The 55712-nt window shown below is 72.0% G+C and carries 55 protein-coding genes and 2 pseudogenes (1 of these 57 running past the window's edge); 31 read left to right on the top strand and 26 right to left on the bottom strand.

Going from position 1 to position 55712, the window contains the following annotated elements; genetic code table 11:
• Together ABT324_RS19445 and ABT324_RS19440 are read left to right on the top strand one after the other, a co-directional pair.
• Nucleotides 1-219 carry the 3' portion of an IclR family transcriptional regulator domain-containing protein gene (locus ABT324_RS19445; RefSeq protein WP_351179082.1) on the top strand. It extends 189 nt beyond the left edge of the window, so 219 of the gene's 408 nt are visible here — the last part of the coding sequence; its start codon lies off the left edge, out of view; the stop codon is at nt 217-219.
• Between the two features lie 21 nt (nt 220-240).
• Entirely contained in the window at nt 241-1005 is a 765-nt protein-coding gene (locus ABT324_RS19440) for an SDR family NAD(P)-dependent oxidoreductase (RefSeq protein WP_351179079.1), read from the top strand.
• Between the two features lie 50 nt (nt 1006-1055).
• Here ABT324_RS19440 and ABT324_RS19435 read toward each other — a convergent pair whose 3' ends face one another.
• The 4 genes from ABT324_RS19435 to ABT324_RS19420 all read right to left on the bottom strand — a co-directional run bounded on the left by ABT324_RS19435 (nt 1056) and on the right by ABT324_RS19420 (nt 4307).
• On the bottom strand, nt 1056-1382 hold the full coding sequence (locus tag ABT324_RS19435) for a LapA family protein (protein ID WP_351179076.1): 327 nt from the start codon (nt 1380-1382) through the stop codon (nt 1056-1058).
• Nucleotides 1383-1463: 81 nt separating this feature from the next.
• Entirely contained in the window at nt 1464-2240 is a 777-nt protein-coding gene (locus tag ABT324_RS19430; protein ID WP_351179073.1) for a sugar phosphate isomerase/epimerase family protein, read from the bottom strand.
• A 13-nt stretch (nt 2241-2253) separates the two neighbouring features.
• A complete protein-coding gene (locus ABT324_RS19425; protein WP_351179070.1) occupies nt 2254-3177 on the bottom strand; it encodes a sugar phosphate isomerase/epimerase family protein in 924 nt (307 codons plus the stop codon).
• On the bottom strand, nt 3177-4307 hold the full coding sequence (locus ABT324_RS19420) for a Gfo/Idh/MocA family protein (RefSeq protein WP_351179067.1): 1131 nt from the start codon (nt 4305-4307) through the stop codon (nt 3177-3179). The genes ABT324_RS19425 and ABT324_RS19420 overlap by 1 nt, the downstream gene beginning before the upstream one ends.
• A gap of 159 nt (nt 4308-4466) precedes the next feature.
• Here ABT324_RS19420 and ABT324_RS19415 point away from each other — a divergent pair, with 159 nt between their 5' ends.
• The 6 genes from ABT324_RS19415 to ABT324_RS19390 all read left to right on the top strand — a co-directional run bounded on the left by ABT324_RS19415 (nt 4467) and on the right by ABT324_RS19390 (nt 10720).
• Entirely contained in the window at nt 4467-5690 is a 1224-nt protein-coding gene (locus ABT324_RS19415; protein ID WP_351179064.1) for an ROK family transcriptional regulator, read from the top strand.
• A gap of 95 nt (nt 5691-5785) precedes the next feature.
• Nucleotides 5786-7072: an ABC transporter substrate-binding protein gene (locus ABT324_RS19410; protein ID WP_351179061.1), complete on the top strand. Its 1287-nt coding sequence runs from the start codon at nt 5786-5788 to the stop codon at nt 7070-7072.
• Nucleotides 7072-7995, top strand: coding sequence for a carbohydrate ABC transporter permease (locus tag ABT324_RS19405; protein WP_351179058.1), 924 nt, complete (start codon nt 7072-7074; stop codon nt 7993-7995). Before ABT324_RS19410 ends, ABT324_RS19405 begins: the two co-directional genes overlap by 1 nt.
• Nucleotides 7996-8096: 101 nt before the next feature.
• Nucleotides 8097-8873, top strand: a complete 777-nt coding sequence (locus ABT324_RS19400; RefSeq protein WP_351179189.1) for a carbohydrate ABC transporter permease — start codon at nt 8097-8099, stop codon at nt 8871-8873.
• Nucleotides 8874-8906: 33 nt separating this feature from the next.
• A complete protein-coding gene (locus ABT324_RS19395) occupies nt 8907-9986 on the top strand; it encodes a Gfo/Idh/MocA family protein (protein WP_351179055.1) in 1080 nt (359 codons plus the stop codon).
• Nucleotides 9983-10720 carry a ThuA domain-containing protein gene (locus tag ABT324_RS19390; RefSeq protein ID WP_351179052.1) on the top strand — a complete coding sequence of 246 codons (738 nt, stop codon included), beginning with the start codon at nt 9983-9985 and terminating at the stop codon, nt 10718-10720. Before ABT324_RS19395 ends, ABT324_RS19390 begins: the two co-directional genes overlap by 4 nt.
• 57 nt (nt 10721-10777) lie before the next feature.
• Here the strand turns inward: ABT324_RS19390 and ABT324_RS19385 are convergent, their stop codons facing one another.
• Entirely contained in the window at nt 10778-11791 is a 1014-nt protein-coding gene (locus tag ABT324_RS19385) for a PQQ-dependent sugar dehydrogenase (RefSeq protein ID WP_351179049.1), read from the bottom strand.
• 125 nt (nt 11792-11916) lie between these two features.
• Entirely contained in the window at nt 11917-12843 is a 927-nt protein-coding gene (locus tag ABT324_RS19380) for an oxygenase MpaB family protein (RefSeq protein ID WP_351179046.1), read from the bottom strand.
• 146 nt (nt 12844-12989) lie between these two features.
• On the opposite strand from ABT324_RS19380, the gene ABT324_RS19375 reads away from it, so the two are divergent.
• The 4 genes from ABT324_RS19375 to ABT324_RS19360 all read left to right on the top strand — a co-directional run bounded on the left by ABT324_RS19375 (nt 12990) and on the right by ABT324_RS19360 (nt 14616).
• The gene (locus ABT324_RS19375) at nt 12990-13217 is read left to right on the top strand and encodes a hypothetical protein (protein ID WP_351179043.1); all 228 of its coding nucleotides are present in this window, start codon (nt 12990-12992) and stop codon (nt 13215-13217) included.
• A gap of 53 nt (nt 13218-13270) precedes the next feature.
• On the top strand, nt 13271-13552 hold the full coding sequence (locus ABT324_RS19370; RefSeq protein ID WP_351179040.1) for a metal-sensitive transcriptional regulator: 282 nt from the start codon (nt 13271-13273) through the stop codon (nt 13550-13552).
• A 35-nt stretch (nt 13553-13587) separates the two neighbouring features.
• A complete protein-coding gene (locus tag ABT324_RS19365; RefSeq protein ID WP_351179037.1) occupies nt 13588-13944 on the top strand; it encodes a hypothetical protein in 357 nt (118 codons plus the stop codon).
• 81 nt (nt 13945-14025) lie between these two features.
• Entirely contained in the window at nt 14026-14616 is a 591-nt protein-coding gene (locus ABT324_RS19360) for a DUF305 domain-containing protein (protein WP_351179034.1), read from the top strand.
• A gap of 45 nt (nt 14617-14661) precedes the next feature.
• Here ABT324_RS19360 and ABT324_RS19355 read toward each other — a convergent pair whose 3' ends face one another.
• Nucleotides 14662-14943 carry a metal-sensitive transcriptional regulator gene (locus ABT324_RS19355; protein WP_351179031.1) on the bottom strand — a complete coding sequence of 94 codons (282 nt, stop codon included), beginning with the start codon at nt 14941-14943 and terminating at the stop codon, nt 14662-14664.
• Nucleotides 14944-15408: 465 nt separating this feature from the next.
• Between ABT324_RS19355 and ABT324_RS19350 the strand changes: the two genes are divergently transcribed.
• Together ABT324_RS19350 and ABT324_RS19345 are read left to right on the top strand one after the other, a co-directional pair.
• Nucleotides 15409-16599, top strand: a complete 1191-nt coding sequence (locus ABT324_RS19350) for a multidrug effflux MFS transporter (RefSeq protein WP_351179028.1) — start codon at nt 15409-15411, stop codon at nt 16597-16599.
• 69 nt (nt 16600-16668) lie between these two features.
• Nucleotides 16669-17469: an SAM-dependent methyltransferase gene (locus tag ABT324_RS19345; RefSeq protein WP_351179025.1), complete on the top strand. Its 801-nt coding sequence runs from the start codon at nt 16669-16671 to the stop codon at nt 17467-17469.
• Between the two features lie 88 nt (nt 17470-17557).
• Here the strand turns inward: ABT324_RS19345 and ABT324_RS19340 are convergent, their stop codons facing one another.
• Both ABT324_RS19340 and ABT324_RS19335 read right to left on the bottom strand, forming a co-directional pair.
• The gene (locus tag ABT324_RS19340) at nt 17558-17830 is read right to left on the bottom strand and encodes a GlsB/YeaQ/YmgE family stress response membrane protein (RefSeq protein WP_351179022.1); all 273 of its coding nucleotides are present in this window, start codon (nt 17828-17830) and stop codon (nt 17558-17560) included.
• Nucleotides 17831-17839: 9 nt separating this feature from the next.
• Nucleotides 17840-18025, bottom strand: a complete 186-nt coding sequence (locus ABT324_RS19335; protein ID WP_351179019.1) for a hypothetical protein — start codon at nt 18023-18025, stop codon at nt 17840-17842.
• A gap of 86 nt (nt 18026-18111) precedes the next feature.
• Between ABT324_RS19335 and ABT324_RS19330 the strand changes: the two genes are divergently transcribed.
• Complete coding sequence (locus tag ABT324_RS19330) at nt 18112-18414, top strand: hypothetical protein (RefSeq protein ID WP_351179016.1); 303 nt, start codon at nt 18112-18114, stop codon at nt 18412-18414.
• A gap of 26 nt (nt 18415-18440) precedes the next feature.
• Here the strand turns inward: ABT324_RS19330 and ABT324_RS19325 are convergent, their stop codons facing one another.
• From ABT324_RS19325 to ABT324_RS19315, 3 genes are all read right to left on the bottom strand, one after another.
• The gene (locus tag ABT324_RS19325) at nt 18441-18677 is read right to left on the bottom strand and encodes a hypothetical protein (RefSeq protein ID WP_351179013.1); all 237 of its coding nucleotides are present in this window, start codon (nt 18675-18677) and stop codon (nt 18441-18443) included.
• Nucleotides 18678-18911: 234 nt separating this feature from the next.
• Nucleotides 18912-19163 carry an SHOCT domain-containing protein gene (locus ABT324_RS19320; protein WP_351179010.1) on the bottom strand — a complete coding sequence of 84 codons (252 nt, stop codon included), beginning with the start codon at nt 19161-19163 and terminating at the stop codon, nt 18912-18914.
• Nucleotides 19164-19298: 135 nt separating this feature from the next.
• Nucleotides 19299-19508, bottom strand: a complete 210-nt coding sequence (locus tag ABT324_RS19315; RefSeq protein ID WP_351179007.1) for a hypothetical protein — start codon at nt 19506-19508, stop codon at nt 19299-19301.
• A gap of 119 nt (nt 19509-19627) precedes the next feature.
• Here ABT324_RS19315 and ABT324_RS19310 point away from each other — a divergent pair, with 119 nt between their 5' ends.
• A complete protein-coding gene (locus ABT324_RS19310; protein ID WP_351179004.1) occupies nt 19628-20590 on the top strand; it encodes a GlxA family transcriptional regulator in 963 nt (320 codons plus the stop codon).
• Here the strand turns inward: ABT324_RS19310 and ABT324_RS19305 are convergent.
• On the bottom strand, nt 20576-20947 hold the full coding sequence (locus tag ABT324_RS19305; protein ID WP_351179001.1) for a TraR/DksA family transcriptional regulator: 372 nt from the start codon (nt 20945-20947) through the stop codon (nt 20576-20578). The two genes, ABT324_RS19310 and ABT324_RS19305, sit on opposite strands and share 15 nt — an antisense overlap.
• Nucleotides 20948-21812: 865 nt before the next feature.
• Between ABT324_RS19305 and ABT324_RS19300 the strand changes: the two genes are divergently transcribed.
• The 5 genes and pseudogenes from ABT324_RS19300 to ABT324_RS19280 all read left to right on the top strand — a co-directional run bounded on the left by ABT324_RS19300 (nt 21813) and on the right by ABT324_RS19280 (nt 29364).
• A complete protein-coding gene (locus tag ABT324_RS19300) occupies nt 21813-25529 on the top strand; it encodes a nitrate reductase subunit alpha (RefSeq protein WP_351178998.1) in 3717 nt (1238 codons plus the stop codon).
• Nucleotides 25529-27096: pseudogene (gene narH / locus ABT324_RS19295) on the top strand (nitrate reductase subunit beta). The gene ABT324_RS19300 and the pseudogene narH overlap by 1 nt, the downstream one beginning before the upstream one ends.
• On the top strand, nt 27093-27704 hold the full coding sequence (gene narJ, locus ABT324_RS19290; protein ID WP_351178995.1) for a nitrate reductase molybdenum cofactor assembly chaperone: 612 nt from the start codon (nt 27093-27095) through the stop codon (nt 27702-27704). The pseudogene narH and the gene narJ overlap by 4 nt, the downstream one beginning before the upstream one ends.
• Complete coding sequence (gene narI / locus ABT324_RS19285; RefSeq protein WP_351178992.1) at nt 27701-28429, top strand: respiratory nitrate reductase subunit gamma; 729 nt, start codon at nt 27701-27703, stop codon at nt 28427-28429. Before narJ ends, narI begins: the two co-directional genes overlap by 4 nt.
• Complete coding sequence (locus tag ABT324_RS19280; RefSeq protein WP_351178989.1) at nt 28414-29364, top strand: tellurite resistance/C4-dicarboxylate transporter family protein; 951 nt, start codon at nt 28414-28416, stop codon at nt 29362-29364. Before narI ends, ABT324_RS19280 begins: the two co-directional genes overlap by 16 nt.
• A gap of 47 nt (nt 29365-29411) precedes the next feature.
• Here the strand turns inward: ABT324_RS19280 and ABT324_RS19275 are convergent, their stop codons facing one another.
• Nucleotides 29412-30074, bottom strand: a complete 663-nt coding sequence (locus ABT324_RS19275; protein ID WP_351178986.1) for a TIGR04282 family arsenosugar biosynthesis glycosyltransferase — start codon at nt 30072-30074, stop codon at nt 29412-29414.
• A complete protein-coding gene (locus tag ABT324_RS19270; RefSeq protein ID WP_502949765.1) occupies nt 30071-30715 on the bottom strand; it encodes a glycosyltransferase family 2 protein in 645 nt (214 codons plus the stop codon). The genes ABT324_RS19275 and ABT324_RS19270 overlap by 4 nt, the downstream gene beginning before the upstream one ends.
• 219 nt (nt 30716-30934) lie before the next feature.
• On the opposite strand from ABT324_RS19270, the gene ABT324_RS19265 reads away from it, so the two are divergent.
• From ABT324_RS19265 to ABT324_RS19255, 3 genes are read left to right on the top strand one after another with little or no spacing between them, the layout of a single operon-like run.
• Nucleotides 30935-32260, top strand: a complete 1326-nt coding sequence (locus ABT324_RS19265; protein WP_351178980.1) for a hypothetical protein — start codon at nt 30935-30937, stop codon at nt 32258-32260.
• Between the two features lie 4 nt (nt 32261-32264).
• Complete coding sequence (locus ABT324_RS19260; RefSeq protein ID WP_351178978.1) at nt 32265-32996, top strand: response regulator transcription factor; 732 nt, start codon at nt 32265-32267, stop codon at nt 32994-32996.
• A complete protein-coding gene (locus tag ABT324_RS19255) occupies nt 32987-34018 on the top strand; it encodes a sensor histidine kinase (protein ID WP_351178975.1) in 1032 nt (343 codons plus the stop codon). Before ABT324_RS19260 ends, ABT324_RS19255 begins: the two co-directional genes overlap by 10 nt.
• Here the strand turns inward: ABT324_RS19255 and ABT324_RS19250 are convergent.
• Nucleotides 33980-35047, bottom strand: coding sequence for an NAD-dependent epimerase/dehydratase family protein (locus ABT324_RS19250; protein ID WP_351178972.1), 1068 nt, complete (start codon nt 35045-35047; stop codon nt 33980-33982). The genes ABT324_RS19255 and ABT324_RS19250 overlap by 39 nt on opposite strands.
• A 155-nt stretch (nt 35048-35202) precedes the next feature.
• Between ABT324_RS19250 and ABT324_RS19245 the strand changes: the two genes are divergently transcribed.
• Nucleotides 35203-36690: a molybdopterin-dependent oxidoreductase gene (locus ABT324_RS19245; protein WP_351178969.1), complete on the top strand. Its 1488-nt coding sequence runs from the start codon at nt 35203-35205 to the stop codon at nt 36688-36690.
• 297 nt (nt 36691-36987) lie between these two features.
• On the opposite strand, the pseudogene ABT324_RS19240 reads toward ABT324_RS19245, so the two are convergent.
• The 3 genes and pseudogenes from ABT324_RS19240 to ABT324_RS19230 all read right to left on the bottom strand — a co-directional run.
• Nucleotides 36988-37212: pseudogene (locus ABT324_RS19240) on the bottom strand (ArsR/SmtB family transcription factor); the annotation flags it as partial.
• A 41-nt stretch (nt 37213-37253) separates the two neighbouring features.
• Nucleotides 37254-37715 carry a DUF7144 family membrane protein gene (locus ABT324_RS19235; protein ID WP_351178966.1) on the bottom strand — a complete coding sequence of 154 codons (462 nt, stop codon included), beginning with the start codon at nt 37713-37715 and terminating at the stop codon, nt 37254-37256.
• A 49-nt stretch (nt 37716-37764) separates the two neighbouring features.
• Complete coding sequence (locus tag ABT324_RS19230) at nt 37765-38646, bottom strand: LysR family transcriptional regulator (RefSeq protein WP_351178963.1); 882 nt, start codon at nt 38644-38646, stop codon at nt 37765-37767.
• A gap of 73 nt (nt 38647-38719) precedes the next feature.
• On the opposite strand from ABT324_RS19230, the gene ABT324_RS19225 reads away from it, so the two are divergent.
• Nucleotides 38720-39643 carry a DMT family transporter gene (locus ABT324_RS19225; protein WP_351179186.1) on the top strand — a complete coding sequence of 308 codons (924 nt, stop codon included), beginning with the start codon at nt 38720-38722 and terminating at the stop codon, nt 39641-39643.
• Nucleotides 39644-40225: 582 nt separating this feature from the next.
• On the opposite strand, the gene ABT324_RS19220 is transcribed toward ABT324_RS19225, so the two are convergent.
• Complete coding sequence (locus tag ABT324_RS19220; protein ID WP_351178960.1) at nt 40226-40471, bottom strand: S1 RNA-binding domain-containing protein; 246 nt, start codon at nt 40469-40471, stop codon at nt 40226-40228.
• A 213-nt stretch (nt 40472-40684) separates the two neighbouring features.
• On the opposite strand from ABT324_RS19220, the gene ABT324_RS19215 reads away from it, so the two are divergent.
• Entirely contained in the window at nt 40685-40813 is a 129-nt protein-coding gene (locus tag ABT324_RS19215; protein ID WP_351178957.1) for a hypothetical protein, read from the top strand.
• On the top strand, nt 40774-45252 hold the full coding sequence (locus ABT324_RS19210; protein ID WP_351178954.1) for a CHAT domain-containing protein: 4479 nt from the start codon (nt 40774-40776) through the stop codon (nt 45250-45252). Before ABT324_RS19215 ends, ABT324_RS19210 begins: the two co-directional genes overlap by 40 nt.
• 16 nt (nt 45253-45268) lie before the next feature.
• Here the strand turns inward: ABT324_RS19210 and ABT324_RS19205 are convergent, their stop codons facing one another.
• Nucleotides 45269-45718, bottom strand: coding sequence for a DUF3574 domain-containing protein (locus ABT324_RS19205; protein WP_351179183.1), 450 nt, complete (start codon nt 45716-45718; stop codon nt 45269-45271).
• A gap of 92 nt (nt 45719-45810) precedes the next feature.
• Between ABT324_RS19205 and ABT324_RS19200 the strand changes: the two genes are divergently transcribed.
• Nucleotides 45811-47466 carry a hypothetical protein gene (locus ABT324_RS19200; RefSeq protein WP_351178950.1) on the top strand — a complete coding sequence of 552 codons (1656 nt, stop codon included), beginning with the start codon at nt 45811-45813 and terminating at the stop codon, nt 47464-47466.
• Here ABT324_RS19200 and ABT324_RS19195 read toward each other — a convergent pair.
• Nucleotides 47457-49541: a hypothetical protein gene (locus tag ABT324_RS19195; RefSeq protein WP_351178947.1), complete on the bottom strand. Its 2085-nt coding sequence runs from the start codon at nt 49539-49541 to the stop codon at nt 47457-47459. The two genes, ABT324_RS19200 and ABT324_RS19195, sit on opposite strands and share 10 nt — an antisense overlap.
• Nucleotides 49542-49592: 51 nt before the next feature.
• On the bottom strand, nt 49593-50345 hold the full coding sequence (locus ABT324_RS19190; RefSeq protein WP_351178944.1) for an alpha/beta fold hydrolase: 753 nt from the start codon (nt 50343-50345) through the stop codon (nt 49593-49595).
• A gap of 333 nt (nt 50346-50678) precedes the next feature.
• Here ABT324_RS19190 and lnt point away from each other — a divergent pair, with 333 nt between their 5' ends.
• The gene (lnt, locus tag ABT324_RS19185) at nt 50679-52160 is read left to right on the top strand and encodes an apolipoprotein N-acyltransferase (protein ID WP_351178941.1); all 1482 of its coding nucleotides are present in this window, start codon (nt 50679-50681) and stop codon (nt 52158-52160) included.
• A 74-nt stretch (nt 52161-52234) separates the two neighbouring features.
• A complete protein-coding gene (locus ABT324_RS19180; protein WP_351178938.1) occupies nt 52235-53020 on the top strand; it encodes a polyprenol monophosphomannose synthase in 786 nt (261 codons plus the stop codon).
• A 98-nt stretch (nt 53021-53118) separates the two neighbouring features.
• Here ABT324_RS19180 and ABT324_RS19175 read toward each other — a convergent pair whose 3' ends face one another.
• The 3 genes from ABT324_RS19175 to ABT324_RS19165 form a co-directional block, all read right to left on the bottom strand.
• Nucleotides 53119-53457 carry an RNA polymerase-binding protein RbpA gene (locus tag ABT324_RS19175; protein WP_351178935.1) on the bottom strand — a complete coding sequence of 113 codons (339 nt, stop codon included), beginning with the start codon at nt 53455-53457 and terminating at the stop codon, nt 53119-53121.
• Between the two features lie 502 nt (nt 53458-53959).
• Nucleotides 53960-55366, bottom strand: coding sequence for an MFS transporter (locus ABT324_RS19170; protein WP_351178932.1), 1407 nt, complete (start codon nt 55364-55366; stop codon nt 53960-53962).
• 106 nt (nt 55367-55472) lie between these two features.
• A partial coding sequence (locus ABT324_RS19165) for a glycerophosphodiester phosphodiesterase family protein (protein ID WP_351178929.1) occupies nt 55473-55712 on the bottom strand: 240 nt, incomplete at its 5' end.

Here is a 55712-nt window from a genome sequence, read left to right as displayed (position 1 = left end):
CCCTACCGCATGCCCTGCACCGACGCGATCAGCAGATCGGTGCCGGTCGAGCGGACCACCGGCGCGAAAACCCGCAGGACCGGCGAACTCCTCTCCGAGGTGACCGCCGAGCTGGCGCAGCGCCCGCGCCGGGAGGGCATCCGCGACCCCGCCACAGCGATGGCCGATTACCGCCAGACTCCGAGCCGCCGCGCCAGCAGTATTGGATTCGTCCGATGACGGCGAACCTTCGAGGAAGAGATGAACACGGCGCGTTTCGAGTCCAAAGTGGTCCTGGTCACCGGTGCGACCTCCGGCATCGGCGAGGCCACGAGCCGTCGGCTGGCCGCCGAGGGCGCGGCGGTGGTCCTGGGGGCCCGCAGCAAGGACACCGGTGAGGAGTTGGCGGCCGACATCCGCGCGGCGGGCGGCCGAGCGCTGTTCGTGCCCACCGACGTGACGGTGGAGAGCGAGGTCGCGGAGCTGGTCCGCGCGGCGGTGTCGGAGTTCGGCCGCCTCGACGGCGCGTTCAACAACGCCGGTGCGGTGAGCGCCTTCGGCGCGGTGCAGGACATCGCCGCCGACGGCTGGCACGGCGAGATCGAGCTGAACCTGAGCAGCGTCTACTTCGGTCTGAAGCACCAGGTTCCGGCGATCCTGGCCTCGGGTGGTGGGGCGATCCTCAACAACGCCTCGAACCTGGGCGTGGTCGGCATGGGCAGCGTTTCGCCCTACGTGGCGGCCAAGCACGGTGTCGTCGGCCTGACCAAGGCCGTCGCGCTGGAGAACGCCGCCCAGGGCATCCGGGTCAACGCCATCGCCTCCGGCGCGGTGGACACCCCGGCGTTCCGCAGCAGCATGGGCGCGACGCCGGAAGGCGAAGCGCAGGTCGCCGGGCTGCACCCGGTGGGCCGGATCTCCAAGCCCGAGGAGATCGCCGCGTTCGCGGCGTTCCTGCTCAGCGACGAGGCCAGCTTCATCACCGGGGCCAACCTGTCCATCGACGGCGGTTTCACCGCGCAGTGACCGCCGGACCCGGTGGACCACAGCTCCCGGGCGCTGTGGTCCCACCGGTGTCACCGCGGTTTGCGCGCCTGGTGCTTGGCGGAGCGGCGCAGCTGCAGGATCCGCGCCGTGCCGACCAGCGCGACCAGCAGCGCACCGGCCAGCACGGCGAAGATCATCGCCACGCCCAGCGGAAGGTTCCCGGCCATCCACAGGAAGTGCACGGTCACGCCACCGGAGTTCTGCAGGATGAAGACGAGCAGGAACACCAGCACGACCGCCGCGATGACGACGGACACCCAGATGCCACCGGTCCGGGTCCGGGCCAGCCGCTCCTCGTCCACCCGGTGCCCAGCACCGCCCACCCGCTCGGTTTCGTCCGCACCGTTGTCAACCATGCGGATCATCATCAACGCCCACGGCCCCGGCGAGCTCCGCGCACGCCGAGCCGTCACCCGATCCAGCGACACCGCGCCCGGTCAGGACCACGTGGTGCGACCACTGGCGACCAGGGTCGCTGCGTTCGTGGCGAGCAGGTCGAACGGGTCCAGGTCCGTGGTGTCGATCTCGGCCACGTGCCAGCGGATCGACGGCGCACCACCGAGCACCCCGAGCACGTCCACGCGCCCGGTCCCGATCTGGGTCTGCGGCGCGCCCGGTTCCGCCGGGCCGTCCTTGAGGTGCAGCGCGACCACCCGGTCACCGAGGTCGGCCAGCACCGACGCCGGGTCCGCACCTGCCGCGACCGCCCAGTAGACGTCCAGCTCCGCGAGGAGTTCGGCGCTGGTGCGGCGCCAGAAGCGGTCGTACCCCGTGGTGCCGTCGGGTAGGCGCACCCACTCGAACCAGTGGTTGTGGTAACCCAGGCCCAGGTTGGTCGATTCTGCTGCTGCGCCCAGGGTTTCGGCGAACGCGTCGAGCTGGGTGGGGTCGGCGAAGGTCTCCTCGCCGAAGCCCGCGACCAAGCGCGGGTGCGGGATGAAGGCCGTGTCCGCGCCCAGGATCTCGCACTCCTCCTCGAGTTCGGCGATGTCGCCGGGCAACCCGGCGTGCACCGCCGAGACCGCCAGGCCCGCCGCGTCCAGGTCGGCCCGCAGGGACCGGGCAGCCGCCCGGCGCTCGGCGGGTGCGCGGTCCGGGGAACCGAGGCCGAAGGGCTCGACGTGGCGGAAGCCGATCTCGGCCAGCCTCGCCAAGGTGGCGGGCCGGTCGGCGGCCAGCTGGTCGCGAACGCTGTAGAGCTGCGCGGAAAGCACTGCCACCTCCGGGTCAACCGACGATCAGCGGGCGCAGGGTGCGGTGCGCGATGTCCAGGCCCTGGGTGATGCGCTCGTCGTCGCCGCCCCACACCGGGTCCTCGTGCTCCACCGACAGCGTGCCGGTGAAGCCGTGCTCGTAGAGCCGGTCCACCACGCGCTTCCAGTCCACCTGCCCCAGCCCCGGCACGCGGTAGCGCCACCACCCCATGTCCCAAGGGTTGCCGCCCTTGTCGACCTTGCCGAAGAAGCCGTACCGCTGGCGCGCGACCGGGTCCAGCTCCACGTCCTTGGCCTGGGCGTGCACGATGCGGTCGATGTGCGGCGCGATCGTCTCCACCGGGTCGATGCCGATCCAGGTCAGGTGCGAGGGGTCCCAGTTCAGGTACAGGCCCAGCCCGAACATCCACTCCCACAGCTCCGGCGAGTACGCCAGGTTGCCGGGGTAGCCGTCCGGGTGCCAGCCCTCCATCACGCAGTTCTCCACGATGATCCGCACCCCGCGCTCGCCCGCGTACTCCACCAGGTCCGGGAAGGTGCGCTCGGCCTCGGCGAGGTTGTCGGCCACCGACTTGGTCCAGTCGCGCCCCACGAACGTCCCCACGTAGGGCACGCCGAGCGCCTGCGCGGCGTCGATCGCGTGCCGCAGGTGCGTGCGGATCTCCTCGCGCCGCACCGGGTCGGGGTGCAGGTTGTTCTCGTAGTAGGCGAACGCCGACAGCGCCAGGCCGTGCTTGTCGAACAGCGCCAGGGTCTCCTCGACCTCGCGCGGGCCGAAGTCGGCCACCGGCAGGTGCGCGGCCTCGAAGTCGCGGCCACCGGTGCCGGGCCAGACCGCCACCTCCAGCGCTTGGTAACCGGCCTGCGCGGCCCATCCGGCGATCCGGTCCAACGACCACTGCGGGAGGCACGCGGTGAGCATTCCGAGCTGCATCATCACACCTTCGTCCAGGAACCGTTGCGGGCGGAGCGGAGGACGGCGTCGACCAGCCGCGCCGAGCGCAGCCCGTCCTCGAACGTGGGCAGCCCCTCCGGGTTGCCGCCGTCGATCGCGGCGTAGGTGTCCGCGACGAACGCCTCGAAGCACTGGGCGTAGCCCTGCGCGTGCCCGGCGGGCAGCGTCGACAGCCGCCGCTGCTCGGGCGAGCCGTGCTCGGGGTCGCGGACCAGGATGCGGTTGCCGTCGGTGCCGCCGAGCCAGATCCGCTCCGGATCCTCCTGGTCGAACACCGCGCTGCCCCGGGCCCCGTCGAGCTCGAACCACAACCGGTTCTTCCGGCCGGCCGCGACCTGCGAGATCGTCGCCGACCCCAGCACACCCGAGGCGGTGCGCAGCAGCAGCGCCGCGGAGTCCTCGGTGCGCACCTCGACCCGGTCCCCGGTGGCGCCGCTGGGTCCGGCGAAGGTCGGCCCTGACGCGGCCGGTCGGGTCGGGACCGCGATGCTCAGCTCGGCGAGCAGGTCGGTGAAGGTCTCCCCGGAGACCCACTGGACCAGGTCGCACCAGTGCGAGCCGATGTCGGCGAAGGCCCGCGACGGGCCGCCCAGCTCCGGGTCGACCCGCCAGCTGGAGGCGTCCGGCGAGAGCATCCAGTCCTGCAGGTAGCTGCCGTGCAGCAGGTGCCAGGCACCGAACTCCCCCGCCTGGCGGCGCGCCCGGAGCTCCCGCACCACCGGGTGGTAGCGGTAGACGAACGGCACCGTGGCCACCAGGTCGTGCTCGCGCGCCGCAGCGGCCATGCGCTCGGCCTCGGCGAGCGAGGTGCCCAGCGGCTTCTCGCAGATCACGTGCTTGCCCGCGCGGATCGCGGCTTCGGCGAACGGCGCGTGGGTGGCGTTGGGGGTGCAGATGTGCACGACGTCGACGCGGTCGTCGGCCAGCACCTGGGCGAGGTCGCCGTAGGCCGCCACGCCCCAGCGCTCGGCCACTTCGCTCGACCGCGCCGCGGAGGACGCCAGCACGCCGACCACGTCGGCACCGGCGAGCAGCGCCGCGCGGCGGTGCACCTCGCCGATCATCCCGGCGCCCAGGATGGCCACGCCGCGCCCGGAAGGTCCAGGGCTCACGAGGGAGCCTCCTTCGTCGGATCAGTTGACTGCCACGGGTGTCTCACGCCCGATTTACGTCCCGATCAAAACTAGATCTTCGCCTTTAAGTCGACAAGAGATACTATTTATTTTCTTCTCAGTCATTAATCAGCGCAATTTCAGTCAGGAGCTGCGACGATGGGGTGGGAACCGGTCCGCTTGGCGGTGCCGAGGACGTCCGGACGAGCCGACGACAACCTGGTGCGCAGCAGCCTGGCCAGGCTGATCGCCTCGGGCGCGGCCGAGAGCAGGGTCGAGCTGGTGCGCGCCACCGGGCTGTCCCGGTCCACTGTGCACAGCCACCTGGACGCGCTGATCACGGCCGGGGTCGTCGTCGAGCGCGGGCCGGTCGGCAGCGGTGGGCGCGGCCGCCCCGCCCACCGGCTGGCGATCGCACCGCGCGCCGGGGTCGTACTCGCCGCCGACGTCGGGGTGCACAGCACCCGGCTCGCGGTCGCCGACCTCGGCCAGGACGTGCTCGCCGAGCGCGAGGTGGAACTGGAGATCGCCGTCGGCCCGGAGCGCTCGCTGGACGTGCTCACCGACCACCTGCGCAAGCTGCTGGCCGACGCGGGGATGCCGCTGGAGAAGGCGAAGGCGCTGGTGGTGGGGTTGCCCGGCCCGGTCGACTCGCGGATGGGGATGCCGGTGCGGCCACCGATCATGCCCGGCTGGGACGGCTTCCCGGTGGGCGAGGCGATGGCCGCCCGGTTCGCCTGCGCCGCCTCGGTGGACAACGACGTCAACCTGATGGCACTCGGCGAGGCCCGCGCGCTGCCCGCCGAGGAGACCCCCCTGCTGTTCCTGAAGGTCGGCACCGGCATCGGTGGCGGGATCGTCTCGGCGGGCGGGGAGCTGCACCGCGGTTCCGACGGCGCGGCCGGGGACATCGGGCACATCCGGGTGCCCGGCGCCGACGACGTGGTCTGCCAGTGCGGCAACGTCGGCTGCGTCGAGGCCGTCGCCTCCGCCGACGCGGTGCTGCGCGCGCTGCGCACCGAGGACGGCGGGCCGCGCAAGGTCGAGGACCTCGCACAACTGCTGCGCGACGGCGACGCCACCGCGGTGCGGCAGGTCCGCACGGCGGCGGCCACGATCGGCGAGGTCGTGGCCATGCTGGTGCACTTCTACAACCCGAAGCGGATCGTCCTCGGTGGACTGATCACCGCTGCGGGCGACGACCTGCTGGCCGGGATCCGCAGCGTCGTCTACCGCCGCGCCCTACCGCTGGCCACCCGGCACCTGTCGCTGGCCAACAGCACCCTCGGCCGCAACGCGGGGCTGGCCGGTGCGGTCGTGGCGGGCATCGAAACCGTGCTCTCCGCCGACGGGATCCGCGGCCTGCTGCGGAACGAACCTTGACACGACGTGTGCGCGGGGCTGACCATGTCCCCGTCTCACGCCGCAGTTCGACCGGTGCCCGGGTGCCATCCCGCCACCAGCGAAGCGGAGAGACCATGCCCCTGAGACGAGCGCCCGCCTGGGCGGTCCTCGCCACCACCGCCGCGATCACCCTCACCAGCTGCCTCGCCGCCCCGGCCACCGGCCCGATCGGCGAGCACGCGCCCCGAACCCCCGTCGTGGACCCGGCGAGCGCCCGCGGCGCGACCGGTGACGTGACGATCTGCGGCAACCGGGACAACGGGACCTACACCACGCTCGTCGAGACGTTCAACGCCAAGCGCACCGGGGTCACCGCGCACTACCTGGAGATCGGCCAGGACACCGACGCCACCCGCGCGCAGGCCATCCAGCGCCTCGAAGGCGGCTCCCACGGCTGCGACATCTACCTGATGGACGTGACCTGGGTCAGCGAGTGGGCCGCGCAGGGCTGGATCCGGGACCACAGCGGGCTGGTCGAAGCGCACCGCGCCGACCTCATACCGTCCACACTGGAGACAGCGCACTACGCCGGGCGGTACTGGGCGGTGCCGCTCTACACCAACGCGGGCCTGCTGTTCTACCGCCAGGACCGGGTGCCGCCGCCAACCACCTGGGCCCAGGTCTACGCCAACGCCGCCACCCACCCGCAGCACGAGGTGGAGATCCAGGCCAAGCGCTACGAGGGCCTGACGGTGAACTTCCTGGAGCTGCTGTACTCCGCGGGCGGCTCGGTGATCAACGAGGACGGCACCGTCACCATCGACTCCCCGCAGACCCGCGCCGTGCTCCGCCTGATGGTCGAGGGGCTGGACTCCGGGGCCGTCGACCGCGCGAGCCTGACCTACGACGAGGACAGCGGGCGGCGGGCCTACGAGTCCGGGCGCGCCGGGTACCTGCGGCAGTGGCCGAGCGCGCTGACCCAGATCGAGCAGACCGAGGCCGGCCCGGGCACCGCGGTGGCCCCGCTGCCCGCCTTCGACGAGCACAGCGAACCCGCGGCGGTGCTCGGCGGCTGGAACCTGGCCATCGCCACCGAGGCCGCCAACCCCGCCGGTGCGGTGGCCGTCATCGACCACGCCACCAGCGCCGAGTTCCAGCGGACCATGGTGCTGGAGCACTCCCAGGCCCCGGTGCGCGCCGCGACCTACCACGACCCGGAGGTCATCGCCGAGCTGCCGTTCATCCCGCAGCTCGAGCAGTCGGTGCTCAGCGCCGAACCGCGGCCGAAGTCGCCGGTGTACCCGCAGCTGTCCCGGGCCATCTACCGCAACGTCCACCAGGTGCTCACCGGGCAGGTCGAGGTGGAGGCGGGTGTGCGGAAGATGGCCGAGGACATCCGGACTGCCCAGGAGACGTTCTGATGACCGCGGTGGCACCGACCCGCCGACGCCGCCGGGTCGACGAGCAGCAGCGGCGCACCGCGGTGTGGATGGTCGCGCCCGCGCTGGTGGTGATGTTCCTGGTGGCCGCGGTGCCGATCGGCTACGCGGGGTGGCTGTCGCTGAACGTCTACAGCGTGCGGCAGGCCGACCTGTCCCAGTTCGTCGGGTTGACCAACTACTGGAACGCGCTGACCTCACCGGAGTGGTGGGCGGCCTTCCGCTGGACGTTCGCCTTCGCGATCGCCTCGGTGGCGCTGGAAATCGTGCTCGGCGTGGCGATGGCGCTGCTGCTGAACCTGGCCTTCCGCGGTCGGGGCCTGCTGCGCTCCACGCTGCTGGTCCCCTACGCGGTGCTGACCGTCGTCTCGGCGATCACCTGGCAGGCCATGTTCGATTCCAACCTCGGCCTGGTGACCGGGATCCTGCGCGCCTTGGGCCTGCCTGGCGGCGAGCACGTGTGGCTGGCCGAGCCCGGTTACGCGATGGCCGTGATCATCGTCGCCGACGTGTGGAAGACCGCGCCGTTCGTGGCGCTGCTGGTGCTGGCCGGGCTCCAGGTCATCCCGCCCGACGTCCACGAGGCCGCCGACCTGGACGGGGCGAGCCGCTGGCAGGTCTTCTGGCGGGTCACGCTACCGCTGCTGCGCCCGGCGATCGCGCTGGCCGCGATCTTCCGGCTGCTGGACGCGCTGCGCATCTTCGACCTGCCGTTCGTGCTGACCAAGGGCGCCAGCGGCACCGAGACCATGTCCATGCTCGCCTACCAGGAGCTGCGCGAGGGGCGGCTGATCGGCCCCGGCTCGGCGCTGTCGATCCTGACCTTCGCCACCGTGATGGTGGTGTCCCTGGTCTACATCCGCTTCGCCGGCGGCAACATCCGCGACGTCGCGAAGGAGAGCTGATGGCGACCGTCCTCGTGCCCACCAGGACCACCAGCGCCCCGGCCCGCCGCCGGGACCGCACCCGGTTGCGCCCGCTGGTGCTGGTCTTCGCCGTGCTGGTGATGCTGGCCTCGCTGGTGCCGTTCTACTGGCTGGTCAACACGTCGCTGAAGACCGGCGCCGAGCTGTCCTCGGGCAGCCTGTTGCCCACCCAGCCGTCGCTGCACAACTACCTGGAGGTCCTGCAGGACGGGGAGTTCCTGACCGCGCTGGGCAACTCGGTCGTCGTCGGGGTGGTCACCACCTCGCTGGCGCTGCTACTGGCGTCCTTCGCCGCCTACGCGCTGGCCCGGCTCAAGCTGCCCCGCAAGGGGCTGGTCCTGGCGGCGGTGCTGTCGGTGACCACGTTCCCCGTCATCGCGATCGCCGCACCGATGTTCAAGATCTGGAGCGACCTGGGCCTCTACGACACGCTGCTCGGGCTGATCATCCCGAAGCTCACCTTCGCGCTGCCGATGGCGATCTTCGTGCTCACCTCGTTCTTCCGCGAGATCCCCTTCGAGCTGGAGGAATCCGCGCTGGTCGACGGCGCCACCCCGTTCCAGGCGTTCCGCCGGGTGATCCTGCCGCTGGCGGTGCCCGGCATCGCCACCACCGCGATCCTGGTGTTCATCTCGGTGTGGAACGAGTTCCTGCTCGCGGTCACCCTGACCTCCACCCCGTCCGCCCGCACGGTGCCGGTGGCCATCGCGTTCTTCGCCGGCACCAACGAGTTCGACCAACCCATCGGCACCATCAGCGCGGCCTCGGTGATCGTCACCCTCCCGCTGCTGCTCCTGGTGCTGGTGTTCCAGAAGCGCATCGTGGCCGGTCTGACCGCCGGCGCGATCAAGGGCTGAAGTTACCCGTCACAAGTGAAGGAGACCATGTCCATGAGTCCGATCCGGGTCGGTGTCGTCGGCATCGGCTGGGCAGGCCAGCAGCACCTGGCCGCCTACCAGGACCTGCCGGATGTCGAGATCGTCGCGATCGCGGGCAAGGAACCGGAGCTGCTGGCCTCGTTGGGCGCGCAGCACGGCGCGCCGAGGCTGTTCGAGAGCTGGGAGGAGCTGCTCGAGGTTCCCGACCTCGACGCCGTCAGCATCGCGGTGCCGACGTTCCTGCACGCGCCCATCGCCATCGCCGCGCTCAAGCGCGGACTGCACGTGCTCAGCGAGAAACCGCTGGCCCGCAACGCCGTCGAGGGCCAGCAGATGGTCGACGCGGCGCGCTCCGCGGGACGGGTGCTGGACGTGGTGTTCAACCACCGGTTGCGCGGTGACGTCCAGGCCCTCGGCGAGATCATCAAGCGCGGCGAGCTCGGCCGCCCGTACTACGCGAAGGCGTCCTGGATGCGCCGCCGCGGCATCCCGATGCTGGGCAGCTGGTTCACCAACCAGGAGATGTCCGGCGGGGGGCCGCTGGCGGACATCGGCGTGCACGTCCTGGACTACGCGCTGTTCCTGCTGGGTGAACCGCGCGTGCTGTCGGTCAACGCCGTGACCTACTCCGAGCTGGGCCACCGCGGCATCGGCGGGATGAAGTGGGAGACGGCCGACGGGAACGTCTCGGCTTACGAGGTGGAGGACTTCGCGGCGGCGTTCGCGCGCCTGGAGGGCGGTGCCACGCTGGTGCTGGAGACCTCCTGGGCGGCGTTCCGCAGCCCGGAGGACCTGATCGACTTCAGCGTCCTGGGCACCGACGGCGGTGCGGAGCTCAAAGCCGTGGGGGCGACGAAGAAGCAGGTCGGAGACTTGCACGTCTACCGCGACGTGGACGGCGAGGTCGCCGACTACCAACCCACCGCCGAGCCGGGACGCGCCCACGCGGGCGTGGTGGAGAACTTCGTTTACCTCCTCCGCGACCCGTCCCGGTGGCCCACCAACGACGGCTCCCTCGCGCTCAAGCGCGCCAGGGTGATCGACGCGTGCTACCAGTCCGCCACCGAGAAGCGGGAGATCACGGTCGAATGAGCCAGCTGCGCATCACCGTGTGGAACGAAGGCGTGCACGAGTCCACCCAGGACCCGGCTGGGATGGACGAGTACTACCCCGGCGGCATCCACGGTGCGCTCGCGTCCGGGATCGGTGAGCAGATCCCGGGCGCCACCGTGCGCACCGCGCTGCTCGACGACCCCGAGCACGGGCTGCCCGAGGAGGTGCTGGCCGACACCGACGTCCTGCTGTGGTGGGGGCACAAGGCGCACGGCCAGGTCGCCGACGCGGTCGTGGACCGGGTGCACCAGCACGTACTGGGCGGGATGGGGCTGCTGGTCCTGCACTCCGGGCACTTCTCCAAGGTCTTCACCCGCCTGCTGGGCACCACCTGCTCGCTGAGCTGGCGCAACGCCGCGGAGCGCGAAGTGGTGTGGACGGTGGCCCCGACGCACCCGATCGCCGCGGGCGTACCGAACCCGGTGGTGATCCCGGAGCAGGAGACCTACGGCGAGTTCTTCGACATCCCGGTCCCGGACGAGCTCGTCTTCATCAGCTCGTTCAGCGGTGGAGAGGTCTTCCGCTCCGGGGTGACGTTCCACCGCGGCCAGGGCCGGATCTTCTACTTCAGCCCCGGCGACGAGCGCTACCCGGTCTACAACCAACCGGAGATCAAGCGCATCATCGCCAACGGGATCCACTGGGCAGCCCGCCCCGGGCTGGAGCGGACCGCCCCGGCGGTCTCCAACCCAACCCGCGACTGGTACCTCTGAGACGGGCGGAGGGCACCTCCCGCTGGTCCTCGGCGGTGAGGTGCCCTCCGGGCGGGATCACGGGGTGACACTGAGGATCTGGTCGTCGTCGGGGCCGGGGTTGCCGTTGTTGTCCTGGTTGGACGTCGTCACCCAGAGGGTGCCGTCCGGGGCCGGGACCGGGGTGCGGAGGCGGCCGTGCTCGCCCTGCAGCAGCGCGGTGGGCGCACCGACCGAACCGTCGCCGTTGAGCGGGACCTGCCACAACCGCTGACCGCGCAGCGCCGCGACGTAGAGGTGGCCGTCGTGGACGGCCAGGCCGCTGGGCGAGGCCTCGCTCGTCGGCCAGGTCACCAGCGGGTCGACGAACTCGTCGTTGCCGCACTCGCCCTCGCACACCGGCCAGCCGTAGTTCCTGCCCGCCTCGATGAGGTTGACCTCGTCCCAGGTGTTGTCACCGAGCTCCGCGGAGTACAGGCGACCGGCGTCGTCCCAGTCGAGACCCTGTGGGTTGCGGTGGCCGATCGAGTAGACCACCGAGTCGCCGAACGGGTTGCCCGGGGCCGGGGCGCCGTCGGGGGTCATGCGCAGGATCTTGCCGTTGAGCGAGTTCGGGTCCTGCGCGCTGTCCCGGTCCAGGGCGTCGCCGGTCGCGGCGTAGAGCATGCCGTCCGGGCCGAAGGCCAGTCGGCCGCCGTTGTGGAAGCGGTTCTTCGCGATCCCGGTCAGGATCGGCTGCGGGGCCTCGCCCAGGCGCAGCTTGGCGATCCGGTTGTCCTCGCTGGTGCTGTAGAAGACGAACACGGTCTGGTCGGCCTCGAACTCCGGCGACACGGCCAGGCCCATCAGCCCGCCCTCGCCGTTGGTCGGCTGCGAGTCCTCGATCTCCTGCACCTCGGTGACCTGGCCGTCCCGCAAGGACATCAGCTGCCCGGTGTCGCGCTGGGTGAACAGCGCCGAGCCGTCCGGCAGGAACGCCAGGCCCCACGGGATGTCCAGGCCGGTGGCGACCGGCTTGACCTCGGCCGCCGCGGCGGCCGGGGTGAGGGCCAGCATGAGCGCGGCGACGACCGCGCAGGTGCGGCGGATCATCAACGACCTCCTCCCATCGCGGGCGCGCGGGCGCACGCGAACATCGTGGTGAGGCGGCGGTTCACCACTGGTGATCACAGCACGCGCGGTTCCGGGCGCGTACCGCCAGCAGGAGGCACCGGGTTTCAGCCGACCTGCGCGGGCGAGTAGTGCTGGGGGTCGTCGCGGCGATCCGGCGGCGGGAGGTTTCGGGCCGGGGTTTCGACCAGGGGCGCGTCGGCCGGGACCTGGCCGCGCACGCGGCGCCACGCCGCGCGGGCGCGCGGGTGGTAGCGCCAGTCGAACGGCACCAGCCGCCAGGCGAGGGCGAGCGCGCGGCCCAGGACGCGCAGTAGCCGCTCGTCGCGCGCGGTCCAGCGCAAACCCAGCTTGTCCCGGACGGCCTGGTCGTAGAGGCCGACGGTGAGCCAGGCGAACCCGCGGCTGATGGGGATTCGGGCGAGCTCCCACAGCGGGGTGGGTAGCCAGCGCAGCAGGGGCGGTGCGCCGATCCGCGAGAGGTCCAGGACGTCCCGGGTGGCCTTGTTGTCCTCCAGCACCTCGCGGCACATGTGGTCCCAGTAGCGCTGGAAGCTCGGCCAGTCCGGCGGCACCGGGCGCATGCTCATCCCGTACAGCTGGTACCACTGCACGCCCTCGGCGTAGACCTGCTCCTTCTGCTCCTCGGTGAGCGGTTCGCCGAAGTGCTCGTTGATCAGGATCGGCATCACCAGGAACGTCGCGTGCGCCCAGAAGAAGGTGTCCGGGTTGAGCGCGTGGTAGGGGCGGCCGTGCTTGTCGACGCCCTTGATCGTGTTGTGGTAGGCGCGCACCTGCCGCGCGGTCTGCTCCGCGCGCGGGCCGTCGTAGACCACCCCGCCGATCGGGTACAGGGACCGGTAGAGCCGCTCCCACCGTTCGTCGAAGAACCGCGAGTGCTCCTCGACCCCCGCGCCGAGCTGCGGGTGCATGTTCTGCATCGACCCCGCCCACAGCGCCAGCAGCAGCCCGCGCCAGTCGCCGAAGTGGCGCCACATGAGCGAGTCCGGACCCAGCGGTGTCGGCTTCGACATCGGCGCTCCCTGCAAACTGAGGACACCTGTTAGCAAAATAGGATCGCCCAGGTCGGCCCGTCAATCGCCACAACGGAGGTCCGGCTCGGCCCGCGGTCCGGCCGCCTACACTCGACGGGGGACGCGAGCAGGAGGGCCCCGGACTGATGAGCAAGAGTCAACTCACCACCGTGCTGGTGCGCACGCTGCTGTTCTTCGCCATCGCGGTGGTGCTCGGCTTCGTCTCGGGCTGGCAGGTCTACGCCGTCATCGCGGTGGCCCTGACCGGCGGCGCGGCGCTGATCCAGCTGGGCGGCGTGCTGTGGCTGGCGCGCGCGGAGCGGAACGCGCCGGAGGCGGCGAAGGGACCGGCCAAGCCGGAGGGCTTCCTCTGATCAACCTCGCGTCCGGTACCCCCCTAGGGTATAAAGGGACGGGGAGGTGCCCGATGCGCGGATACACGCACGACAAGGACGACTACGCCAAGCGGCTGCGGCGGATCGAGGGCCAGGTGCGCGGCCTGGCGCGGATGATCGAAGAGGACCAGTACTGCATCGACGTGCTCACCCAGGTCTCGGCCACCACGAAGGCCTTGCAGGCGGTGGCGCTGGGCCTGCTGGACGAACACCTCAAGCACTGCGTCTCCGAGGCGCTGGCCGAGGGCGGCGAGCAGGCCGAGGAGAAGGTCCGCGAGGCCAGCGAGGCGATCGCCCGGCTGGTGAAGTCCTGACGACCGGCCCACCCCGCCCCGGTATGGTTGGTGACGTGCGAGGACGTCCGGGGCTGCTCCGCTGGGGCCTGCTGCTGGCCCTGGCGCTCTGCGTCGTGGTGATGCACCACGTCCCGGCCCAGCACGAGCAGTCCCACCCCCCGGAGGCCGCCGTCGTGCAGACCGCGGCGACCGAGCACCACGAACCCCCAGCGACCCCGGACCACGACGCGCTGCACCTGTGCCTGGCGATCGTCGCCGGTTTCCTCCTGCTGTTGCTCCCCCAGCTACGGCGCCTGCTCCGCATCGCGGCCGAGCTGCCGAGGGCGCTGCTGGTGGTCCTGCCGGTGCTGGTCCCACCACCGCTTCCCGTGCCGCGAAGACTCGCGGCCCTCTGCGTGCTCCGGCGCTGATCGGCAGCTGATCGGCCACGGCATCCACACCGTGGCCCGATAAGGCGTGCTCGAAACAGCTCAGGAAAGACGAGGACCACGATGAAGCACACCCGCGCACTTGCCGCCGCGATCAGCGCGGCCGCCACCGTCGCCCTGGCGGGCTGCGGCAGCCAGGACACCGGCAGCGCGCCGCCGCAGGCCCCGGCGAGCCAGCAGCAGGCGGCCAGCAACGCCGCCGACGTCGCCTTCGCGCAGGGCATGATCCCGCACCACCAGCAAGCCGTCGAGATGTCCCGGTTGGCTCCGGAGCGGGCGCACTCCCCGCAGGTCAAGGACCTGGCCAAGCAGATCGAGGCGGCGCAGGGCCCGGAGGTCGAGACGCTCACCGGCTGGCTGCGCGACTGGGGCGCCGACCCGGCGCCGAGCACCGACCACGGCTCGATGGGCCACGGTGACATGGGCGGCATGATGTCCGCCGCCGAGATGGAGCAGCTGGCGCAGGTCCAGGGCGCGGAGTTCGACCGCATGTTCCTGGAGTTGATGATCAAGCACCACGAGGGCGCGGTGGCGATGGCCCGGACCGAGCTGGCCGACGGCCAGTCCCCGGCGGCCAAGCAGATGGCCCAGCAGATCATCGACACCCAGCAGGCCGAGATCGACACCATGCGCGGGCTGCTGGCGCAGAGCTGATCGGCGCGGCCGGGGGTGGTCAGCGGCCGCCCCCGGCCCGGCTGGTCAGGACTTCACGAGGCGGGCGATCGCGTCGCTGGCCTCCTTGACCTTCTGGTCGGCGTTCTGACCGCCTTCGGCGAGGGCTTCGGCCACGCAGTGCTTGAGGTGCTCGTCGAGCAGGCGCAGGGACACCGCCTGCAGGCCCTTCGTCACGGCCGAGACCTGGGTCAGGATGTCGATGCAGTACTTGTCCTCCTCGATCATCCGCGCCAGGCCGCGGACCTGCCCCTCGATGCGCGCCAGCCGTTTGAGGTAGTTGTCCTTGTCCTGGGTGTACCCGTGCATCGCCCCACTCCACTTCACCGACCCGGTCAAACCCAGGAATCCTACCCTCCGCGGCGCGCCGAGCGGAGCCTCTCGACGGGGGAAGGCCGCCGCACGCCGCCTCCGCAGCGGACTCGCCAGGACCGGTGGAACCGCTCCTCCGGGACGACCGCCCACGGCAGGAGAATTCACCAACCCTTCACCGGAATCCGGGAACAAGTCCACACAGGACGTTCTTGCCGACCGGTCCGGTGCGCGGAAGAGCGCTCCGCACAACGGGTCCGACCAGCGGCGACGTCGCCTGTAGCCCGCATCACACCGGTTCTTCCGCGATGGCGGGAACAAAGCGATCTCGACCGTCGCTGAGGAGCGCGTCACATCTTCCACCGCTCGCGGTGAACCTGAAAGGCAGCGATGGACAACGTTGCGGTGCAGAGCCCTCCGGCGGCACGGGAGGCGCGGTCTGCGCCCCCGGAGCCGACCGGCTTGAACCGATTACGGGTGATCGTCGTGCTGGGGGCGCTGATCGCCCTCGGCCCGCTGACCATCGACATGTACCTGCCCGCGTTGCCCGCCATCGGCAACGACCTGCAGGCCAGCGCCTCCACCGTGCAGCTCACCCTCACCGGCACCCTGCTCGGCCTCGGCGTCGGCCAACTCCTCATCGGCCCGTTCTCCGACATCGTCGGCCGACGGCTGCCGCTGATCATCGGGACCGCCCTGCACATCGCGGCGTCGGTGGCGTGCCTGTTCGCCCCCAACATCGCGGTGCTGGGGGCGCTGCGCGCGCTGCAGGGCGTCGGCGCGGCCGCCGCCATGGTCGTCGCGCTGGCCGTGGTCCGGGACCTGTTCAGCGGACGCGCCGCGGCCACCGCGCTCTCCCGGTTGATGCTGGTGATGGGCGTGGCCCCGATCCTCGCCCCGAGCCTGGGTGGGGCCATCCTGCTGGGCGGGTCGTGGCGCGGGGTGTTCGGCGCGCTGGCGGTCCTCGGCGCGGTCCTGCTGGTGGTGGCGATCTTCGCGCTCAAGGAGTCGCTGCCACCGCAACGCCGCCAGGCCGCGCAGTTCCGCCCGGTCCTGCGCACCTACCGGCAGCTGCTCACCGACCGCGACTTCGTGCTGCTCGCCGTGGTGGCGGCGCTGGCGATGTCCGCGCTGTTCTCCTACATCTCAGGTTCGTCGTTCGTGCTCCAAGAACAGTTCGGTCTCGACCAGCAGTCCTTCGGACTGGTCTTCGGTGTCGGCGCGGTGGCGCTGATCGGCGCCTCCCAGTTCAACGTCGTGCTGCTCAACCGCTACAGCCCCAAGCAGATCGTGTTCGCCGCGCTGGTCGCCGCCACCGCGGCGGGCCTGGTGCTGACGGCGCTGACCACCACCGGCACCGGCGGCCTGTACGGGTTCATCGTGCCGATGTGGCTGGTGCTGGGCGCCATGGGCTTCGTCCTGCCCAACGCGCCCGCCCTCGCGCTCTCCCGGCACGGCGAAGCCGCCGGGACCGCGGCCGCACTGCTGGGCGCCGCGCAGTTCGGGCTCGGCGCGCTGATCGCGCCGCTGGTCGGCCTGCTCGGCAACGACGGTCCGGCGATGGCGATCACCATGACCGGCGGCGCGGCGGTCGCCCTGCTGGCGCTGGGCGTGGTGGTCCGGCTCGGCGGGGCGACCGAACCCGCGGTCTAGCCCGGGCATAACGGACAGGATTAGCATCACGGCTGGGCGGGGCGCACCGCCCAGCTGTGAGGAGGAGCGATGACCGAGGTGCCGCCCGAGCACGGGCACATCGACCTGGAGAAGCCCAACGCGGCGCGGGTCTACGACTACTACCTGGGCGGCGACCACAACTTCGCGGTGGACCGGGGGATGGCCGAGGAAGCCATCGCAATGTGGCCGGACCTGCCGCTGATCATGCAGGCCAACCGCGCCTTCCTGCGCCGCGCCGTGCAGTACTGCGCCGAGCGGGGCATCCGCCAGTTCCTCGACCTCGGCTCGGGCATCCCCACCGTCGGCAACGTGCACGAGGTCGCCCAGCAGGCCGCGCCCGGTGCGCGGGTGGTGTACGTGGACACCGATCCGATCGCGGTCGCCTACAGCAGGAAGCTGCTGCAGGACAACCCGGACGCCACGATCGTCGACGCCGACCTGCGCGACCCGGAGGCGGTGCTGGCCAGCCCGGAGGTGGCCGAGCTGCTGGACCTGAGCCAGCCGATCGCGCTGATGATGGTCGCCGTGCTGCACTTCGTCACCGACGACGACGAGCCGGGCAAGATCGTCGCCCGCTACCGGGAGGCGATGGCACCGGGCAGCTACCTGGTGATCTCGCACGCCTCCGCCGAGTCCCGCCCCGACGTCGGCCCGGCGCACGCCGACCTCTACCGCAGGCGCACCTCGACGCCCATGACGATGCGCACGCGCAGCGAGGTGACCGGTTTCTTCGAGGGGTTCGAGCTGGTGGACCCGGGCGTGGTCTTCCTGCAGCAGTGGCGGTCAGCCGAGGTCGGCGAGCAACCGGAGCGGTTCCCCGGGTTGGCCGGGGTCGGTCGCAAGCCGTAGCCGGGCCAGGGCCCGGACGAGCGCAGGGGGAGGCCGGCAGCCCGGCCTCCCCCTGGGAGCGCGGTGGTCGCCGCGCGGACGAGCTCCGCTACGAGCGGAGCCGGCGCTTGCGGCCGGTGACCTTGTTGTAGATCACCAGCACGATCACCGCGCCGATCACCGAGCCGATCCAGCCGGTCGGCTCGAACCCGCGCAGCCCGACCGTCAGCAGGCCGAACACGAACCCACCGACGACCGAACCGGCGACGCCGAGCAGGATCGTCCGCACCAGGCCGATGTCGTCCTTGCCCGGCACGATCGCCCTGGCGATGAAACCCGCGATCAGGCCGAAGACGATCCACCCGAGGATGTTCCAGAACATCTCTCTCCCCTACTTCCCGGGTCCGACGAACAACATCGTCTCCAGGTTACGCGCCGGTCCGCACCAGGAACCGGCGCTGGAGCCCAGGAGTCCGCAGTGGACCCTGCGCGGCGCCGGGCGCACCAGCTCGGCCACGCAGGTCAGCGCGTCGCGGCCACTCGCCAGCCCGCCCGCACCGCCCGGCGATCGGACCACTGCGGTGATCCACCACACCGAGTCCACCCGTGTGGGTGATCTTCGGCGGGGGGACCCGGCGGCTCCAGGGCATAGACTCACGCCTCGTGACTGCCCAGCACAGTTCGACCGAGGCGGCCCTGCGCGACGCGGTGGACACAGCCCTCATCGACTTACTGACCGCACAGCACGACCCGGCCGACCGCGCCCAGCAGGAGCTGACCCGCGCAGTCGACATGCTCGACCAGCACCCGCAGATCCAGATCTCCACCGATGCCGCGGCCGCGGTCCGCACCGCGGCCGAGCACCTCGCCCACGGTTGTCCGGAAGACGCCCGGAGCGCACTGGTGACCGCGCGCGGTCAGCTCTCCGACCCCGGCTCCCGCCTGGCCTCCCGCAACCCGCGCTGAACCGCCCCGGTCGGTCCGAGCGCAGGTCACCGCGGGACTGGTTCGTCCTCCCTGCTGCCGGGAACGGCCTGCACGGTCGGCACGCGGCCACGCCGCAACCGCTCAGCGAGCTCGTCCAGGAACCAGTCCAGCACCGATTCGGCCATCTCCAGGTCGGCCTTCGAACCGGAGGCCAGGGCTTGCTTGCGGGCGAGCCCGGCGATCCGGATCTCCTCGCACAACTGCTCGTGCGGGAGCTCACTGCACTTCGTGATCAGATCCATCGCAGACCACTCCCGTGGTCGATCGAGCGGTCGGGGGCCAGCTGACGCAGCTCGCCCCCGACCTCTCCCCCCAGTGTTGTGCCCCCGGACGAATCCGGGGTGTGTGCGCACCTTCCCCGACGGTAACGCGCCACCGGGGAGAACGCGCTCCCCCGAACGGGGTGTGTTGGAAATTCACCGTCATACATACGAGACTGGTTCGTTCCCAACTACTCCGCGCCGCGCGGCGGTGGATCAGCCCAAGCCACCGAGCCGCTCGCGGTACTCCTCGGAACTGATCTCACCCCGGGCGTAGCGCTCGGCGAGGACCTCCCGAGCCCGCTCGACAGCGGACTGCCGACGCGGGCGGGAGCGCACCACCAGCCAACTGACCACGCCCGCCAGCACGACGACCAGGAGCAGGAACACCAACCCGATCGGCCACCCCGGGCCGCCGTGCGGGCCGTGCCAGGCAGGACCCCACTGGGCCAACAACTCGGTCACCATCGCGACACCTCCGAAACCGGTCCAACGTCGGATCCAGCTTCGGCCCGCAGCGCCGCCACGTCGTCCGTCGGTGAGCGGCAGTCCGCCTACCGCACCGGACGCAGACCGGGCTCGCCGAACTGCGCGCAACGCGTCCTAAGTGGATTCGGGTTCGCCCGGCGGCAGAACACCGCCGCGCAGCTCCCAGCGCCGGGTGATCGGGTTGCGGACCCAGCGCATCTCGGCCTCCACCTCCCACGGCTGCAGGGCTTCCAGGTGGCGGGACCACAGCCAGGTCTGCACCGCGAAGTAGCGGCGGAGTCCGGACAGCTGGGCGGGGAACAACCGGGCGAGCGAAGTGTTCATGATGCGTCATCCCTGGTGGCTCGCGGGTTCGCAGGCCTCCAGCGTGCGGTGCGCGGATCCCCGTCGACAGTGGCAGTGAAGCCATTGTGCGGCAAAATCCTGCCAGCTACCGTGGTGGCATGCTGCGCACCGTGGCCGCCGTGGTGCTCGACGGCGTCGCCCCGTTCGAGCTGGGCGTGTTGTGCGAGGTCTTCGGCCTGGACCGGACCGCCGACGGGGTGCCACCGATCGACTTCCGCATCTGCGGGCAGCGACCGGGCGCTCCGGTGCCCACCTCGGTGGGGATGCACGTTGTTCCCGAACACGGGCTCGACGAGCTGTCCCGCGCCGACGTCGTGACCGTGCCCGCCGGGCGGATCAGGGACGACTACCCGCCCGAGGTGCTCGACGAGCTGCGAGCCGCCGCGGCACGCGGGGCGACGATGCTCTCGGTGTGCACCGGCGCGTTCCTGCTCGGCGCCGCCGGGCTGCTGGACAGCCGCCGCTGCACGACGCACTGGTACCACGCGGCCGCATTCCGCCGCCGCTTCCCCACCGCCGAGCTCGACCCGGACGTCCTCTACGTCGATGACAGCGACGTGGTGACCAGCGCGGGAACCGCGGCTGGCATCGATGCCTGCCTGCACCTGGTGCGCCGCGAGCTGGGTTCCACCGCAGCGACCCTGATCGCCCGGCGCATGGTGGTGCCCCCGCAGCGCGACGGCGGGCAGCGGCAGTTCATCGACCTGCCGGTCCCCGAGTGCACCGGGGACAGCCTCGAACCGGTCCTGACCTGGATGCAGGAGACCCTGGACGTCGAGCACAGCGTCGCCGAGCTCGCGGCGCGGGCGAGCATGTCGCCGCGCACCTTCGCCCGCCGGTTCGTCGCCGAGACCGGCACGACGCCCCACCAGTGGCTTGCCACGCAGCGCGTCCTGCACGCGCGCCGCCTGCTGGAGGACACCCAGTTGGGTATCGAGCAGATCGCGCGCGAGTGCGGGTTCAGCACCGCCGCACTGCTGCGGCACCACTTCCGGCGCATCGTCGGCGTGCCGCCGCGCGACTACCGCCGGACCTTCGCCCTCGACTCAGTGCCGCGATGACGCGCACTTGATGCAGGTGGTCGCGGCGGGCAGCGCTTCCAGCCGCTGCCAGGCGATGTCCTTCCCGCAGCGCTCGCAGACACCGTAGGTGCCCTCCCGCCACCGCGAGACCGCGCGGTCGAGCTCGTCGAGCTCGCGACGCGCGTCGGCGAGCAGCCCCTGCAACTGGGCCCGCTCGTAGGCGAGCGTGGCCCCTTCCGGATCGTGCTCGTCGTCGGCGCCGGTCCAGGTCGAGTCATCGCCGATCGCGGCCAACTGGCGTCGCAGCGACTCGATCCGCGCCAGCGCGCTCGCCCGCTCCCGGGCCAGGAACCTCTCCGCCCGGGAGGTGTCGCGCCGCGCCGAGGACTCCCGCACACGGATGGCAACGCCGCAGTTCAGGGCGGTATTCCGGGCCGCATCCCCAGCTGGGGACGGCAGTCGGCGCACCGATGATCAACCGATCGAGGGACCGATATTCGGTCGAAAACCCGTTCGACCCGCTGGCATCATCGAGGCATGGCATCCTCGACCACCACTCCGCACCAGGCACACCCGAACCACTCACTCCCACCGTAGACCTCGGCGAGAACTCGTTCAGGGCAGGAGGTTCCACCAGACCCGGCGCAGCCCGGGCGCGGACAGCCACCCAGCTCGACCGGGCCCGGTTGGACCCGACTCGGGACCAGCTGCTCTCCCGCGCCGCACCCGGCACCACACGCCGGAACGCCCCCGGTTCGCCATTCCCGGCTGCCGGTCCACCTTTGCCCCGGAAAACACCGTCGCCAATCAGGCAACGGCAACGTAAATTTCCCGGTAGCCACCAAAACGACCACGGTGAACCCAAGCAGTAAGCCATTCGGAAGAATGCTCATCAATTCGACTGATGAGCAAACGTAATAATCAGCCAAAAAACTGCACAAATACGACACATCTAGGAGGTCAAGACCCGCGAAAGGAATGGACAAGATCTCGGAAAAGATCGTCCAGCAACCCATTCTTACCGAGTTTTCGCAGGTGTATACCGCATCGATGCCCTCAATAGGCCGGATCACCGCCGCAGAAACGGCCAGGTTCCCGACGGCCACAAACCGACCACGGACCGTTTATGCGTCTTTACCCGACGTGAACATTCCCACTTTTGGTGAACCTGACAAGCGGCGGTCAACAGCCGTAGATTCGACCCGAGCACCACCCCACCACATTTTCCACCGCACTTCCGACCACGATCGGAGAAAGCAGCATGTGCGCAGCGCCTGAACGGGACCTCGGCAGCGGACCTGCCGGCCCCGCCCGGGGCCGAGCGGACGGCGGCGCGGCCGGAGACGCACTGCTCCGACTCGGCCGACTGCTCTCCAGGGCGGACACGACCGAGGACCTGCGGGCCGTGTTCCACACCGGCGGGCGCGAGGGCGACGCCTTCTACCGGGACCGCTGGAACCACGACAAGGTCGTGCCCTCGACGCACGGCGTGAACTGCACCGGCTCCTGCCGGTGGAACGTCTACGTCAAGGACGGGATCATCACCTGGGAGGCCCAGGACACCGACTACCCGTCGATGGGCCCGGACCGCCCGGAGTACGAACCACGCGGCTGCCCGCGAGGCGCGTCGTTCTCCTGGTACTCCTACTCCCCCACCCGGATCCGCTACCCCCACGCGCGCGGCGTGCTCGTCGAGATGTACCGCCAGGCCAGGGCGCGCACCGGTGAACCGGTACGCGCCTGGGCGTCCATCATGGACGATCCCGAGCTGCGCCAGCGCTACCAGCGGGCGCGCGGCAAGGGTGGTTTGGTGCGGGTCTCCTGGGACGAGGCGCTGGAGATGGTCGCCGCCGCCCACGTGCACACCATCGTCGCGCACGGACCCGACCGGATCGCCGGGTTCTCCCCGATCCCGGCGATGTCGATGGTCTCGCACGCCGTCGGTTCCCGGTTCCTGTCGCTGATCGGCGCGCCGATGCTGTCCTTCTACGACTGGTACGCCGACCTGCCCGTGGCTTCCCCGCAGGTGTTCGGCGACCAGACCGATGTGCCCGAGTCCGCCGACTGGTGGGACGCGGCCTACCTGGTGATGTGGGGGTCCAACGTCCCGGTCACCCGCACCCCGGACGCGCACTTCATGACCGAGGCCCGCTACCGGGGGCAGAAGGTCGTGGTGGTCTCCCCCGACTACGCCGACAACACCAAGTTCGCCGACGAGTGGCTGGCCCCGCACCCAGGCACGGACGCGGCGCTCGCGGTGGCGATGGGCCACGTCGTGCTCAAGGAGTTCTTCGTCGAGCGGCCCACCCCGGTCTTCACCGACTACGTGCGCCGGTACACGGACCTGCCGTTCCTGGTCGACCTGGTCGAGCGGGACGGCGCGCTGGTGCCGGGCAAGTTCGTCACGGCCGCCGACCTGGGGCGGTCGGGCGCGAGCGAGCAGTGGAAGACCGTGCTGCTGGACGACGCCACCGGCCAACCGGTGGTCCCCAACGGCTCGCTGGGGTTCCGCTGGGACGACGAGGAGACCGGGCGCTGGAACCTCGACCTGGGCGAGGTCACCCCGCGGCTGAGCCTGCACGACCACCCGCACCAAGCGGTCGAGGTGCTGCTGCCGCGCTTCGACTCACCGGACGGGGCCGGTGCAGCCACCACCCGCGGTGTGCCAGCCGTGCGGTTGACCCCGGGTGGCCCGCTGGTGACCACGGTGTTCGACCTGCTGCTCGCGCAGTACGGGGTCGGCCGCGCGGGCCTGCCCGGCAGCTGGCCAGCCGACTACGCCGACCCCGAACCCGGCACCCCGGCCTGGCAGGAGCGGATCACCTCGGTACCGGCGGCGCGCGCGGTGCGGATCGCGCGGGAGTTCGCCGACACCGCGGTCCGGTCCGGGGGCCGCTGCATGATCCTGATGGGCGCTGGGACCAACCACTGGTTCCACTCCGACGAGGCGTACCGGACGTTCCTCACCCTGCTGCTGCTCACCGGCTGCCAGGGCCGCAACGGCGGCGGCTGGGCGCACTACGTCGGCCAGGAGAAGGTACGCCCGCTGACCGGGTGGGCGACGCTGGCCAGCGCGGCGGACTGGCACCGCCCGGCGCGGCAGATGATCGGGACGGCCTGGTTCTACCTGCACACCGGGCAGTGGCGCTACGACGGCCTCACCACCGACGCGCTCACCTGGCCCGGCGCACCCGGATCGCTGAGCGGGACGACGGCGGCCGACTGCATCGCGCGCTCGACTCGGGCGGGGTGGATGCCGTCCTACCCGACCTTCGACCGCAACCCGCTGGAGCTGTCCGACGAGGCCGAGGCCGCCGGGCGCGACCCGGTGGAGCACGTGGTGCAGGAGCTGCGCTCGGGTCGGCTCGGCTTCGCCTGCGAGGACCCCGACGCCCCGGCCAACTGGCCGCGGGTGCTGACCGTGTGGCGCTCCAACCTGCTCGGCTCGTCGGCCAAGGGCAACGAGTTCTTCCTCAGGCACCTGCTGGGCGCCGAGGCGCAGCCGCGTTCGACCGAGCCCGAGCAGCCGCCGACCGAGGTGCACCGGGCCGAGGCCGCCGAGGGCAAGCTGGACCTGCTGCTCTCGCTGGACTTCCGGATGACCAGCACCACCCTGTTCTCCGACGTGGTGCTGCCCGCCGCCACCTGGTACGAGAAGCACGACCTGTCCAGCACCGACATGCACCCCTCCGTGCACTCGTTCAACGCCGCGGTGGACCCGCCGTGGCAGTGCCGCACCGACTTCGACGCCTTCCACGGCATCGCCGCGAAGTTCAGCGAGCTGGCCGCCACCCACCTCGGGGTGCGGCGGGACGTGGTCGCCACCGCGATCGGCCACGACACCCCCGGCGAGGTCGCGCAGCCGGGTGGGGTGCTGCTGGACTGGCGCGGCGGCGAGGTCGATCCGCAGCCCGGCCGGACCATGCCCGCGCTGACCGTCGTCGAGCGGGACTACCCTGCGGTGGCGGCGAAGCTGGCCGCGGCCGGGCCGCTGCTGGACGAGCTCGGGGTGACCACCAAGGGCTGGACCGTCGGGGTCGACCCGGAGTTGGCCTGGCTGGGCGGCGCCAACGGGCTAACCACCGCGGGCCCGGCCGCTGGACGACCGCGGCTGGACACCGACCGCCGGTTCGCCGACGCCGTGCTCGCGCTGTCCGGCACCACCAACGGACGACTGGCCACCGCGGCCTTCCGGGCACTGGAGCAGCGCGTCGGGCGGCCGCTGGCGCACCTGGCGGCCCACCACAGCGAGCACCGGGTGACCTTCGCCGACACCCGCTCCCGCCCCGCACCGGTGGTGACCAGCCCGGAGTGGTCCGGCGACGAGTCCGGCGGGCGGCGCTACTCGCCGTTCACCATCAACGTCGAGCAGCTCAAGCCCTGGCACACCCTGACCGGCCGCCAGCACTTCTTCCTGGACCACGACTGGATGGCCGAGCTCGGCGAGCAGCTACCGCTGTACCGGCCACCGCTGGACCTGCACCGGCTGGCCGGGGAACGACGGCTCGGGCCCGACGGCGCGGAGGTCGTGGTGCGCTACCTGACCCCGCACTCGAAGTGGTCGATCCACAGCGAGTACCAGGACAACCCGATCATGCTGACGCTGTCCCGGGGCGGGCCGACGTTCTGGATGAGCCCGGTGGACGCGGCGGCGATCGGGGTGCGCGACAACGACTGGGTCGAGGCGGTCAACCGCAACGGCGTGGTGGTGGCCCGCGCCGTGGTCTCGCACCGGATGCCCGCGGGCACGGTGTTCATGTACCACGCGCAGGACCGGACGGTGAACGTGCCGAAGAGCGAGACCACCGGTCGGCGCGGCGGGATCCACAACTCGCTGACCCGCGTGCGGGTCAAGCCCACCCACCTCATCGGCGGCTACGCCCAGCAAACCTTCGCCCTGAACTACCACGGTCCCACCGGCAACCAGCGCGACGAGGTCACCGTGATCCGCCGCCGCAGCCAGGAGGTCGAGTACTGATGCGCGTGATGGCCCAGCTCGCCATGGTGATGAACCTGGACAAGTGCATCGGCTGCCACACCTGCTCGGTCACCTGCAAGCAGACCTGGACCAACCGCGGCGGCGTCGAGTACGCGTGGTTCAACAACGTGGAAACCCGCCCCGGGCAGGGTTTCCGCGCACTTACGAGGACCAGGAGCGGTGGCGCGGCGGGTGGCAGCTCGACCGGCGGGGGCGGTTGAAGCTGCGCGGCGGTGGACGGCTGCGCAAGCTGGCCACGCTGTTCGCCAACCCCGACCTGCCGGAGCTCGACGACTACTACCAGCCCTGGACCTACGACTACCGGATGCTGCTGGAAGCACCGCTGGGCGAGGACGTACCGGTGGCCCGGCCGACCTCGGTGATCACCGGTCGGCCCACGTCCGTCCACTGGGGACCGAACTGGGAGGACTCGCTCGGCGGCACCCCGGAGCACGGGGACGCCGACCCGGTGGTGGCCAAGCTCCGCACCGAGCTGGGCACCCGGATCAAGTTCGAGTTCGAGCAGTCTTTCCTGTTCCACCTGCCGCGGATCTGCGAGCACTGCCTCAACCCGTCCTGCGTGGCGTCCTGCCCGTCCGGCGCGATGTACAAGCGCGCCGAGGACGGCATCGTGCTGGTCGACCAGGACCAGTGCCGCGGCTGGCGGATGTGCGTCTCCGGCTGCCCCTACAAGAAGGTCTACTTCAACCACCGCACCGGCAAGGCCGAGAAGTGCACCTTCTGCTACCCGCGGGTCGAGGTGGGCCAGCCGACGATCTGCTCGGAGACCTGCGTGGGGCGGCTGCGCTACATCGGCGTGCTGCTCTACGGCGCCGACCGGGTCACCGAAGCCGCCGCGACCACCGACGAACACCAGCTCTACCCGGCGCAGCGCGACCTGTTCCTGGACCCGCACGATCCGGCGGTGGTCGCCGCGGCCGAGCGGGCGGGCATCCCGCACGACTGGATCGAGGCGGCCCGGCGCTCCCCGGTTCGCGACCTGATCTGCCGCTACCGGGTGGCCCTGCCGCTGCACCCGGAGTACCGCACCATGCCGATGGTCTGGTATGTCCCGCCACTGTCGCCGGTGGTGGACGCGGTGGCTGGGACCGGTCACGACGGGGAGGACGCGGACAACCTCTTCGGGGCGATCGACGCGCTGCGCATCCCGGTCGAGTACCTGGCCGAGCTGTTCACCGCGGGCGACATCGGCCCGGTGCGGGACGCGCTGCGCCGGCTCGCCGCGATGCGCTCCCACATGCGCTCGGTGAACCTGGGGGAAGCCCCGGACGAGGCGCCGCTGCGGGCGGCCGGGATGGACGCCGCCGAGCTGCGGTCGATGTACCGGCTGCTGGCCATCGCCAAGTACGAGGAGCGCTACGTCATCCCGACCGCCGGGATCGGCGACGCGCACGAGCTGGAGTCGCTGGCGACCACCTGCAGCCTGGACACCGACGGCGGCCCGGGCATGGGCAGCCTGCGCACCGGCAGCACCGACCTGGTGGTGTGGGACGGCGACGACCGACCAAACGAGATGTTCCCGACGCTGCGCGGAGGTGAGCGGTGAGACGTCGACGGCTCAACGCCCGCACCCGCGGGCTGGTGCGGCAGATCGCCGCCTGGTGCCTGCACTACCCCGACGCCGAGCTGGTCCGGCAGCTCCCGCTGCTGCGCGAGGCCACCACCGAGCTCGGTGACCCCGCCACCGCTGGGCCACTGCACCGGCTGCTCGACCACCTCACCGGGGCACCGCTGCCGGTGGCCGAGCAGCACTACGTCGAGGTGTTCGACGTCAGCCCGCGCCGGAGCCTCCACCTGACCTGGTTCGTGCACGGGGACACCAGGTTGCGCGGCGGGGCGCTGGCCGAGCTGGCGGGCACCTACCGCGCGCACGGCTTCCGGGTCGTCGGCGGGGAGCTGCCGGACTACCTGCCCGCGCTGCTGGAGTTCTCGGTCGCCGCCGCGGACCCGGGCGAGGCGCTGCTCGGCCGGTTCCGGCCCGCCATCGAACTGCTGCACCGCAAGCTCGACGAGGTCGGCACCCCGTACGCCGGGGCGGTGTCGGCCGTGCTCGACGCGGTCCCGCGCAGCCGCGGGACGGCGGCCGTGCCCGCGCAGGCCCCAACCGAGCTGGTCGGCCTGCAACCGTTCCTGCTCCGGGAGGGGAGCCGATGATCAGTCCGATCGATGCGATGTTGTGGGGTGTGCTGCCGTACGTGGTGCTGGTGGTGTTCGTCGGCGGCACGGTGTGGCGGTACCGCTACGACAAGTTCGGCTGGACCTCGCGCTCCAGCCAGTTGCACGAGTCCCGCCTGCTGCGGGTGGGCAGCCCGCTGTTCCACTACGGCTTGCTGCTGGTGGTGGGCGGGCACGTGCTCGGCCTGCTGGTGCCGAAGGCGCTGACCGAGCTCTTCGGCACCGAGGCGAACTACCACGTGGTGTCGCTGCTGGTCGGCACGCTCGCCGGGTGCGGCGCGCTGGCCGGGCTCGCGGTGCTGCTGTGGCGGCGGCTGCGCACCACGGCGGTGCGCCGGGCGACCAGCCGCGGCGACCAGCTCACCCACGTCCTGCTGGTCGCGGTGATCTCGCTGGGGCTGTGGACCACGGTGGTCGACAACGGGGTCCGCGGTCCCTACGACTACCGCGAGACGATCGGGCCCTGGTTCCGCGACATCTTCCTGCTGCACCCGCACCCCGAGCTCATGGCCGGGGCGCCGCTGGACTACCGGCTGCACGCGCTGCTCGCGCTCGCGCTGTTCGCGTTGTGGCCGTTCAGCCGCCTCGTGCACGCCTTCAGCGCGCCCGTGCACTACCTGTTCCGCCCGTACGTCGTCTACCGCAGCCGCAGCGGCGACCGCGTTGGCACCCGCCGGGAGCCGCGCGGTTGGCAGCGGCTCTGAGCGTGTTCGCGGTGGTGCGCCGGATCCCGTGCGAGTCCGGCGCGGTGGTGATGGCGATCGGCATCGTGTCGGTCGCCGCGCGGCTGGTGGGCCACCCGGTGCTGTCCGCGTCGCTGCTGGCCGCGGCCGGGGCGGTGTGGGTGCTGTTGGCGGTGTCGTTCCTGACCCGGCTGGCCGGGGACGCGGCGGGCTGGCGCGCGGAGGCGGTGCGGCCTGGCGCGCTGTCCGGTGTCGCGGCGACCGGAGTGGTCGGTGCCGGCCTCCTCCAGCACGGGTGGTCCGCGGCGAGCTGGGTGCTGCTGGCGCTGGCAGCGGTGCTGTGGGCGGTGCTGGTGCCGCGCGTGCTCCAGAACCTGCCGACTCCTGCGGTCGGCGTGTGCTTCCTGCTGTGCGTGGCCACCCAGTCGCTCGCGGTCCTGGCGGCGAAGCTGACCTCCGGGGCGGCGTGGCTCCTGCCGCTCGCGGCGGGCGCGGACCTGCTCGGCCTCGGCCTGTACGTCTTCGTGCTGTCGCGCTTCGACTTCCGGCAACTGGTGCGCGGCTGCGGCGACCACTGGATCGTGGGCGGCGCGCTGGCGATCAGCACGGTGTCCACCGCCGAGCTGAACTCCGCGCTGCACGCGGTGCACCTGCGGACGGCGGTGGTCGGGGTGGGCGCGTTCGTGCTCTGGGCGATCACGGCCGCCTGGTACGCGGTGCTGGCCGTGCTGGAACTGGTCGTCGTGCGGCTGCGCTACGACTTCCGCCGCTGGGCGACGGTCTTCCCCCTGGGCATGACCTGCGCAGCGACCTCCAGCGTCGCCACGGCGAGCGGAATCGGCTGGCTCACCGGAGCCGCGCACGCCCTGCTGTGGCCCGCCCTGCTCGTGCTCGGACTGACAGCGTGGGGCACAGCCCGCCAGATCGTCAACGCGCTCGGTCACGAGCGCGCGTGAACCGGTGGTCCGACCGAGAACGGCGCCCCGACGTCCGCTCCCGCCGGTCAGAGGTGCGCCGCGGGCAGGCTCGCCGAGAAGCGGGAGCCCGGCACGGACCCGGCGACCCGCACCGCATCCCCCATCCTGTCCACATCGGTCAGTTCCGGGAGCAGGGCCACCCGCAGGCCTGCGGTACGCAACGCCGCCAGCGTCCGGGCACCGGTGTCCGGGCGGGACGTCGGCACCGACCCCAGCACGCTCGCGACGGCGGGATCGCGGAACCCGATCGCCCACCAGCCGCCGTCCTCGGCCGGGCCCAGTGCCGCGTCCGCGTCGTCGAGCGCGGCGCACGCCTCGGTCAGCAGGTCCGGGGTCACCTGCGGGGTGTCCATCCCGATCTGCACGACCGGCAGCCCCGGATGCGCCGCCGCGGTGTCGAGGTGGGCGGCTGCCAACCTGGCGGGGAACCCGTCACCGCGCTGGCCGAGGACCGTCCACCCGCGCAGCGCGTCGCGCAGCTCGACCCCACCAACGGCCGCGTCGAGGTCCCCGGACAACGCCAGCACCGGCCGGGCCCGCGCGGTGTCCCGCACCGCGTCGATCGTGTCCAACAGGCTCGCGGCGGCGATGCGCGCAGCCTCAGCGGGCGTGGCTGGTGGGCACATCCGGGTCTTGACCAGACCAGGAACCGGGGACTTCGCCACCACCAGCAGTGCGGTCCGGCTCATCGCAGCACTCCCGCCATGTCCCGGACCGCGCGGACGGTGCCGAGCACCGACCCGGAGACCTTCGACCGGGTACCGGCCGCACGCGGCCGGTAGGCCACGTCCAGCTCGTGCACCCGCCAGTTCGCCTCCGCCGCCTTGCACAGCAGTTCGAGCGGGTAACCGAAGCCCCGGTCCTCGACCCCCAGCCGCAGCAGGTCGAGCCGCCGCGCGGCGCGGATCGGTGCGATGTCGTGCACCGCGAGTCCCCGCCGCCGCAACAACCCCGAGATCAGCGCGTTGCCCGCCCTCGCGTGCCACGGCCACGCCGCCGCGCGCACCGGAACCCGCCGCCCGACGACCAAGTCGGCCCGCCCCGCCCGCACCACCGAGACCAGCATCGGCAGCACACCGGGGTCCAGCGAACCATCGCAGTCCAGGACGCAGACGAACTCGGCGGTCGACGCCACCAAACCCGCGTGCACCGCCGCGCCGTACCCCCGCCGGGGCTCGCGGACCACCACCGCGCCGTGCTCCTCGGCGACCGAGTCCGATCCGTCCGACGACCCGTTGTCCACCACGAGCGGGCGGAACCCGGGCGGCATCGCAGCGAGCACCCCGGGCAGCGCCAGCGCCTCGTCGAGGCAGGGCAGCACCACATCCACATCGTTCACGCGGGCCAGTGAAACGCACCGCGGGCGACGCCGGGAATGCCCGCCGACCTTACGGATCCCTTACGCCGTCCAGGTTCTCGACCTCCAGAACGAGGTGACTTCCCGCGCCAGCCGGCTCCGCCGCTCCCCCGGTTCGCGACTTCTTACGAGGTGCTGACGGATGCCGTCGATGCGTTCGTGCGCCTCGGCACCCGCACTAGCCTCGCGCGGGTGCTCCAAATCCCCCGCACTGCCCACAACCAGCGCTGCGGAGCCGATCTGGTCGCGCTGGCCGTCGCCGTCACCGCGGTGGCGGGCTCCGCCGCAGCCGGTTTCCTGCTGAACCGCGCGGGTGTCCCGCTGTACGCCGACGCCGCGCCGCTGTTCGGGTTCTGGCTGCCCCGCGTCGGCCCCGGGACCCCGCTCGCGCTCCTGACCGCCGCTGCGGTCACCACCTGGGGCCCGCCGCTGGCCGCCCGCCTGCCGTGGGGCCGCTTGCTGGTGGGGGGGTACCTTGCAGCCTTGGCGTGGACGATGTCGCTGGCCTTGGTGGACGGGTGGCAGGACGGCGTCGCTGGTCGGCTGACCGGTTGGGCCGAGTACCTGCGGGACGTTCCCCGCGTCACCGACATCGGCGCGATGCTCACCACGTTCACCGACCACGTCCTGGCCGGGCAACCCGGCTCCTGGACCGTGCACGTGTCCGGTCACCCGCCCGGTGCTCTGCTCAGTTACGTGTGGCTGGACCGGGTCGGGCTCGGCGGCGGGGCGTCGTCCGGGGTCGTGTCGGTGCTGGTCGGGTCACTCGCGGCGGTGGCCGTGCCGGTCACCGCGCGGGCGCTGGCCGGCGCGGACGCGGCCCGGGCCGCGCTGCCGTTCGTGGTGCTGTTCCCCGGGGCTGTGTGGGTCGGGGTGTCCGCCGACGGCATGTTCACCGGGGTCTCCGCCACCGGGCTTGCGCTGCTGGCGCTGGCCGCGACGCGCCGCGGCCCGCTGGCCGGGTTCGCGGCGGCCGGTGCCGGTCTGCTGCTGGGCTTCGCGCTGTTCCTGAACTACGGCTTGGTGCTGCTGCTCCCGCTGGTGGTCGTGGTGGTGCTGTGCACGCGCGGGTACCGGGCGCTGCTGCTGGCCGCGGTCGGGGTGGTCGGCGTGGTAGCCGTGTTCGCCGCGCACGGGTTCTGGTGGCTGGACGGCTACCAGCTGGTCGTCCAGCGCTACCACCAGGGCGATTTCGCCCAGCGGCCGTACGGTTACTGGGTGTTCGGCAACATCGGTGCTCTGCTGCTGTCGGCGGGCCCGTTCGCGGCGGTGGCCCTCCGCCGGGCCGCGCTGGACCGGGGAGCCGCCGCCGGGCTGGTGCTGGCGGCGGCTGCGGCGGTGCTGGCCGCTGACCTCTCCGGGCTGAGCAAGGCCGAGGTCGAGCGGATCTGGCTCCCGTTCGCGGTGTGGTTCGCTGTCGGTGCCGCTCTGCTGCCGGACCGGCAGCGGCGCTGGTGGCTGGCCGGGCAGGCGGTGACCGCGCTGGCGGTGAACCACGTGATCGCGACGAACTGGTGACCGGATGAAGCAGCAGGCAGACGCGGGGCGGATCCTCGTCGTCGACGACGACCACGCGGTGCGCGACGTGCTCCGCCGCTACCTGGAGCGATCCGGGTACCAGGTCGACCTCGCCGGGGACGGGGAGGCGGCGTTGCGAACCTTCGCCGCCTCCGCCCCCGACCTGGTGGTGCTCGACCTGATGCTGCCCGGGGTCGGCGGGCTGGAGGTGTGCCGCCACATCCGCGCGGACAGCACGGTCCCGGTGGTGATGTTGACCGCGTTGGGCGAGGAGGCCGACCGGGTGCTCGGATTGGAGCTCGGCGCGGACGACTACGTCGTCAAGCCCTTCAGCCCGCGCGAACTGGTGCTGCGCGTGGGATCGGTGCTGCGCCGATCGCGCGCCGCGCTCACGGCGGCGGCCGAGTCGCTGCGCGACGGCGGGCTGCGGGTCGACGTGGGCGCGCGGCGCTGCACGCTCGACGGCACCGAGCTGTCGTTGACCGGGCGTGAGTTCGACCTGCTGGTGTTCCTGCTGCGCAACCCGGGACGGGCCTTCAGCCGGGCCGAACTGCTGGAAGCGGTGTGGGGCTGGAGCTTCGGCGACCACTCCACGGTCACCGTCCACATGCGACGACTGCGGGAGAAGGTGGAGCCGGACCCGGCCCGTCCGCGGCGGATCAGCACGGTCTGGGGCGTCGGGTACCGCTACGATCCCGTGGAACCACCGACCGGGGCGGCCGCACCGTGGACGTGATCACCGAGCTCACCCACGTCGTCCCCTACGCGATAGGGCTTTCGCTGCCCGTCGCGCTCACCGGGGCCGTGCTGCTCTACTTCCTGCGCAGGCGGTCGTTGACCACCGCCCTGACCGCGCTGGTGCTCACGCCGCTGCTGGCCACGCTGGCCGGGATCCTCGGCGTCACCGGCTTCATGTTCGGCCCGCAGCTGACGACCGCGGTGGTGATCTGCACGGCGGTCGGGGTGGTGACCGTCCCGGTGGCGGTCCTGCTCGGCCGGAGCATCGCCCGCCGCAGCGTCTGGGAGCGGGAAGCGCGCGCCCGGGAGCGGGCCGCTGAGGCCGCCCGCCGGGAGCTGGTCGCGTGGATCAGTCACGACCTGCGCACCCCGCTGGCCGGGATCCGCGCGATGGCCGAGGCCCTGGCCGACGGCGTGGTCGACGAACCGGGCGAGGTGTGCGCCTACGCCACGCACATCCGCTCCGAGAGCGAGCGGTTGGCGGCCATGGTCGAGGACCTCTTCGAGCTGTCCCGGATCACCGCGGGAGCCGTTCAGCTGGAGTTCTCCGCGGTGCCGCTGCGGGACGTGGTGAGCGAGGTGGTCGCGGTGGTCGATCCGCTGGCCCGGGCCAACGACGTCGAGCTGCGCACCGGCACCAGCGACTGGCCGGTGGTGCGGGGTAGCGACCCGGAGCTGGCCCGCGTGCTGCGCAACCTGCTGTCGAACGCCATCCGCCACACCCCGCCCGGCGGCACGATCGTACTGGCCGCGGGCAGCGACGACGGCCAGGCGTGGTTGCGGGTCGACGACGCCTGCGGCGGGATCGAGCCCGCCGAGCTGGCGCGGGTGTTCGAGGTCGCCTTCCGCGGCGACCAGGCGCGCCGGGACGACACCGCCGGGGCCGGGCTCGGGCTGGCGATCGCGCGTGGGCTCGTGCTGGCCCACCACGGCAGCATCACCGCCCGCAACCACGGCCCCGGGTGCCGCTTCGAGGTCCGCCTACCCCTCGCCTCGACCGACCGCGGCGGGCGCCCGTAGCGGCGCGTGCGCGAAGGCCGCCACCCCGTCGGAGAACTCAACCGCCGCCCGGAAGCCCAGCACGCGCTGCGCCTTGGCCGGGTCGGCGACGATGTGCCGCACGTCGTTGGGCCGCGCACCACCGACCACGCGCGGTGCCGGGCCCCCGCACGCCCGCGCCAGCTCGCGGGCCAGGTCGGCGATGGTGCGCGGCTGGCCAGAGCAGATGTTCAGCGCGTCCAGCCCGCCCGCTGGCGGTTCGGCCCCGACCGCTGCCACGTTGGCCGCCGCGACGTCGCTGACGTGCACGAAGTCCCGCCGCTGCCGACCGTCTTCGAGGACCACCGGGGCTTCACCGCGGTGCAGGGCGGAGCGGAACAGCGAGGCCACCCCGGCGTACGGGGTCCCGCTGGGCATCCAGGGGCCGTAGACGTTGTGGTAGCGCAACGCCCACACCCCGCCGCCGGTCTGCCTCGCCCACGCCGCGGCGAGGTGCTCCTGGGCCAACTTCGTGGCCGCGTAGGTGCTGCGCGGGTCCAGGTCGGCGTCCTCCGGGACGAGCTCAGGAGTCAGCGGCGTGCCGCAACGCGGGCACCTCGGGTCGTACCGACCGGCATCCAGGTCTTCGGCCCGCCGTGGTGCGGGCGCGACGAGGGCGTGGCGCGGGCAGCGGTAGCGCCCTTCGCCGTAGACGACCATCGAGGACGCCAGCACGAGTCGGCGCACCCCGCTCGCGTGCATGGCGGCCAGCAGCACCGCTGTCCCGTAGTCGTTGTGCGACGCGTAGTCGGGCATGTCGGAGGGGTCGAGCCCGTGCCCGACCATCGCCGCCTGGTGGCAGACGACTTCGACGTCCCGGAGCACTTCGCGCAGCAGCTCCGGATCGCGCACGTCGCCGCGCACCAGCGGGTGGTGCGCGGAGGACCGCTCCGCCCCGTGCGCCTGCGGCAGGAACGCGTCCAGCAGGACGACGTCGTGCCCCCGCTCCGCCAACGCGTCGGCGACTGATGACCCGATGAACCCGGCACCGCCGGTGACCAGAACTCGCACGCCGCGACCGTACGGGCGGCGAACGCCATTCGGTGCGCCGAGCGGATCGGCGTAAGCAATCCACAATGTCTTGCCGTTGTCTTACGGAACCGCACGGTGACTGGCCGGACCGGCCCCGCTCGCCGTCGAATGGACCCATGAGTCCCCTACCCCGGATGCGTGCCATCGTGATCGGGCTGTCCGCCACCGCCGCCGCCCTCGGTGCCGGGCACCTGGCGGCGGGCATCACCGATGTCCGCACCTCCCCGTTCGTGGCCGTCGGCAACTCGGCGATCGACCTGGTGCCCGAGCCGGTGAAGCAGTTCGCCATCGCCGCGTTCGGCACCGCCGACAAGCTGGCCCTGCTGGTGGGCATGGCGGTCGTGATCGCGCTGCTGGCCAGCGCCGCCGGTCTGCTGTCCCGGCGGCAGTGGTGGCCCGGGGCCGCGGTGATAGCGGCCTTCGGCCTGGTCGGCGTGGGTGCGGTGGTGGTCCGCGGGGAAGGTGGTCCAGCGGCGGCGCTGACCGCTCTGGTGGTCGGCGTGGTCGTGTTCAGGTGGCTGCACCACGTCGCCACGACGACCTCGCCCGAGCACCCAACCGATCGGCGGCGGTTCCTGATCACGACCGGTCTCGTCCTGGCCGGGGCCGGTGCCGGTGGCCTGGCGGGTGGTTTCCTGCAGCGCTGGACCGGGTTGTCGACCTCGCGCCAGGAAGCCGCCGTGCGGATCCCGGACGTCCCGTCCCCACCGGTCCCGGCGGGCGCGGACTTCGCGTCGTCCGGCACCCCCACCTTCATCACCGCGAACCGCGACTTCTACCGGATCGACACCGCGCTGGTGGTCCCGCGGGTCCGCGCGGAGGACTGGCAGCTGCGGCTGCACGGGATGGTGGAGCGCGAGCTCGTGCTGGGCTTCGACGACCTGCTCCGGCGGCGGCTGGAAGCCCGGCCGATCACGCTCGCCTGCGTCTCCAACGAGGTCGGCGGGCGGTTGATCTCCACCGCGACCTTCACTGGGGTACCGGTCCGGGACCTGCTGCTGGAGGCCGGGGTGCGGCCCGGGGCGCAGCAGCTGTTCACCACCAGCGTGGACGGCTACACCGCGGGCACGCCCCTCGACGTGCTGCTCGAACCCGACCGGGGCGCGCTGCTGGCGGTCGAGATGAACGGCGAGCCGCTGCCCGTCGAGCACGGCTTCCCCGTCCGGATGGTCGTTCCGGGCCTGTACGGCTACGTGTCGGCGACCAAGTGGTTGACCGACGCCGAGGTGACGACCTTCGACCGGGCGCACTACTGGGAGCGGCGCGGCTGGGCGCGGCAAGCCCCGATCAAGACGCAGTCCCGCATCGACCGGCCGCGCCCCGGGCCACCGGTGCCCGCGGGGACGGTCACGGTCGCCGGTATCGCGTGGGCGCAGCACACCGGGATCGAGCGGGTGGAGGTCCGGGCCGACCGGGGGCCGTGGCAGGTCGCCGAGCTCGCCGCCGACGTCAGCCGGGACACCTGGCGGATGTGGCGGGTCGCGCTGGAGCTCCCGCCCGGCGAGCACGTGCTCGAGTGCCGGGCCACCGACCGTGCGGGCCGGACGCAGACCCCGAAGCCGCAGGGCGTGGTGCCCGACGGCGCGACCGGGTGGCACTCGGTGCGGATCGTGTGCCGCTAGCCGGTGCCGCGGAGCGCGCCCGAGGTCAACGCGGCGATCCCGTCGTGCCCGCGCGGCGTGACGCGGACGCGGCGCGGGACGGCGCCTCGGGTGATCCAACTGAGATCGAAGAGCCGCTCGCCCGGCGAGGTGGTGGGAGCAGGTGCGGGCGGCGCGCAGGGCGGCGGCTCTGGTGTGCTGACGCAGCGAGGTGATCGGGGTGCGCGGTGCGAGTGCGGCGAGGGCTTCCAGGACGGCCTCGACCTCGCCGCTGGTCAGCCGGTAGCCGCGGTGGCGACCGTGCTGCTCGACGGTGACGAGGCCGTGGTCCAGCAGCACGGCGAGGTGGTTGCTGGTGGTGGAGGCGGCAGTCCCGGCTTCCTCGGCCAGCCGCCCGGCCGGGAAAGCTCTGCCGTCCGCCAGCGCCATCAGCACGCGCACGCGGCGCCGGTCGGCGAAAACGGGCCGGGAGCCCGGGAAGCTCGGGCTTCTCCCGCACGCAACCGGGCTCTTCCTCGGTAGCGCCGCGGTCTTCGCCCTCACCGGTCCGCTGTGCTGCGCCGCAGCGCGGCGCACCCAGCGCGCTAGTGCGCGCCGTTGCGCACCACCAGTCCGTAAATGACCAGCACCGACAGGCCGATCACCAGCACCGACCACAGCGGGAAGGCGGTGAGGAACACCAGGTGCCCGATCGCGCACAGCGCGGCGAGGTCGATGCCGACGAAGCGGGCCCAACTGCTGCCGTACACCACGCCGACACCGGCGGCGACCTGCACGATGCCGAGGGCCAGCCAGATCCCGCCCCAGATCGGGTAGTTGAACACGAGCAGCCGAGCGGCGTCGACCAGGAAGTAGTCCGGGCGGGCCAGCGCGGTGATCCCGGTGATGATGTTGAAGATCCCCAGCAGCCCCAGCACCGCGCCCGCGAATCCGAGCCACCCCGACAGCGGTGCGTCCTGCGCCGAGGTCGCCAACGCCCAGGTGCTCTGCCCCGCCTCGGCGCGCTGCTCGGTCCTCGACCGCCCTGCGCTTGGTTCGGACGTCATGGCTCCCCCCGTTCACTCGTGCACCAGGGGTTCCCCCGGCGGGCGGGGTTCAAAAGTCGCCGGCGGTCAACTCGCGCAGCAGTTCGACGGTGCGCCGCGCGGCGGGGTGGTCGGCGACCGACTTCCGCACCACCGCGTTGATCCGGCGCACGGTGGTCGGTGCCACCACCGGGACCGCGGTCAGACCCGCGGGCAGGTTCCCGATGCCCAGCCGCGGGACCACCGTGATGCCGATCCCGGTGGCCACGAAGGGGATCGCGGTCTGGTAGTCGCGGGTCTCCACGGCGAACCGGGGTGCGAACCCCGCTTCGGCGCAGGACCCGAGGAGCACTTGGCGGCACGCCCCGGCAGCGACGTCGTTGTCCACCCAGTGCCGTTCGGCCAGCTCGACCAGCGGCACCTCCGCGCGACCGGCCAGCGGATCGTCCTCGCGCACCACCACCAGGTACGGGTCGTCGATGAGGTGGTGCACCACCACCTGCGGCGGGTACCCGGTGCCGGGCCGCTCGACCAGGATGTCGATGTCCGGGTCGGACGGTTCGAGCTCGGTGAGCCGCAGCTCCAGGCGCAGTTCGGGGAACTCGGTGCGCAGCGCGGCCACGATCGGGGGCAGCCAGTTCGCCCCGGCGCTGCCGAAGTAGCCGATCGACAGGCTGCCGATCCGCCCCGCCCGCAGGTCGCCGACCACGCCTTCGAGTCGGCTGACGGCTTCGAACAGCGACTCGGCCTCGACGGCGAGGGTCCTACCAGCGGTGGTCGGTTCGATCCCGCGACCGACCCGGTCGAAGAGCTGCAACCCGGTTTCGCGCTGCAACGAGGACAGCTGCTGGCTCACCGCGGAGGGCGTGTAGCCGAGCGCGGCAGCGCTGGCGCGGATCGATCCGGTCGCGACGACGGCCCGGAGCACCCGCAGTCTCGGCAGGTCAAGCACACCCCAACTGTAAAGCACTGCTTAACCGTTCGGAAGAAATAGTCGCTTGTCCTTTCCCCTCGGGCTGGTGACGATGACCAGCGTGACCAGTCAGACCCGAACTCTCGACACCACTGCCCCGACCGAACGCGGGAAAGCGGCCATCGCCGTCACCGTGACCATCGTGCTGTGGGCCTCGGCCTTCGTGGCCATCCGCGACATCGGGCACTCGCTCTCCCCCGCGCCGATGGCTTTGCTGCGCCTCGCCGTCGCGGCGGCCGCGCTCACGGCGCTGGCGCTGGTCAGGTTCCGCGGGGCACCGCGAATGCCGCAGTCACGCCGGGCGTTGGCGCTGGTCGCGGTGTACGCGGTGCTCTGGCTGGCCGGGTACACCGTGGTGCTCAACGCCGCCGAGCTGCACATCGACGCCGGAACCGCCGCGCTGCTGGTGAACACCGCACCGCTGCTGATTGCGTTCGGCGGGGGGCTGTTCTTCGGTGAGGGGTACCCGAAGGTGCTGCTCCTCGGTTCCCTCGTCGCCATGGGTGGGCTGTCGATCATCGCCTTCGGCTCGTCCGGCCACCGCGACTGGCTCGGCGTGGTGCTGTGCCTGGTCGCCGCCGTCCTGTACGCCTCGGGGATGCTGGTCCAGAAGGCCGCCCTGCGGGGCGTGGACGGGCTGGTCGCGATCTGGCTGGGCTGCGTGGTGGCCACCGCGGTGCTGCTGCCCTGGGCCCCGCAGCTGCTGGACGAGCTGCGAACCGCCCCACCGAGCGCGATCCTCGCCACCGTCTACTTGGGACTGTTTCCGACCGCCATCGGCTTCACCACGTGGGCGTACGCCCTGCGCCGGATGGACGCGGGCAAGCTCAGCGCGACGTCGTACGCGGCCCCGGCGCTCTCGGTCCTGATGTCCTGGCTGCTGCTCGGCGAGGCGCCCACGCTGCACGCCCTGACCGGTGGCGCGATCTGCCTCCTCGGCGTCGCCATCGCCCGCCGCACCCCCCGACGCCCCTGACCCGAACCCACCCGACACGGGAACAACCTCCCGGGAGGCCTTGGGAACCCCGCAGGACGACGGTGTTCGCACGCCCCAACACACCGACCCCGGTGGGCAACCCACCGTGATCTCCCCAGAAATCAGACTTCTGATTCATTGAGATCGCACAACTCCGCCTCCCCCTCCGAGGAACAACCACACCCCAACCCACCACCCCTGGCCACGCGGGACCTACAGTTTCAACTGAAACTGTAGCCACGGGTGACGAGCTCGCAGTTTCAATTGAAACCTCGAACATGAGTGGGGGACGCCCGCAGTTTCAATTGAAACTGCGGGCTTCCCGCGTGTCGGGCGCCCGCCACGCCGGGGTGCGTCGGTGCGATTTCACTGGGATCACCTCAGTGGAAATTACGGAAGACGGCGTGCGGCGTCCCGAGGCATCATCGGGCGCGGAGGTGAACTCGGAAGCCCGCATCAGGTTTCGCCGAGCCCACCGAGGTTCTCACCGATCTCGTCGGGAGAACTGGTCCGTCCACAGTGGCCGTGGGTGCGCTCGGGCGTGCTGCGCGCCCACGACCACTGCGGGTCACGCTGCGGGTGTCAACCGGCCGGGGTGACGCTCAGCCTTGGTGGGCCCCACTCCGCGATGCGGACCAGCAGCGACTCGCCGACCTGCGGGGTCCGGTTCCACGAATCCGCGTGCAGCAGGCCGTGGATCCCGGGTGCGACCTCGACGAACGCACCGAACGGGACGACCGTCACCACGGTCGCCTCGACGACGGCGCCGACCCCGTGCTCGTCCTGGAAGGCCTGCCACTCAGCAGCCGAAAGCTCGTGGGCAGACATCGTTCTCACCTCCTCTCCGCATTCCCGGGAGATCGTCGGGATGCGTGCGGAGGGCGGGCTGCGGGCCCGCGCCGCGATCACGTCACGGCCGGGAAGCCCTTCTGTGCGCGGCTTTCAGCCGACCCGGCATTCACGGGTGCCAACCCAACAGTGCTGTCAACACGAACCGCGGTCGTCTAATCTTGGCGGCCGGGCCACTGCACTGGGGGCAGGATGACCGAAACCGAGCTCGCCGAAGCCATCGCCGCACGGCGCGAGGAGTTGGCGCGGGAGACCGACGCCGAGCGGGCTTACCGCGCGCCGTGGAGCTGGTCGAGCTGTCGCTGCAGCGCAGCCAGCTGACCGGAGAGGTCCCCGACGAGGCGATCAGGATCGCCGACGGGGTGCGCAGGGCGACGACCGAGGGCTCCCCCGCCCGCGCCCTACCGCTGCTGCACCTCGCCATTGCGCACTGGCTGCGGGCGGTCCGCGACGGCGAGCAGGCCCTGCGAGCAGCTTTGGTGCACTTGCGGGAGCTGCGCGCGCTGCTGGACGACGAGATCCTGCTGCACGTGGAGATCCGCGCCCGCAGCGGGATGGTCTGCGCGGACGTCGCGATCCAGCTGGCTGACGAGGAGTGCGCGGCGGAGGCGATCGCGGACCTCGACGCCGCTTTCGCGCTGCTCGACGACGGCCCGCTGCGGCGCGGTGCGCAGTTCCACCGCGCCGCGCTGTGCTCCGCGCGGTTCCGCGCGATGGGCGGGCCGGACAGCGACCTGCGCCATGCCGTCGACGCCTTCACCTCGCTGCTGGCCTGGCCCGACCTCGACCCCGAGTCCGCCGACCGCTGCCACATCGAGCTCGTCTACCTCCTGCTGTCCGAGCAGGTGCCGCGCGCCGAGCGCCGTCCCCGGCCGTGGTCGGACGAGGAGTTGGCGGAGTGCGCCCGCGCTGCCCCGGCCGCTGTGCTGCGCGAGCACCTCGACGCGCTGTCCGACCGGGTCGCCGCGTTCCCCGAGCTCGCCGCGATCCGCGTGAACGTCATCATCGGGCAGGGCGCCGAGACCACGCAGCGGGATTGGGACGTCATGGCCGGGGACCTCGACGTCCTCATCGACGGGTTGGAGGAGTCGGATCCGCGCCGCCACCAGCTGGTGGCGATCCGCGCGGCGGTGGCCTCGGACCCGCTGCCGAGCGACCCGCCGGCCGAGCTCGCCGACCTGGACGCAGCGATCGCCGCGCAGCGGCGGAAGCTGCTCGGCACGCCCGCCGGTGAGCCGCTCGCCGCCGACCTGCTGATGCTCAACGGACTCCTGATCCAGCGGGCCGAGCTGACCGGCCAGGACCCCGCCCGGTCCATCGAACTCGCCGAAGCCGTGGTGGCTGCCCTGGGCCCGCCCGAGCAGATCAGCGCGCTCCTGCAACTGGCGCTGGCCCACACCGTCCGCGACTCGCTGCCCGACCTGCGACGAGCGGCCGAGATCATGCGCGAGCTGCGGGAGTCGAAGCTGCTGGGCGCTCCAGGCCGCGCGGACGCCTTCGCGCACAGTGGCCTGATCCACGCGAAACTCGCCTCGCAGACCGAAGACCCGGCGGACGTGGGTGAAGCGATCGAGCTGCTCGACGTCGCGCTGGCCGGATCGGCGGACGGCGTTCTCCACCGGCGTGCGTGGCTGTGCCGGGCGTCGATGCTGCAGGTGCGGTTCCTGCAGCTGGGTGGAGCCGCGGAGGACCAGCGCCTGGCCGTCGAGGCGTTCACCGAAGCGCTGAACTGGGCCGATCCAGGGACCCGGGACCTCTGCCACTCCGCGCTCGCGCTCCTGCTGCTGTTCGCCGATGTCCCCGCTGACCTGCGCCGCGGGGAGCCGGACCTCGACGCCATCCGCCGCCACGTCGATCCGCAGCGGCTGCCCGAGGTGGAGCAGCACCTGGCGGCGGTCTCCGGGATCGAGGACGACGAGATCGCCGCCATCCGCCTGCTGGTCTGGTCGCTCAACGGCCGTGACCTGCGCGAGCACAGCCTGGCCGAGGTGCTGCACGACCTGGCCGCCGCCGTCGGCGGCGAGCTGGGCGAGGTCGAGCTGACCACCCTGCGCTCGGTCAGCGCCGCCCTGCCCGGCTGCCAGGACGACGCGGAGGTCGAGCGGCTGCTCACCGCCGCTGCCGAGGCCCTGCCCGCCGATTCGCTGCTGCACGAGGTGTTCCTGCTCTTCCGGGTGCGGCCGGACTCGCCCGAGAGCCTGCGCCCCGAGGACCTGGCGCTGCTGGTCGACCGGAGCGAGCAGCGGATCCACTCGCTGCCCGAGGGGTCGCCCGAGCGCGCCGAGGAGTTGATCGCGCTGGCCTCGTCGCTGGTGGTCAAGGCCCACCGCGGCGGTGACGGGGCGGCGGAAGCCCTGGCCCGGGCCAAGGAGATCGCCCAGCACGTGGCGCAGGACTACTCGGACGTCGAGACGGCGTCCGGGTTCAGCCACGCGCTGCTCGCGCTCAGCGCCGAGTACGGGCTGGGCCACTCGCTCGACACCGTCCAGGACGCCCTGGACCACGTGCGCCGGGCCGACGAGCTGCTGCCGCCCGACGACGAGACGCGTGCCGACATGAACCCGGTCGTCGGCAAGATGCTGATGACCCGCTACCTGCTGTCCGGCAACCGCGAGGACGTCGAGGCGGCCCGGTACTACTCGCTCGACGACGACCGCCGCCTCGCCGCGTTCATGTCCTGGATGGGCGAGATGACCGCGGGCCGGATCAGCGATGTCGACACCGGGATGCGCGAGCTGCGGGACGCGGCCGGTGGTGCCATGCCGGAGCACCGCGTCCGGTGGGCGGCCAGGTGCGCCACCTCGCTGCGCCTGCTGGCGCAGCTGGGGCTCGGATCCGCCCCGGCACCGCCGGAACCGGCCGAGCTCGACACCGCCCGCGACGCGCTACGCACCGCGCAGCAGGTGCCCGGCGAGGAGCAGGTCACCGAGCTCTGCGGTGCTGCGCTGCTCTGCGCGGCATCCGGCATGGCCGCGGGCGACCTGGACTTGGCCGACGAAGGCCTGGCCGCGCTCGACGCGGTGAGCCGACGGCCTGACCTGCCGAAGGAGCTGGAGTACTTCACGGTGCACCTGTTGGCGCTCGCGCGCCAAGCTCGGTCCTGGCGCCGCAGCTCCGCCGACGCGCTGGACGCGACGATCGACGGCCTGGAGCGCATGGTCCGGGACCACCCGCCGGGCACCAGCGAGGCGTTGTCGGCCAACCTGAACCTGCTGGCCGCGAACTACGAGGAGCGCGGTGACCTGCGGCTCGCGATCGAGACCAGCCTGGAGGCGCTGCGGGTGCGGGCGCGCGGTGTGCTGCTGCAGTCCAGTCCGCAGCGGGCGATGGGCGTCGCCGCAGCAGCTTTCGGCAACGCCGCCGTGGCAGCGCGGCGCTGCCTGCGCACCAACGACCTGCCGTCAGCGGTGCAAGCGCTGGAGCTCGGCCGCGGCATGGTCCTGCACGCGGCGACCTCCGCGGCGACGATGCCGGACCTGCTGCGGGACAGCGGTCATCCCGAGCTGGCCGAGCGGTGGTCGGTCGAGGTCGACCTGGAGCAGCCCTGGGACGCGGGCACCGGGCGGAGCGGCCCGGCCGACCTCCAGCTGCCCAGCGACCTGCGGTTGGCGGCCCAGCGGGCGCTGCGGGGCACTGCGGCGGAGGGCGAACTGCTCTCCCCACCGAGCACGTCCGAGGTCAGCGCCGAGCTGCGCAACCGCGGCGCGCGGGCACTGGTGTACCTCATCGCGGGCGAAGCGGTGGTGATCACCGACGACGGCGGCCTGCACCACCTGCCGCTCCCAAAGCTGCGCGAGCACACCCCGGTCCAGCACTTCGACCGGTTGCAGCAGGAGCGCGCCGCCCTCGGCCCGGCCGTGGAGCAGCCCTGGCAGGCCTCGCTGGGCACGCTGTGCGACTGGGCGTGGACCGCCGCGATCGGTCCCCTGCTGGACTGGCTCGGCGGCGACCGACCGGAGCGGATCGTGCTGGTGCCGACCGGCCCGCTGAGCCTCGTCCCGTGGCACGCAGCGCGGGAACCCGCCGCAGGAGGGCAGTTCCGCTACGCCTGCCAGGACGTCGTGATCGGCTACGCGGCTTCCGCGCGCCAGTTCGTGGAAGCCGCCCGCCGCCCCGCAGTGCCCTTCGCGGACCGGCCGGTCCTGGTCCGCACGCCCGACCTGTACTGGACCCGCCACGAGGTCGGGCAGATCCACGCGGCGCACTACGCGCACGGCCACTACCTCGGTCGACCGGGACGCCGTTCGGTGCCGACCCCGGACGACGTGCTGGCCGCGCTGCCCGGCGCGACCCTGCTGCACCTGGGCTGCCACGCCGAACCGGCTGAGCTGCCGGTCGAATCCGCGCTGCGGCTGGGTGGCGGGCGGTCGCTGCCGGTGCGCGACGTCCTGCGGTACCGGAGCGGTCCGCGCGGCGCGCTCGTGGTGCTGGCGGCGTGCGCCAGCGACCTGACCGCCCGTCAGCACGACGAGGTCCTGACCCTGGCCACCGCGTTCCTGGCGGCCGGGGCCAGCGGGGTGGTCGGCACCAAGTGGGCGATCGACGACCTGGTGACCGCGATGTTCATGATCGCCTTCCACCACCACCTGAACAACGGCTCCCCCGAGCCCGCCGAGGCCCTGCGGGCCGCCCAGCTGTGGATGCTCGACCCGGACCGCACCCCGATCCCGGCGGTGCCACCGGAGCTGTCCAGCCACTTCGCCGGAACCACCCCGGCGACCCCGAGCCACTGGGCGGCCTTCACCTACCACGGCCGCTGATCCCGGTCCGGCAGGATCAGAAGTCCACCGCGGTGCGGTCGTCGACCCGGGCGACCGCCTCCTGGGCGAAGCGCTGGACGTAGGCCTGCCGGATCTGCTCGATCTTGGCGTCGTTCTCCCGCTGCTCGGCAACCGGGTAGAGCAGGACCAGCTCGTAGGACCGCTCCCGCTCGATCACGCCGTTGGCGTCGCGGTACTGGCCGTAGCCGTCCTGCACGGTGAGCCCGTCCGGGAACCGGGGCGTGACCACCTCGTCGATGAACGCGTGGAACTGCTCGTCGCTGACCGGCTCGCCCCCGTCGGGGCGGACGGTGCCGAACAGCAGGCTGGTCTCCACGAAGGGCGCGCCGCGCCCGTTCTGCGCTGGTGCTTCGTCCCCGAACGTGGCGTAGGCGGTGGGCGCACCCACCCCGATCAGGGCGGCTGCCAGCACCGCGGTGGTCAGGCGCCGAGAGGGATTGATCATCTTCTGCACGCAGGCACAGTAGGACCACCGCCCGCGGCGGGTTCCCGGATTCCCACGAACGGGTGAGCCTACCCGGCGGATAGGATGATCACGTGGCGCTGGAGTGGGACGAACTGCTGATCGGCGCGCCCGGCAGGCGGTGGCGCACCGCCTCGACCACCCGGCGCGTGCTGGTGGTCGTGCACAACGTCACCGCCGCCACCCGACTGCTCGACGTGGTCCCGCTGTGGGCCGGTGACCTGCGCGTCCAGACGGTGTTCAGCTGCGTCGGGTCCAGCGCCTTCACCACCGGCACCACGGACTTCCTCGGCGAGCGCGGCATCACCCCGGTCGACTGGGAACAGGCGGTGCGGGGCGATTTCGACCTCGCCGTCACGGCGAGCTACGGCGGACCGTTGCACGAGATCAGTGCTCCGCTCGTCGTCCTGCCGCACGGAATGGGATACAACAAGTTCCTGAAATCCAGGGAAATCCAGGGAAATCCGGTCTTCGGGCTGTCCGATGCGTGGTTGCTGCACGAGGGTGAAGTGGTCCCCTCGGTCGCCGTGCTCTCGCACCACGAGCAGCGGGATCGGCTCGCCCGCTACTGCCCGGAGGCCGTCCCGGTAGCGCTGGTGGCCGGGGACCCCTGCTTCGACCGGATGCTGGCCAGCCGACCGCTGCGGGACTCCTACCGGCACCGGCTGGGCATCGACCCCGACCAGCGCTGCGTGGTGATCTCCTCCACCTGGGGCGGGGACTCGCTGTTCGGCCAGCACCCGTCGCTGGTGCTGCGACTCGCCCGGCAGCTGCCGCTCGACGAGTACCGCGTGGTGGTGGCGCTGCACCCGAACATCTGGCACGGCCACTCGCCGTGGCAGGTGCGGATGTGGCTGGCCGAGTGCACCAGGGCCGGGGTGGTGGTGCTGCCACCGGAGGAGGGCTGGCGGGCCGGGCTCGTCGCCGCTGACCTCACCATCGGCGACCACGGTTCGGTGACGTTCTACTCGGCCGCGCTGGGCACCCCGGTCCTGCTGGCGACGTGGCCGGAGGAGACCGTCGACCCCGCTTCCCCGATCGCCGCCCTGCTGCGCACCGCACCTCGGCTCGACCCGCACGCCCCGCTCGCCGGGCAGGTCGACGCGGCGATCTCCGCCCACCGGGCAGCGGACTTCGCGGACATCACCGACCTGGCCACCTCCGAGCCGGGGCGGTCGGCGCCGCTGCTGCGCGCCGAGATCTACACCCGCCTGGAGCTCGAAGAACCGCCTGCCCCAGCAGATTCCGCCGCCGTGCCGCTGCCGACCGCGCCGCCCAGCGGCGTGGGCAGTCAACTCGTCCAGGTGCGGCTGGCCGACCACGCCGCGTCCGTCACGCGCTTCCCGGCAGCGGCGCTGGACGAGCCGACGACCTCCGGTGGTGTTCTGGTGGCCTGCGCCGACGAACCGGACCGGAGGTGGCTGGAGCTCGCGGAAGTCCTCGTGCACGACGACCGCTATGCCGACCCGCTGCGCTGGGTCCGCTCGTCGCTGTCCCGCCTGCCGGGCTGCATGCTCGCAGCGACGAGGGACGGCGCCGGGCACTGGGTCATCGGTGGCGCCGACCTGCCCGGCACGCGCGTGACCGGTCCCGCCGACCTCGGGCCGGTTTGCGCCGCTGTCCTGCACGCCTGGCTGTGCTCCGGCAGGTCACCGCGCGAGCTCCCGGACCAGCTCCGAATCATCCTGGGACAGCGGGAAGAACTGGTCCGGCTGTCCACTCAGGACTGATCGAGCCGCGACTGCACCTGCTCGCCCAGCTCGGCGAACCCACGCGTCCGGCACACCGCGGCAGCGTCCAGGAAGTGCTGCTGCGCGGCCTCCGCGTCCCCTGCGGCCAAGGCGTGGTCACCGAGTCCGACCAACGCCTGCGCGCGGTCGAAGTGGTACCCGTGCTCCGTCATGTGCTCCAAAGCAGCGCGCAGGTCGACGTCCGCCTCGTCGTAGCGCCCCAGCTCGGTGCGCCGACGTCCGCGCCACATGCGCGTCTTGGCGGCATTGTAGGGCTCGGCCCCGAACTCGACGAGCGCCTGGTCGAGCAGTTGCTCACCGAACTGCGGTTCGGCCACCGAACCGAGGTGCATCCGAGCCAGCGCCAACCGGCGCGGATCGCCCAGCCGCTCGGCCATCTTTAGGTTCCGCTCCAGGGCAGCGCGGGCCCCTTCCCGGTCGCCGTGATCACGCAGGCTCAGGCCCAGCGACTCCACGGCGGTGGCTGCCAGGTCGTCGCGGGAGACCGCGCGGGCCTTGGCCTCGCCCGCGGCGAACAGGTCGGCGGCCTTGTCGGACTCGCCGCGGGCCCGGAAGGCGAAGCCGCGCTGGATCAGCGCCAGCCCGGCCGCGAAGGTCAGCCCGCGGTGCTCGGCGACCTCGACCGCGTGGTCGTTGAGCACGTCCATGTCGTCGACGTGCTTGCCCTGCTCCTGAAACGGCCACAGCGCGACGGCCAGCTGGCAGACCTGCTCCGCACCCATCGCGTGCAACTCGCCCGCCACCGCGCGCAGGTTCGCCCGCTCGACGTCCAGCCACTGCCGGGCCTCCTCGACTGGCACCGGCTCTGGCCGCGAACCCGGCCACAACGCCTCCAGCCAGCCGCGCCTCGGCTGCACCGCATGTCCGGCGGCCAGCGCCCGGCGGACGTAGAACTCGGTGAAGCGGGCACGCACCTCGGCGCTGCCGAGCGGGCGGGCGTGCTCGCGGACCAGGCTGTAGGCGAAGTAGCGATCGTCGGCGACCTCGCGGATCAGATGAGCGGAGGCGAGCGCGTCCAGCGCCTCGCGCACGTCGTCCTCGTCGAGCTCCACAGCCGCCGCCAACGCCGCCAAGCTCACCTCCCCGACCCCGGGGTGCTGCCCGAAAGCCGCGTAGAGCTGCTGCGCACCTTCGTCGAGGCGCGCGACCGCGGTGTTGAACACCGCGTTCACCGACAGGCCGTCGTCGCGCGACAACCGCCGCAGCCGCTGCCCTTCCTTGGACAGCTCGCGGACCAGCCGGGCCACCGGGCGCTCCGGGGCGCGGGCGAGTTCCGAGGCCGCCACGCAGAGCGCGATCGTCTGCCCCTCGCACAGCTCGACCAGCCGGTCCACCTGCTCGGCTTCGCCGACCAGATCCCTGGTCCCGCCGACGATGCGGGAGAGCAGCAGTCGCGCGGCTTCCCCGGTCAGCGGGTCGAGCGGCACGAACTCCGCGCCCGCGCGCACCCGCAGGGCGCTCAGCGAGCGGGCTTCGGTGACCAGCACCGCCGAGTGCCCGGTGCCCGGCAGCAGCGGCAGGACCTGCGCCGCGGTGACCGCGTCGTCGACCACCACCACGACCTTCTTGCCGCTGGTCCACGACCGGAAGAGGTTGGCGCGGGCGTCCAGCCCGGCCGGGAGCTCGGCGGGCTGGTAGCCGATGGCGAGCAGGAACTGGTGCAGCGCCTCACTGACCGGACCGGGTGCGGCCGTCAGCCGGGCGTAGAACGCGCCGTCCGGGTAGTCGCCGCGGTGCTCCTGGACCCACTGGTAGGCGGTTTCGCTCTTTCCGCTGCCGGGCGGCCCCTGGATGACCACCACCGCGGGCGGGCGCTCGTCCGCACCGGCCGCCAGGAACCCGCTGATCTCGCCGAGCTGCCGCTCGTTGTTGGTGAAGAACCGGCTCGGCGGCGGGACCTGCTTCGGTGGCGGGTTGGGCGACTGCGGCGCGTGGAAGTGAACGTCACCGTGGAAGTCGTGTGCCTGCACGACACCGAGCGCGTGGCCGTCGAAGCGGTTCCCGCCGACGTCGTGCCCGGTCATCGACCGCTCCTCTCCCGCACCCAAGATCACCGGGCTCAGCGTAACGTTTCGTGTCGGCCGCGATCCGGCACGTCATCGAATTCAGCTCGCGCCGGCGAGGAACCGCTCGATGCTGGTGGCCAGCGCGATCGGCGCCTCGTCGATCGCGTAGTGCCCCGCGCCGGCCAGGACTTCCAGCTCGCAGTTCGGGTAGTGCTGCTGGAAGGTGGCCCGCATGGTCTCCGCGCCCAGCGCCGGGTCGTGCTCGCCGACGACCACCTTCACCGGCACCGGGTTGCCCTGGACCTCGGCGTGGAAGTCGGCCTTGGCCCACGCCTCCAGGTAGTCGCCGAAGGCCCGGCGGTCGGAGTGCTCCAGGGAGTGGCGCACGGCCGCGTCCAGCCACACCCCGGTCAGCCGGTTGCCGGTGGTCAGGTCGAGGATGGCGCGCCGGTTGCCGGGTTCGTCGACCGCGCCGGTGAACAACGCCCAGGCCTGCTCGTCGAACGGGACGCCGCTGGCGGGCACCGGGGAGATCCCGACCAGCGCCCGCACCCGGTGCGGCGCATCGGCCAGCACGCGCTGCATCACCGCGCCACCCATCGAGTGGCCGACCAGCGAGAACCGCTCGAAGCCCAGTTCGTCGGCCAGCGCCAGCACGTCCTGCGCGGCCTCGGCGAGGGTGTGCTCGCCGGGCTCGTCGACCCGCTCGCCGTACCCGCGGTAGTCCGGGAACACGTACCGGAAGCGGCTGCCGTCCAGGTGCGGCTGCACCGGCCACCACGCGGCCCCCGACCCGAACCACCCGTGCAACGCGATGACCTGGTGCTGTCCACCACCGAGCTCCGCGACCACTGCGCACCTCCCAGATCGACTCGCGCCCCAGCATGGCGGAACGGCCCGCCGGGCGCACCGGTCCCGCGGACACCACCACCTGATCAGCCGCCGACCTGCGGCCCCTCGCCCAGGCAGGTTCCGCCGCGGCGCCCCGGCGTATCTTTGTCCAGTGCGCGCCGACCGCTCGCGCACCTCCGACCAGCACGACGTTCGGCGTTCCGGCCCGGCCGGTACCGCAGCACCCAGAAGGTTGATCGTTTGGCTCCCCCCACGACTCGTCCGCAGCGCACCGCACGGCCGGATCGCAGCACAACCAGAGGCCGATCAGCCGGGCTGGGCTGGCTGCTGCAGGTGCTGGCCGCGGTGGCGGCCGGTTTCGCGCTCTACGCCGGGTCCCCGCCGCGGGAGCTGTGGTGGCTGGCGCCGCTGGCGTTCGCGGTCTTCGCCGCGGTCGTCCGGCACCGCCGGGCGCGCGCCGGGTTCGGCTACGGCCTGCTGTTCGGCTTCTCCTTCCTGCTGCCGCTGCTGGGCTGGTTGCAGGACTTCCTCGGCGCCGACTTCGGCCCGTGGCCGTGGCTGGGCGTGGCAGCGGTCGAGGCGCTGTTCATCGGGCTCGCCGGTGCCGGGATGGCGCGGGTCAGCCGACTGCCCGGCGGCCCGGTGTGGATGGCGGCGGTGTTCGTCGCCTTCGAGGTGCTGCGCTCCAGCGTGCCCTTCGGCGGCTTCCCCTGGGGCAGGCTGGCCTTCACCCAGGACACCGGGTGGCTGCTGCCACTGGCCGCGCTCGGCGGCAGCGCGCTGGTGTCGTTCGCGGTCGCGCTGATCGGCGGCGGGCTGGCCGAGCTGGCGCACCGGCTGCGCGCGCGGCGCAACTGGGCCGCTCCCCTGGCGGCGGTGCTGGTCCCGGTCCTCGGCGGGGTGGCGGCGCTGCCGCTCGTCGGCACCGACGCCGAGGAGGGCACCGCGCGGGTCGCGCTCGTGCAGGGCAACGCGCCCAACATCGGGCTCGGGCTGCTCTACGAGGACGGCGAGCTGCGCGCCAACCACATCGCGGCGGCGCAGCAGCTGGCCTCGGACGTCCAGGCCGGGCGGGTGCCGCAACCGGACTTCGTCGTGCTGCCCGAGCAGGTCGGCAGCTGGGGCCCGGGCCGGACCGACCCGCAGCTGTCCGCCATCGCCGAGCAGCTCGGCGTCCCGCTGGTGGTCGGTGGTCTCGGCACCGACCCCGACGGGACGCTGCGCAACCAGGCCGTGCAGTGGGACCCGGCCACCGGCGCCGGGGACCGCTACGTCAAGCAGCACCTGGTGCCCTTCTCCGAGACGATCCCGATGCGCCCGTTGGCCCGCTGGGTTTCCCCGTTCGTGGACCGCTTCCCGCGGGACATGGTGCCCGCCGACGAACCCGGGGTGCTCACCGTCGGCGGCATCCGGGTGGGCGTGGGCATCTGCTACGACGTCGCCTACGACGACGTCTACACCGGCGCGGTTCGGCAGGGCGCGACCGTGCTCGCGCTGCCCACCAACAACGCCTGGTACGGCCACTCCGAGATGACCTACCAGCAGCTGGCGATGGCCCGGCTGCGCGCCGTCGAGCACGGGCGCGCGATCGTGGTGGCCTCGACCAGCGGGGTGAGCGCCGTGGTGCAGCCCGACGGCTCGGTCACCGAGCAGACCGAGCAGTTCACCGCGGAGAATCTGGTCGCAGACGTGCCGCTGCGCTCGACGCGGACGGTGGCCACCGAGCTGGGGGCCGCGCCGACGTGGGTGCTGGTGGCGCTGGCGGCCGGCGCGGTGCTGGCCACCTGGTGGCTGCCGCGCCGCGAGCGCGGCTGAGCCGCACCCCGAGCAAGCACCCGACCGAACGCAGAACGCACGGCCGGTCCACGCGACCGGCTAGGAGGACATGGATGTCGACCCGGCGAACCCCCGGCGGTGGTGCCGACGCGGTGCTCGTGGTGATCCCCACCTACAACGAGCGGGACAACCTGGAACCGATCGTGCACCGGCTGTTCGCCGCGATGCCCGCGGCGCACGTGCTGGTCGTCGACGACGGCAGCCCGGACGGCACCGGGGAGGTCGCCGACCGGTTGGCGGCCGAGGACGAGCGGGCGCACGTGCTGCACCGCACCTGCAAGGCCGGGTTGGGCGCGGCCTACGTCGCCGGGTTCGAGTGGGCGCTGACCCGCGGCTACGACGCGATCATCGAGATGGACGCGGACGGTTCGCACTCCCCGGAGGACCTGCCGCGGTTGATCGGCATGATCGGCCCGGACGGCACCGGGGCCGACGTGGTGCTGGGCTCGCGCTACGTGCCCGGCGGGCGGACGGTGAACTGGCCCTGGTACCGGGCGCTGCTGTCCCGCGGCGCGAACACCTACTCGAAGCTGGCGCTGGGGGTGTCGATCAACGACATCACCTCCGGGTTCCGGGTGTACCGGCGCGAGGTGCTGGAGACGGTCCGGCTGCACGACGTGGCCTCGCAGGGCTACTGCTTCCAGGTCGACCTGGCGTGGCGCGCGGTGGAGGCCGGGTTCGTGGTCGTGGAGGCGCCGATCACCTTCGTGGAGCGCGAGGTCGGCAGCTCGAAGATGGACGCCGAGGTGGTCCGCGAAGCCCTGGTGCGGGTCACCAAGTGGGGCCTGCGCCGCCGCGGCCACCAGGTCGCGGGAGCCCTCCGCACCCTCCGCCGCTGAGGCCCGGCCGCCCTGCCGCTGCGCGGTGGGCGTCCGGGAAACACGTCAAAGCGCCTGGGATCGCTGTCCCAGGCGCTTCGCAAGCGTGTCGCTCGGACTTACCGGCCGCGGCGGGCGCGCAGCAGGTCCAGGCGCTCGTTGAGCAGCTCCTCGAGTTCCGGGATGGTGCGTCGCTCCAGGAGCATGTCCCAGTGGGTGCGCGGCGGCTTGGCCTTCTTCTGCTCCGGCTCGCTGCCGTCGATGATCTTCGACTCCGTGCCGTGCAGGCGGCATTCCCAGGTCGGCGGCACTTCGGCGTCGTCGGAGAACGGCACCTCGAACTCGTGGCTCTTGGGGCAGGCGTAGCGCACCGTCCGGCGCGGTGCGAGGTCGTGGTTGCGATCGGTCTCGTAGCTCACTGCTCCGAGCCGGCTGCCACGCAGAACGCGGTCGGCCATGACGGTTCCTTTCACTTCGGCCCGGGGCCGAGCCCGGGCGGTTGTGCTCACCGTGTGCAACGACGGGGGACCCGCCGTCTGTTCCCGGTGTCGTGCTTCTGGTTGCCGTCGGTGACGTTGTTCACCCGTCAACGACAGCCTTCTCCCTAGAGATGCAGTCGGTCCGCGTTCGTGACGCGTTTTCCCACCCGCAATCTATAGGTGCGTTCGAACGGGTGATAGTGCCAGATGTCGAGTCACTATGGCTAAACCAGGTCCAGGGAAAACGTCGAGAGTGGGACATAGATCACGCCCCAGAAGGAGCAGGAGCGCCGCCAAGGAGTAACGGAATGTATCGACACTTCGTTCACCCCTTTCACAACGCAGCGTACCGGCATATTCCCAACACGCCGTGCTCCCCGAACCCGCCCATCACCAGCTTGGAGCAACGGCACCGGAACGGCAGGGCGACCGCGGAGCGTCACCCGTCAGGTGCGCCCCGCAGTCACGGAACCAGCCCGCCTCAGAGCACCTTCGGGGCCGGGTTGCCGACGGCCTCGATGGCGCGGCGCACCGGCACCAGGGCGACCAGCACCAGGCCGACGGCGAAGAACACCACCAGCGAGATGATGGCCAGCCGGAACGACCCGGTGGCCTGCCCGACCCCGGCGAACACCAGCGGGCCCAGCCAGGAGGTGGAGCGCTCCCCCACCTCGTACAGCGAGAAGTACTCCGCCTCCCGGCCGGGCGGGACCATCTGGCTGAACAGCGACCGGGACAGCGCGTTCGTGCCGCCCAGCACCAGGCCGATGCCCACCGCCAGGCCGTAGAACTGCACCTCCTGCCCAGCCTCCACGAAGTAGGCCGCGACGACCACGACCAGCCACACCGCCAGGCTGATCAGGATCGTCTTCTTGGCGCCGATGTGCTTGGCCAGCACCCCGTGCAGCATGCCGCCGACGAAGGCGATGAACTGCACGATAAGCACGGTGACGATCAGCGCGTCCTGCGGCAGCTTCAGCTCCAGGTTGCCGTACTGCGGGGCGACCTGGACGACCGTGGCGATGCCGTCGGTGAAGATCCAGTAGGCGCCCAGGAACGCCAGCGTCAGCGGGAAGAGCTTGGCCTCCCGCAGCGTGCTCTTCAGCTGCCGGAACCCGTCGGTGACGCTGGCCGTCGCACGCGGTGCGCCCTCCGGGGCGCGGTGGCGGCGCAGGGCTGCCAGCGGCAGCAGCGTGAACGCCGCCCACCACAGGCCCGAGGACAGGAAGATCAGCCGGATCGCGGCGTCGGAGTCCATCCCGAAGGAGCCGTGGAAGAGGTAGATCACCAGGTGCAGGGCCAGCGCCACCCCGGCGCCCAGGTAGCCGAAGGCCCAGCCCTTGGTGGAGACCATGTCCCGCTCGTCGGCGGTGGCGATCTCCGGCAGGAACGAGTAGTAGACCACCACCGAGGCGCCGAAGCAGATGTTGCCGAGGATGAACAGCACCACGCCCAGCTGCCAGTTCTGCCCGCCGACCAGCGCCAGCAGCGCGGTCGTGGCGGCCCCGCCGAAGGCCAGCACCGCCAGCATCAGGCGCTTGCTGCTGGAGCGGTCCGCGATCGCCCCGGTGATCGGCAGGACCAGCACCTGCACCACGGTGGCTACCGACAGCAGGTACCCCCACAGCGAGCCGGCCGGGAAGGTCAACCCGAAGATCGAGATGTCGCAGTCCACCAGTGCGTTGCCGCCGGGGCACGGGTCCAGGCCGTTGCGCTCGGTGTCGGCCTGCGCCGCCGAGGTGGCCACCGCCGTGAGGTAGAGCGAGAGGAAGACCGTCGACACCGAGGTCGGGAACACCGAGTTGGCCCAGTCGTACCAGCACCAACCACGCTGCTCCCGACGCCGCTGCGCGGCGTCCGGTGCCACGTCGCTGCCCATCACGCTCATCCGTTCGGTCCCTCCGAAGCCAATATCACTCGATTGGGGGTAACCGGACCTTACTGGCTCGATCGAACACGGTGGAGGCCCGAGCGAGGACAATGCGTAGTTGTACTCATCCGCCGACCTCCGACCGCGGTTCGCCGAACCGCTCCCGCAGCACCTCGTCGAGCAGGTCGGGCCGGTCGGTGACCAGCCCGTCCACCCCGGCGTCCAGCAGCTGCCGCATCTCGGCGGGCTCGTCAACGGTCCAGACGTGCACCTCGATCCCCCACCGGTGCGCCTGGCGGACGAACCGGCGGTCGATCACCCGCACCCAGCCGAACCCCTGCGGCACCTGCGCCGCGCCCCCGAC

The sequence above is a fragment of the Saccharopolyspora sp. NPDC000359 genome, assembly GCF_040300525.1.
Taxonomy (GTDB): Bacteria; Actinomycetota; Actinomycetes; order Mycobacteriales; family Pseudonocardiaceae; genus Saccharopolyspora.
This window is presented reverse-complemented; position numbering and strand designations above follow the sequence as displayed.

Coding starts and splice junctions, on each gene's coding strand:
- ABT324_RS19440 (WP_351179079.1), top strand. CDS start 241: ATGAACACGGCGCGTTTCGAGTCCAAAGTGGTCCTGGTCACCGGTGCG.
- ABT324_RS19435 (WP_351179076.1), bottom strand. CDS start 1,382: ATGGTTGACAACGGTGCGGACGAAACCGAGCGGGTGGGCGGTGCTGGG.
- ABT324_RS19425 (WP_351179070.1), bottom strand. CDS start 3,177: ATGATGCAGCTCGGAATGCTCACCGCGTGCCTCCCGCAGTGGTCGTTG.
- ABT324_RS19415 (WP_351179064.1), top strand. CDS start 4,467: ATGGGGTGGGAACCGGTCCGCTTGGCGGTGCCGAGGACGTCCGGACGA.
- ABT324_RS19410 (WP_351179061.1), top strand. CDS start 5,786: ATGCCCCTGAGACGAGCGCCCGCCTGGGCGGTCCTCGCCACCACCGCC.
- ABT324_RS19405 (WP_351179058.1), top strand. CDS start 7,072: ATGACCGCGGTGGCACCGACCCGCCGACGCCGCCGGGTCGACGAGCAG.
- ABT324_RS19400 (WP_351179189.1), top strand. CDS start 8,097: ATGCTGGCCTCGCTGGTGCCGTTCTACTGGCTGGTCAACACGTCGCTG.
- ABT324_RS19395 (WP_351179055.1), top strand. CDS start 8,907: ATGAGTCCGATCCGGGTCGGTGTCGTCGGCATCGGCTGGGCAGGCCAG.
- ABT324_RS19390 (WP_351179052.1), top strand. CDS start 9,983: ATGAGCCAGCTGCGCATCACCGTGTGGAACGAAGGCGTGCACGAGTCC.
- ABT324_RS19385 (WP_351179049.1), bottom strand. CDS start 11,791: ATGATCCGCCGCACCTGCGCGGTCGTCGCCGCGCTCATGCTGGCCCTC.
- ABT324_RS19380 (WP_351179046.1), bottom strand. CDS start 12,843: ATGTCGAAGCCGACACCGCTGGGTCCGGACTCGCTCATGTGGCGCCAC.
- ABT324_RS19375 (WP_351179043.1), top strand. CDS start 12,990: ATGAGCAAGAGTCAACTCACCACCGTGCTGGTGCGCACGCTGCTGTTC.
- ABT324_RS19370 (WP_351179040.1), top strand. CDS start 13,271: ATGCGCGGATACACGCACGACAAGGACGACTACGCCAAGCGGCTGCGG.
- ABT324_RS19360 (WP_351179034.1), top strand. CDS start 14,026: ATGAAGCACACCCGCGCACTTGCCGCCGCGATCAGCGCGGCCGCCACC.
- ABT324_RS19355 (WP_351179031.1), bottom strand. CDS start 14,943: ATGCACGGGTACACCCAGGACAAGGACAACTACCTCAAACGGCTGGCG.
- ABT324_RS19345 (WP_351179025.1), top strand. CDS start 16,669: ATGACCGAGGTGCCGCCCGAGCACGGGCACATCGACCTGGAGAAGCCC.
- ABT324_RS19340 (WP_351179022.1), bottom strand. CDS start 17,830: ATGTTCTGGAACATCCTCGGGTGGATCGTCTTCGGCCTGATCGCGGGT.
- ABT324_RS19325 (WP_351179013.1), bottom strand. CDS start 18,677: ATGGATCTGATCACGAAGTGCAGTGAGCTCCCGCACGAGCAGTTGTGC.
- ABT324_RS19320 (WP_351179010.1), bottom strand. CDS start 19,163: ATGGTGACCGAGTTGTTGGCCCAGTGGGGTCCTGCCTGGCACGGCCCG.
- ABT324_RS19315 (WP_351179007.1), bottom strand. CDS start 19,508: ATGAACACTTCGCTCGCCCGGTTGTTCCCCGCCCAGCTGTCCGGACTC.
- ABT324_RS19310 (WP_351179004.1), top strand. CDS start 19,628: ATGCTGCGCACCGTGGCCGCCGTGGTGCTCGACGGCGTCGCCCCGTTC.
- ABT324_RS19300 (WP_351178998.1), top strand. CDS start 21,813: ATGTGCGCAGCGCCTGAACGGGACCTCGGCAGCGGACCTGCCGGCCCC.
- narI (WP_351178992.1), top strand. CDS start 27,701: ATGATCAGTCCGATCGATGCGATGTTGTGGGGTGTGCTGCCGTACGTG.
- ABT324_RS19275 (WP_351178986.1), bottom strand. CDS start 30,074: ATGAGCCGGACCGCACTGCTGGTGGTGGCGAAGTCCCCGGTTCCTGGT.
- ABT324_RS19260 (WP_351178978.1), top strand. CDS start 32,265: ATGAAGCAGCAGGCAGACGCGGGGCGGATCCTCGTCGTCGACGACGAC.
- ABT324_RS19245 (WP_351178969.1), top strand. CDS start 35,203: ATGCGTGCCATCGTGATCGGGCTGTCCGCCACCGCCGCCGCCCTCGGT.
- ABT324_RS19235 (WP_351178966.1), bottom strand. CDS start 37,715: ATGACGTCCGAACCAAGCGCAGGGCGGTCGAGGACCGAGCAGCGCGCC.
- ABT324_RS19225 (WP_351179186.1), top strand. CDS start 38,720: ATGACCAGCGTGACCAGTCAGACCCGAACTCTCGACACCACTGCCCCG.
- ABT324_RS19220 (WP_351178960.1), bottom strand. CDS start 40,471: ATGTCTGCCCACGAGCTTTCGGCTGCTGAGTGGCAGGCCTTCCAGGAC.
- ABT324_RS19215 (WP_351178957.1), top strand. CDS start 40,685: ATGACCGAAACCGAGCTCGCCGAAGCCATCGCCGCACGGCGCGAGGAG.
- ABT324_RS19205 (WP_351179183.1), bottom strand. CDS start 45,718: ATGATCAATCCCTCTCGGCGCCTGACCACCGCGGTGCTGGCAGCCGCC.
- ABT324_RS19180 (WP_351178938.1), top strand. CDS start 52,235: ATGTCGACCCGGCGAACCCCCGGCGGTGGTGCCGACGCGGTGCTCGTG.
- ABT324_RS19175 (WP_351178935.1), bottom strand. CDS start 53,457: ATGGCCGACCGCGTTCTGCGTGGCAGCCGGCTCGGAGCAGTGAGCTAC.
- ABT324_RS19170 (WP_351178932.1), bottom strand. CDS start 55,366: ATGAGCGTGATGGGCAGCGACGTGGCACCGGACGCCGCGCAGCGGCGT.